The sequence below is a fragment of the Streptomyces sp. CBMA123 genome (assembly GCF_014596465.1).
Taxonomy (GTDB): Bacteria; Actinomycetota; Actinomycetes; order Streptomycetales; family Streptomycetaceae; genus Kitasatospora.
In genome coordinates this window covers 1-43,925 of record NZ_MECK01000534.1, presented here as the reverse complement: position 1 = coordinate 43,925, position 43,925 = coordinate 1, and the positions used below count along the sequence as shown (strand labels likewise).

The 43,925-nt window shown below is 72.1% G+C and carries 42 protein-coding genes; 24 read left to right on the top strand and 18 right to left on the bottom strand.

Annotated features, from left to right (window positions below; translation table 11 throughout):
- Positions 1 to 840: DeoR/GlpR family DNA-binding transcription regulator (locus BG452_RS36140; protein ID WP_188308566.1), on the bottom strand; the 840-nt coding region annotated here is incomplete at its 3' end.
- 200 nt (positions 841 to 1,040) lie between these two features.
- On the bottom strand, positions 1,041 to 2,492 hold the full coding sequence (locus tag BG452_RS36135) for an NAD(P)H-quinone dehydrogenase (protein ID WP_188308565.1): 1,452 nt from the start codon (positions 2,490 to 2,492) through the stop codon (positions 1,041 to 1,043).
- Positions 2,493 to 2,588: 96 nt separating this feature from the next.
- Between BG452_RS36135 and BG452_RS36130 the strand changes: the two genes are divergently transcribed.
- The 3 genes from BG452_RS36130 (at position 2,589) to BG452_RS36120 (ending at position 5,879) form a co-directional block, all read left to right on the top strand.
- Complete coding sequence (locus tag BG452_RS36130) at positions 2,589 to 3,026, top strand: gamma-glutamylcyclotransferase (protein WP_188308564.1); 438 nt, start codon at positions 2,589 to 2,591, stop codon at positions 3,024 to 3,026.
- A gap of 147 nt (positions 3,027 to 3,173) precedes the next feature.
- Positions 3,174 to 3,995 (top strand): purine-nucleoside phosphorylase, encoded by an 822-nt coding sequence (locus BG452_RS36125; RefSeq protein WP_188308563.1) that lies wholly within the window; start codon positions 3,174 to 3,176, stop codon positions 3,993 to 3,995.
- Between the two features lie 165 nt (positions 3,996 to 4,160).
- A complete protein-coding gene (locus tag BG452_RS36120; protein WP_188308562.1) occupies positions 4,161 to 5,879 on the top strand; it encodes a phospho-sugar mutase in 1,719 nt (572 codons plus the stop codon).
- 110 nt (positions 5,880 to 5,989) lie between these two features.
- Here BG452_RS36120 and BG452_RS36115 read toward each other — a convergent pair whose 3' ends face one another.
- Positions 5,990 to 6,670 (bottom strand): PH domain-containing protein, encoded by a 681-nt coding sequence (locus tag BG452_RS36115; protein ID WP_188308561.1) that lies wholly within the window; start codon positions 6,668 to 6,670, stop codon positions 5,990 to 5,992.
- 179 nt (positions 6,671 to 6,849) lie between these two features.
- Here BG452_RS36115 and deoC point away from each other — a divergent pair, with 179 nt between their 5' ends.
- The 5 genes from deoC to BG452_RS36090 all read left to right on the top strand — a co-directional run bounded on the left by deoC (position 6,850) and on the right by BG452_RS36090 (position 11,543).
- Positions 6,850 to 7,836, top strand: a complete 987-nt coding sequence (gene deoC, locus BG452_RS36110) for a deoxyribose-phosphate aldolase (RefSeq protein ID WP_188308560.1) — start codon at positions 6,850 to 6,852, stop codon at positions 7,834 to 7,836.
- 5 nt (positions 7,837 to 7,841) lie between these two features.
- On the top strand, positions 7,842 to 9,338 hold the full coding sequence (locus BG452_RS36105) for an aldehyde dehydrogenase family protein (protein WP_188308559.1): 1,497 nt from the start codon (positions 7,842 to 7,844) through the stop codon (positions 9,336 to 9,338).
- Entirely contained in the window at positions 9,331 to 10,236 is a 906-nt protein-coding gene (locus BG452_RS36100; RefSeq protein ID WP_188308558.1) for an aldehyde dehydrogenase family protein, read from the top strand. Before BG452_RS36105 ends, BG452_RS36100 begins: the two co-directional genes overlap by 8 nt.
- Positions 10,237 to 10,449: 213 nt before the next feature.
- Complete coding sequence (locus tag BG452_RS36095) at positions 10,450 to 10,857, top strand: hypothetical protein (protein ID WP_188308572.1); 408 nt, start codon at positions 10,450 to 10,452, stop codon at positions 10,855 to 10,857.
- Positions 10,858 to 10,904: 47 nt separating this feature from the next.
- Positions 10,905 to 11,543, top strand: a complete 639-nt coding sequence (locus tag BG452_RS36090; protein ID WP_411293075.1) for an ATP-binding protein — start codon at positions 10,905 to 10,907, stop codon at positions 11,541 to 11,543.
- A gap of 185 nt (positions 11,544 to 11,728) precedes the next feature.
- Here the strand turns inward: BG452_RS36090 and BG452_RS36085 are convergent, their stop codons facing one another.
- The gene (locus BG452_RS36085) at positions 11,729 to 12,622 is read right to left on the bottom strand and encodes a SigE family RNA polymerase sigma factor (protein ID WP_411293077.1); all 894 of its coding nucleotides are present in this window, start codon (positions 12,620 to 12,622) and stop codon (positions 11,729 to 11,731) included.
- A gap of 355 nt (positions 12,623 to 12,977) precedes the next feature.
- Between BG452_RS36085 and BG452_RS36080 the strand changes: the two genes are divergently transcribed.
- The 4 genes from BG452_RS36080 (at position 12,978) to BG452_RS36065 (ending at position 16,284) form a co-directional block, all read left to right on the top strand.
- Entirely contained in the window at positions 12,978 to 13,655 is a 678-nt protein-coding gene (locus BG452_RS36080) for a response regulator (protein WP_188308557.1), read from the top strand.
- 52 nt (positions 13,656 to 13,707) lie between these two features.
- A complete protein-coding gene (locus tag BG452_RS36075; protein WP_188308556.1) occupies positions 13,708 to 15,246 on the top strand; it encodes an ATP-binding protein in 1,539 nt (512 codons plus the stop codon).
- Entirely contained in the window at positions 15,243 to 15,563 is a 321-nt protein-coding gene (locus BG452_RS36070) for a hypothetical protein (protein ID WP_188308555.1), read from the top strand. Before BG452_RS36075 ends, BG452_RS36070 begins: the two co-directional genes overlap by 4 nt.
- Positions 15,564 to 15,666: 103 nt before the next feature.
- Complete coding sequence (locus BG452_RS36065) at positions 15,667 to 16,284, top strand: VanZ family protein (protein ID WP_317621391.1); 618 nt, start codon at positions 15,667 to 15,669, stop codon at positions 16,282 to 16,284.
- On the opposite strand, the gene BG452_RS36060 is transcribed toward BG452_RS36065, so the two are convergent.
- Positions 16,254 to 16,928 carry a PhzF family phenazine biosynthesis protein gene (locus tag BG452_RS36060; protein ID WP_188308553.1) on the bottom strand — a complete coding sequence of 225 codons (675 nt, stop codon included), beginning with the start codon at positions 16,926 to 16,928 and terminating at the stop codon, positions 16,254 to 16,256. The two genes, BG452_RS36065 and BG452_RS36060, sit on opposite strands and share 31 nt — an antisense overlap.
- Before the next feature lie 154 nt (positions 16,929 to 17,082).
- Here BG452_RS36060 and BG452_RS36055 point away from each other — a divergent pair, with 154 nt between their 5' ends.
- On the top strand, positions 17,083 to 17,628 hold the full coding sequence (locus tag BG452_RS36055; protein WP_188308571.1) for a hypothetical protein: 546 nt from the start codon (positions 17,083 to 17,085) through the stop codon (positions 17,626 to 17,628).
- A 72-nt stretch (positions 17,629 to 17,700) separates the two neighbouring features.
- Here the strand turns inward: BG452_RS36055 and BG452_RS36050 are convergent, their stop codons facing one another.
- Positions 17,701 to 19,089, bottom strand: coding sequence for a hypothetical protein (locus tag BG452_RS36050; RefSeq protein ID WP_188308552.1), 1,389 nt, complete (start codon positions 19,087 to 19,089; stop codon positions 17,701 to 17,703).
- Between the two features lie 379 nt (positions 19,090 to 19,468).
- Here BG452_RS36050 and BG452_RS36045 point away from each other — a divergent pair, with 379 nt between their 5' ends.
- Positions 19,469 to 19,654, top strand: coding sequence for a PspC domain-containing protein (locus BG452_RS36045; RefSeq protein ID WP_188308551.1), 186 nt, complete (start codon positions 19,469 to 19,471; stop codon positions 19,652 to 19,654).
- Positions 19,655 to 19,742: 88 nt separating this feature from the next.
- Here BG452_RS36045 and BG452_RS36040 read toward each other — a convergent pair whose 3' ends face one another.
- The 3 genes from BG452_RS36040 to BG452_RS36030 form a co-directional block, all read right to left on the bottom strand.
- Positions 19,743 to 20,120 carry an ATP-binding protein gene (locus BG452_RS36040; protein WP_188308550.1) on the bottom strand — a complete coding sequence of 126 codons (378 nt, stop codon included), beginning with the start codon at positions 20,118 to 20,120 and terminating at the stop codon, positions 19,743 to 19,745.
- 212 nt (positions 20,121 to 20,332) lie between these two features.
- Positions 20,333 to 21,490 (bottom strand): adenosine deaminase, encoded by a 1,158-nt coding sequence (locus BG452_RS36035; protein ID WP_188308549.1) that lies wholly within the window; start codon positions 21,488 to 21,490, stop codon positions 20,333 to 20,335.
- A gap of 173 nt (positions 21,491 to 21,663) precedes the next feature.
- Positions 21,664 to 22,632: a LysR family transcriptional regulator gene (locus BG452_RS36030; protein ID WP_188308548.1), complete on the bottom strand. Its 969-nt coding sequence runs from the start codon at positions 22,630 to 22,632 to the stop codon at positions 21,664 to 21,666.
- A 90-nt stretch (positions 22,633 to 22,722) separates the two neighbouring features.
- Between BG452_RS36030 and BG452_RS36025 the strand changes: the two genes are divergently transcribed.
- Both BG452_RS36025 and BG452_RS36020 read left to right on the top strand, forming a co-directional pair.
- Positions 22,723 to 24,000: an MFS transporter gene (locus BG452_RS36025; RefSeq protein ID WP_188308547.1), complete on the top strand. Its 1,278-nt coding sequence runs from the start codon at positions 22,723 to 22,725 to the stop codon at positions 23,998 to 24,000.
- Between the two features lie 26 nt (positions 24,001 to 24,026).
- A complete protein-coding gene (locus BG452_RS36020; RefSeq protein WP_188308546.1) occupies positions 24,027 to 24,581 on the top strand; it encodes a Uma2 family endonuclease in 555 nt (184 codons plus the stop codon).
- Positions 24,582 to 24,644: 63 nt separating this feature from the next.
- Here the strand turns inward: BG452_RS36020 and BG452_RS36015 are convergent, their stop codons facing one another.
- The 8 genes from BG452_RS36015 to BG452_RS35985 all read right to left on the bottom strand — a co-directional run bounded on the left by BG452_RS36015 (position 24,645) and on the right by BG452_RS35985 (position 35,110).
- The gene (locus BG452_RS36015) at positions 24,645 to 25,922 is read right to left on the bottom strand and encodes a thymidine phosphorylase (protein WP_188308545.1); all 1,278 of its coding nucleotides are present in this window, start codon (positions 25,920 to 25,922) and stop codon (positions 24,645 to 24,647) included.
- 106 nt (positions 25,923 to 26,028) lie between these two features.
- Positions 26,029 to 26,442, bottom strand: coding sequence for a cytidine deaminase (locus BG452_RS36010; RefSeq protein ID WP_317621390.1), 414 nt, complete (start codon positions 26,440 to 26,442; stop codon positions 26,029 to 26,031).
- The gene (locus BG452_RS46385) at positions 26,439 to 27,704 is read right to left on the bottom strand and encodes an ABC transporter permease (RefSeq protein WP_223243226.1); all 1,266 of its coding nucleotides are present in this window, start codon (positions 27,702 to 27,704) and stop codon (positions 26,439 to 26,441) included. Before BG452_RS46385 ends, BG452_RS36010 begins: the two co-directional genes overlap by 4 nt.
- Positions 27,701 to 28,855, bottom strand: coding sequence for an ABC transporter permease (locus tag BG452_RS36005; protein WP_188308544.1), 1,155 nt, complete (start codon positions 28,853 to 28,855; stop codon positions 27,701 to 27,703). The genes BG452_RS46385 and BG452_RS36005 overlap by 4 nt, the downstream gene beginning before the upstream one ends.
- A gap of 3 nt (positions 28,856 to 28,858) precedes the next feature.
- Positions 28,859 to 30,439, bottom strand: a complete 1,581-nt coding sequence (locus BG452_RS36000) for an ABC transporter ATP-binding protein (protein ID WP_188308543.1) — start codon at positions 30,437 to 30,439, stop codon at positions 28,859 to 28,861.
- 294 nt (positions 30,440 to 30,733) lie between these two features.
- Entirely contained in the window at positions 30,734 to 31,789 is a 1,056-nt protein-coding gene (locus tag BG452_RS35995) for a BMP family protein (RefSeq protein ID WP_188308542.1), read from the bottom strand.
- Between the two features lie 253 nt (positions 31,790 to 32,042).
- Positions 32,043 to 33,296, bottom strand: coding sequence for an amidohydrolase (locus tag BG452_RS35990; RefSeq protein WP_188308541.1), 1,254 nt, complete (start codon positions 33,294 to 33,296; stop codon positions 32,043 to 32,045).
- 236 nt (positions 33,297 to 33,532) lie between these two features.
- A complete protein-coding gene (locus tag BG452_RS35985; protein ID WP_188308540.1) occupies positions 33,533 to 35,110 on the bottom strand; it encodes a methylmalonyl-CoA mutase in 1,578 nt (525 codons plus the stop codon).
- Positions 35,111 to 35,240: 130 nt separating this feature from the next.
- Here BG452_RS35985 and BG452_RS35980 point away from each other — a divergent pair, with 130 nt between their 5' ends.
- The 7 genes from BG452_RS35980 (at position 35,241) to BG452_RS35950 (ending at position 42,285) form a co-directional block, all read left to right on the top strand.
- Complete coding sequence (locus BG452_RS35980) at positions 35,241 to 35,981, top strand: SDR family oxidoreductase (protein WP_188308539.1); 741 nt, start codon at positions 35,241 to 35,243, stop codon at positions 35,979 to 35,981.
- Positions 35,982 to 36,057: 76 nt separating this feature from the next.
- Positions 36,058 to 37,707, top strand: coding sequence for an alpha/beta hydrolase (locus tag BG452_RS35975; protein WP_188308538.1), 1,650 nt, complete (start codon positions 36,058 to 36,060; stop codon positions 37,705 to 37,707).
- A gap of 264 nt (positions 37,708 to 37,971) precedes the next feature.
- The gene (locus BG452_RS35970) at positions 37,972 to 38,505 is read left to right on the top strand and encodes a 2-oxo-4-hydroxy-4-carboxy-5-ureidoimidazoline decarboxylase (protein ID WP_411293076.1); all 534 of its coding nucleotides are present in this window, start codon (positions 37,972 to 37,974) and stop codon (positions 38,503 to 38,505) included.
- A 335-nt stretch (positions 38,506 to 38,840) separates the two neighbouring features.
- Positions 38,841 to 39,221, top strand: coding sequence for a succinate dehydrogenase, cytochrome b556 subunit (sdhC, locus tag BG452_RS35965; RefSeq protein ID WP_188308537.1), 381 nt, complete (start codon positions 38,841 to 38,843; stop codon positions 39,219 to 39,221).
- 8 nt (positions 39,222 to 39,229) lie between these two features.
- Positions 39,230 to 39,721, top strand: a complete 492-nt coding sequence (sdhD, locus tag BG452_RS35960; RefSeq protein WP_188308536.1) for a succinate dehydrogenase, hydrophobic membrane anchor protein — start codon at positions 39,230 to 39,232, stop codon at positions 39,719 to 39,721.
- Between the two features lie 51 nt (positions 39,722 to 39,772).
- Positions 39,773 to 41,515, top strand: coding sequence for a succinate dehydrogenase flavoprotein subunit (sdhA, locus tag BG452_RS35955; RefSeq protein WP_188308535.1), 1,743 nt, complete (start codon positions 39,773 to 39,775; stop codon positions 41,513 to 41,515).
- Complete coding sequence (locus tag BG452_RS35950) at positions 41,515 to 42,285, top strand: succinate dehydrogenase iron-sulfur subunit (RefSeq protein WP_188308534.1); 771 nt, start codon at positions 41,515 to 41,517, stop codon at positions 42,283 to 42,285. Before sdhA ends, BG452_RS35950 begins: the two co-directional genes overlap by 1 nt.
- 189 nt (positions 42,286 to 42,474) lie before the next feature.
- On the opposite strand, the gene BG452_RS35945 is transcribed toward BG452_RS35950, so the two are convergent.
- The gene (locus tag BG452_RS35945; protein ID WP_188308533.1) at positions 42,475 to 42,732 is read right to left on the bottom strand and encodes an SCO4848 family membrane protein; all 258 of its coding nucleotides are present in this window, start codon (positions 42,730 to 42,732) and stop codon (positions 42,475 to 42,477) included.
- Positions 42,733 to 42,875: 143 nt separating this feature from the next.
- Between BG452_RS35945 and BG452_RS35940 the strand changes: the two genes are divergently transcribed.
- Positions 42,876 to 43,925: D-alanyl-D-alanine carboxypeptidase (locus tag BG452_RS35940; RefSeq protein ID WP_317621389.1), on the top strand; the 1,050-nt coding region annotated here is incomplete at its 3' end.

Genomic DNA, 43,925 nt, shown 5'->3' with positions numbered 1-43,925 from the left:
CTGGTGCACCGGGCCGCTGCCGGTGCCGTGCACCGGGGCGTCCCCGCCGGGTGCGGCGCCGAGCGGCGCCAGGTCGATCTGCACCCCGCAGTCGGCGAGCGCGTCCAGCTCGCGGGCGGTGGCGTCGTCGGCGGTGGCCTGCTCGTCGGTGACCAGCCGGGTGATGGTCTCGGTGGCGACGGTCTGGAACATGCCGGCCGCGCCGAGCTTGGTGTGGTCGGCGAGGACGATGACCTCGGCGGCCGCCAGCACCATGGCCCGGTCCACGCTCGCGGACAGCATGTTCGCGGTCGACAGCCCGCGGTCGGCGGTCAGCCCGCTGCCGGAGATGAAGGCCTTGGTGACCCGCAGCCCCTGCAGCGACTGCTCGGCCCCACTGCCCACCAGGGCGTAGTTGGAGCCGCGCAGGGTGCCGCCGGTCATCACCACCTCGACCCGGTTGGCGTGCGCCAGCGCCTGGGCGACCAGCAACGAGTTGGTGACCACCGTCAGCCCGGGCACCCGGGCCAGCCGGCGGGCCAGTTCCTGGGTGGTGGTGCCGGCGCCGACCACCACCGCGTCGCCCTCCTCCACCAGTCCGGCGGCGAGGTCCGCGATGGCGCTCTTCTCCGCCGCGGACAGGTGGGTCTTCTGCGGGTATCCGGGTTCGCGGCTGAAGCCGCCGGGGAGCACCGCGCCGCCGTGCCGGCGGTCGAGGAGCCCTTCTGCCTCCAGCGCCCGCACGTCCCGGCGCACGGTCACTTCGGAGGTCTGGACGACGCGGGCCAACTCCCGGAGCGAGACGGCTCCGTTGGCGCGCACCATTTCGAGGATCAACTGGCGACGTTCTGCTGCAAACACAGAACCGACGGTAACCTGCGTGACCGTCTGCTTTCAGGCGTTTGCAGCTGGTAGCGGGAATTGCTCACGCAAGAGCGGCGCGTGACCGTACAATACGCGCCGTCAACAACCCGGAACTGCGCCCGCCGTCCGGGTGATGATCATGCCTGCGCGAAGGGCGGCCACCGATCGGCGACCGCCCTCAACTGTGCGCCTCGGGCTCAGGATTCGCCGTCGACCCGCTTGCGGATGTGCAGCTGCCGGGCGGCCTCGGCGGTCGAGCCGGAGACGGACGGGTAGACGGTGAACGCGCTGGCCACCTGTTCGACCGTCAGATTGGCGTCCACCGCGAGCGCGATCGGGTGGATCAGTTCGCTGGCCCGGGGGGCGACGACCACGCCGCCGACCACGATGCCGGTGCCCGGGCGGCAGAACAGCTTCACGAAGCCGTCCCGGATGCCCTGCATCTTCGCCCGCGGGTTGCCGCGCAGCGGCAGCTTGACCACGACGGCGTCCATCTTGCCGCACTCCACGTCGGCGGCGGTGTAGCCGACGGTGGCGATCTCCGGGTCGGTGAAGACGTTGGAGGCCACGGTCTTGAGGTTCAGCGGCTGCACCGCGTCACCGAGCGCGTGGTACATCGCGATCCGGCCCTGCATGGCCGCCACCGAGGCGAGCATGAAGACTCCGGTGCAGTCGCCGGCCGCGTACACGCCCGGGGCGCTGGTGCGGGAGACCCGGTCGACCTGGATCTGGCCCCAGTCGTTGAGCTTGACCCCGGCCTCCTCCAGACCCATCTCCGCGGTGTTGGGGATCGAGCCGACCGCCATCAGGCAGTGGGTGCCCTCGATCACCCTGCCGTCGGAGAGGGTCACCTCGACCCGGTCGCCGATCCGCTTGGCGCTCTCGGCCCGGGTGCGGCTCATCACGTTCATGCCGCGGCGGCGGAAGACGTCCTCCAGCACCTCGGCGGCGTCCGGGTCCTCGCCCGGCAGCACCCGGTCGCGGCTGGAGACCAGGGTGACCTTGGAGCCGAGCGCCTGGTACGCGCCGGCGAACTCGGCGCCGGTGACGCCGGAGCCGACCACGATCAGCTCGCGGGGCAGCTCCTCCAGGTCGTACACCTGGGTCCAGGTGAGGATCCGCTCGCCGTCCGGCAGGGCGTCCGGCACCTCGCGCGGGTGGGCGCCGGTGGCGATCAGCACCGCGTCGGCGCGCAGCGACTGCACGCTGCCGTCGGGGCCGTCCACCAGCACCTCGCGGGAGCCGTCCACGGCCTGCCCGCCGGCGCCGAGCCGGCCGCGGCCGCGCAGCACGGTGACCCCGGCGCGGGTGACGGACTGGGTGATGTCGTGGGACTGCGCGATCGCCAGGCGCTTCACGCGGCGGTTGACCTTGCCCAGGTCCACGCCGATGACCTTGCTCTCCCGCCCGGCGGAGCCGTCCTGGTCGACGGTGATGCCCAGTTCCTCGTACGAGCTGTCGAAGGTGGTCATCACCTCCGCGGTCGCGATCAGGGTCTTCGACGGAACGCAGTCCGTGAGCACCGCCGATCCGCCCAGACCGTCGCGGTCGACGACGGTCACCTCCGCGCCGAGCTGAGAGGCCACCAGGGCCGCCTCGTAGCCGCCGGGTCCGCCACCGATGATCACGATCCGAGTCACGTACCCCATTGTCCCGCACGCCGGGAACGGCGCCACAACGGGGTCCGCGCTCGTAGCTTCGTCCACTGGCCCCGCCCCGTGCGCCGACCGGGCTACGCTGCACCCATGCCCCTTTACGCCGCGTATGCCACCAACCTCGATGCCCGGCAGATGACCCGCCGAGCCCCGCACTCCCCGCACCGCGGCACGGGGTGGCTGGACGGCTGGCGGCTCACCTTCGGTGGCGAACAGCTCGGCTGGGAGGGCTCGCTGGCCACCGTCGTCGAGGACGAGAAGGAGCAGGTCTTCGTCTCCCTCTACGACGTCGCGCCGATGGACGAGGAGGGCCTGGACCGCTGGGAGGGCGTCCAGCTCGGCATCTACCGCAAGATCAAGCTGCGGGCGCAGACCCTGGACGGCGACATCCAGGTCTGGACGTACGTGCTCAACGACTACGAGGGCGGCCTGCCGGCGGCCCGCTACCTCGGTCTGATCGCCGACGCCGCCGAGAGCTCCGGGGCGCCGCACGACTACGTGCTGGACCTGCGCCGCCGGCCGTGCTGATCGCCGGTCTGATTTCCGTACGTATCAACAAAGCCGGTCACCCGAAAAGCGCCACCGAGCTGTGTTTTCGGGTCAACCGGGTAACGATCCGGCAAGCCGCGGCCGATTTTCTACGCGCGTAGCCGAAAGCCGTCTATCCTCGGACCCGTGAACGCTTCTCCTCAGTCGGTCGTCTCCGCCGACCCCTACGCCGCCGCCCAGGCCGCCGCCGAGCGCCTGCGCGAGCTGACCGGTGCCGAGCGGCACGACGTCGCCCTGGTGATGGGCTCCGGCTGGGTGCCGGCCGCCGACGCCCTGGGCGAGACCGTGGCCGAGTTCCCGGTCACCGAGCTCCCGGGCTTCCCCGCCCCCGCCGTGGCCGGCCACGCCGGCACGATCCGCTCGGTGAAGATCGGCGACAAGCGCGCCCTGATCTTCCTGGGCCGCAACCACTACTACGAGGGCCACGGCGTGGCCACCGTCGTCCACGGCGTGCGCACCGCCGCCGCGGCCGGCTGCGGCATCATCGTGCTGACCAACGGCTGCGGCGGTCTGCGCCAGGGCTGGACCCCGGGCCAGCCGGTCCTGATCAGCGACCACATCAACCTGACCGCCGACTCCCCGATCGTCGGCGCGAACTTCGTCGACCTCACCGACCTGTACTCCAAGCGCCTGCGCGAGCTGTGCCGTGAGATCGACCCGAGCCTGGACGAGGCCGTCTACGTCCAGTTCCGCGGCCCGCACTACGAGACCCCGGCCGAGGTCAACATGGCCCGGGTGATCGGCGGCGAGCTGGTCGGCATGTCCACCACCCTGGAGGCCATCGCCGCCCGCGAGGCCGGCTCCGAGGTGCTCGGCATCTCCCTGGTCACCAACCTGGCCGCCGGCATCACCGGCGAGCCGCTCAACCACGAAGAGGTCCTGGAGGCCGGCAAGGCCTCCGCCGAGCGCATGGGCGAGCTGCTGGCGAAGGTCCTGGAGCGGATCTGACGCCCGCCGGGCACACAGAATCATGAACGACGGGGCCCACGGGCGGCGTGATCCGCTGATCACGCCCTCCCGCGGGCCCCGTCCGCATGTGCGCACCCCTTCTTCCTCCCTTCGCGCGAAACCCTCCGGACGACACCCCGACGCACTCCCGATGGAGCACGCACCATGACGCAGGCACCCACGACCGACCTCCTCGCCCGGGCCCGGACCTGGCTGGCCGAGGACCCCGACCCGCAGACCCGTGAGGAGCTGACCGCCCTGCTGGCCCGGGCCGAGGGCCCGGAGGCCGAGGAGGACAGCACCCTCGCCTGGTCCGAGCTCGCCGAGCGGTTCTCCGACCGCCTCCAGTTCGGCACCGCCGGCCTGCGCGGCGAACTCGGCGCGGGCCCGATGCGGATGAACCGCGCCGTGGTGATCCGGGCCGCCGCCGGCCTGGTCGCGTACGTGCGGAAGCAGGGCCTCGGCGACCTCGTGGTGATCGGCTACGACGCCCGGCACAAGTCGTACGACTTCGCCCGGGACACCGCCGCCGTGGTGGTCGGGGCCGGCCTGCGCGCCGCGCTGCTGCCGCGGCCGCTGCCGACCCCGGTGCTCGCCTTCGCGGTCCGCCACCTGGGCGCGGCCGCCGGCGTCACCGTCACCGCCAGCCACAACCCGCCGCAGGACAACGGCTACAAGGTCTACCTGGGCGACGGCTCGCAGATCGTCCCGCCGGCCGACGCCGGGATCGCCGCCGAGATCGACGCGATCGGCTCGCTGGACGACGTCCCGCGCGCCGAGGACGGCTGGGAGGTGCTCGGCGAGGACGTCGTCGAGGCCTACCTGGACCGCGCCGTCACCATCGTCGACGAGCACAGCCCGCGCGAGCTGGACGTGGTGTACACCCCGATGCACGGCGTCGGCCGCGACACCCTGGTCGCCGCCTTCCGCCGGGCCGGCTTCCCCGCGCCGACCGTGGTCGCCGAGCAGGCCGAGCCCGACCCGGACTTCCCGACCGTGGCCTTCCCCAACCCGGAGGAGCCGGGGGCGATGGACCTCGCCTTCCGCACCGCCGCCGCGGTCGGCCCGGACATCGTGATCGCCAACGACCCGGACGCGGACCGCTGCGCGGTGGCCGTCCCGGTCAACGGCAACGCGGCGGGCAGCGGCAACGGCACCTCCGGCTGGCGGATGCTGCGCGGCGACGAGGTGGGCGCCCTGCTGGGCTCCGCCCTGGTCGCCAAGAAGGCCGAGGGCACCTTCGCCACCACCATCGTCTCCGCCACCCTGCTCGGCCGGATCGCCGAGGCCGCGGGCCTGGCCTACGCCGAGACGCTGACCGGCTTCAAGTGGATCTCCCGCGCCGAAGGCCTGCGCTACGGCTACGAGGAGGCGCTCGGCTACTGCGTCGACCCGCAGGGCGTCCGGGACAAGGACGGCATCACCGCCGCCCTGCTGGTCGCCGAGCTCGCCGCCACGCTCAAGCGGTCCGGCCGCACGCTGAGCGACCTGCTGGACGACCTGGCGCTGGAGCACGGCCTGCACGCCACCGACCAGCTGTCCGTCCGGGTGCAGGACCTCTCGCTGATCGCCGACGCCATGCGCCGGCTGCGCGAGCAGCCGCCGACCGTGCTGGCCGGGCTGGCCGTCACCCGCGCCGACGACCTCGCGGCCGGCTCCGCCGAGCTGCCGCCCACCGACGGCCTGCGCTACTACCTGGCCGGCGAGGCCGTGCGCTCGGCCCGGATCGTGGTCCGCCCCTCCGGCACCGAGCCCAAGCTCAAGTGCTACCTGGAGGTCGTCCTCCCGGTCGCCGGCGCCGCCGACCTGGCCGCCACCCGCGAGCGCGCCGCCGAGCTGCTCGCCACCGTCAAGCGGGACCTCGCCGAGGCCGCGGGGATCTGACCCGCCGCCGTACGTGAGAGGGCCCGCCGGTTTCCGAACCGGCGGGCCCTCGTGCGTCGGGGCCCGTGCACCGGGACCCCTGGGGCAGGAGCGGAGCACGCGCTCCGGGATCAGACCGAGATCACCGTGACCAGGGCGGCGAGGCCGGCCAGCGCCGGGGCGATGACCCACCAGCACCAGCGGACGGTCACCGGGCCGGCCGCGTCGGGGCGGGTGCCGTAGCGCTCGGCCATCTCCTGGAGGACGTCGGTCACCTGGTCGGACCAGGCGCGGGTCGGGTCCGGGGAGCCCTGGACGACCGGGTTGGTACGACTGGCGAGGCCCAGCCCCAGGCCCGTCCGGGAGGCGTGCTCGGCGTTGCTGCGGCTCAGGGCCCGGGTGGCGCGCTTGCGCTGGCGCAGCGACACCGGGACGGCCCACACCTGGTACTTCCTCTCGCCGGACAGCAGCTCGACCGAGTAGCCCGCGCGCAGCGCGTCGACCGAGGCCCAGGGGGCGGTGATGGTGCGCCACGGGTTGCGGACGACCAGGGCGGTGCTGTTGGCGAACACCGCCGGGCGCAGCGTGTAGGCGATCACCGGGAAGGCGAACACCGGCACCGCGGCGAGCGCGACGTACGGGGTCTTGCCGGTGCCGGTCAGCGCCGCGTCGCCGATCAGCCAGCCGGCGACGGCCAGCAGGAACACTCCGGAGATCACGCCGGGGACGGAGCGGTACACGCGGTCCGCGTACTCGGGTTCCCCGCCGGGGGCGGCCGGGCCCTGGTGGGGCTTGCCGTCGGATTCGGTCATGGCGTCGATTCTGCCCCATGCACCCCTCACCAGCGGGTCTCGGTCCGGCCACGAATGGCGGGCCCGGTCGGCCCGGCGGGCGGGGGGCGCCCGAGGTCTCGGTCCGGCCACGAAAGACAGTGGGAAAGGTGGGCGCCCTAGCGGTTGGCTACGCGCGTAGATATGCTGGTCTGGTGACTATGTCCACTGTTGCAGCCAATGCCCCCGGCGTTGCGGGCAGCGGCCTCGCGGACGTTGCGGCGTCCGAGGCCTCGCTCCGCCGCTTCCTGCACGGCCTGCCCGGCGTCGACCAGGTCGGCCTTGAGGCGCGAGCCGCCACCCTCGGTACCCGCTCGATCAAGACCACGGCGAAGGCCTACGCCATCGACCTGGCGATCTCCATGATCGACCTGACCACGCTGGAGGGCGCGGACACGGTCGGCAAGGTGCGCGCCCTGTGCGCCAAGGGCAGGACCCCCGACCCGACCGACCCGACCACCCCGCGCGTCGCCGCCATCTGTGTCTACCCGGACATGGTCGCCACCGCGAAGGACGCCCTGCGCGGCACCGACATCCAGGTCGCCTCGGTCGCCACCGCCTTCCCGGCCGGCCGCGCCGCCCTCCCGGTCAAGCTCGCCGACACCGCCGACGCGGTGGCCGCGGGCGCCGACGAGATCGACATGGTGATCGACCGCGGCGCCTTCCTCTCCGGCCGCTACTTCGACGTCTACAACGAGATCGTCGCCGTCAAGGAGGCGTGCAAGCGCGCCGACGGCAGCTACGCCCACCTCAAGGTGATCTTCGAGACCGGCGAGCTGCAGACCTACGACAACGTCCGCCGGGTCTCCTGGCTGGCGATGCTGGCCGGCGCCGACTTCATCAAGACCTCCACCGGCAAGGTCACCGTCAACGCGACCCCGCCGGTCACCCTGCTGATGCTGGAGGCGGTCCGCGACTTCCGCGCCGCCACCGGCGTCCAGGTCGGCGTGAAGCCCGCCGGTGGCATCAAGACCACCAAGGACGCCATGAAGTACCTGGTGATGGTCAACGAGACGCTCGGCGACGACTGGCTGACCCCGCACTGGTTCCGCTTCGGTGCCTCCAGCCTGCTCAACGACCTGCTGATGCAGCGCCAGAAGCTCGCCACCGGCCGCTACTCCGGCCCCGACTACGTGACGGTGGACTGATCACCATGGCCAAGAAGAAGTACATCGAGGAGCCCGCGGCCAAGCCCGCCGGAGGCCTCTTCAGCTACGCCCCGGCCCCGGAGTCCCCCGCCGCCGCGGGCGACATCGCCACCTCGTACGGCCACTTCATCGGCGGCCAGTTCGTCGACTCCTCCGGCAGCGAGGCCCTGAAGACGGTCAACCCGGCCACCGAGCAGGTGCTCGCCGAGTTCGCCCAGGGCACCGACGAGGACGTGGACCGCGCCGTCGCCGCCGCCCGCAAGGCCTTCGCCGACTGGTCGGCGCTGCCGGGCAGCGAGCGCGCCAAGTACCTGTTCCGGATCGCCCGGATCATCCAGGAGCGCGCCCGCGAGCTGGCCGTGCTGGAGTCGATGGACAACGGCAAGCCGATCCGCGAGACCCGCGACTTCGACATCCCGACCGTCGCCGCGTGGTTCTTCTACTACGCGGGCTGGGCGGACAAGCTGGACTACGCCGGCTTCGGCGCCAACCCGCGCCCGCTGGGCGTGGCCGGCCAGGTCATCCCGTGGAACTTCCCGCTGATGATGCTGGCGTGGAAGATCGCGCCCGCGCTGGCGACCGGCAACACGGTCGTCCTGAAGCCGGCCGAGACCACCCCGCTGACCGCGCTGCGCTTCGCCGAGATCTGCCGCCAGGCCGGTCTGCCGAAGGGCGTCGTCAACATCGTCACCGGCGACGGCCGCACCGGCGCCGCGCTCACCGCGCACCCGGACGTCAACAAGGTCGCCTTCACCGGCTCCACCCCGGTCGGCCGGGCGATCGCCAAGCAGCTGGCCGGCAGCCGCAAGAAGCTGTCGCTGGAGCTGGGCGGCAAGGCCGCCAACATCGTCTTCGACGACGCGCCGATCGACCAGGCGGTCGAGGGCATCGTCAACGGCATCTTCTTCAACCAGGGCCACGTCTGCTGCGCCGGTTCGCGCCTGCTGGTCCAGGAGTCCGTCCAGGACGAGGTGCTGGACGCCCTGAAGCGCCGGATGGCCACCCTGCGGGTCGGCGACCCGCTGGACAAGAACACCGACATCGGTGCGATCAACTCGGCCGCCCAGCTGGCCCGGATCACCGAGCTGACCGACGCCGGCGAGGCCGAGGGCGCGGACCGCTGGTCGCCGGAGTGCGAACTCCCGGGCACCGGCTTCTGGTTCAAGCCGACCCTGTTCACCGGCGTCAGCCAGGCCCACCGGATCGCCCAGGAGGAGATCTTCGGCCCGGTGCTGTCGGTGCTGACCTTCCGCACCCCCGAAGAGGCGGTCCAGAAGGCCAACAACACCCCGTACGGCCTCTCCGCCGGCGTCTGGACGGAGAAGGGCTCGCGCATCCTCTGGATGGCCAACCGGCTCAAGGCCGGCGTGGTCTGGGCCAACACCTTCAACAAGTTCGACCCGACCTCGCCGTTCGGCGGCTACAAGGAGTCGGGTTACGGCCGCGAAGGTGGCCGCCACGGTCTGGAGTCCTACCTGAATGTCGAGGCCCGAGATGTCTGACACGACCTTCGCGCGTCTTGACGTCCTCAAGACCTACAAGCTGTACGTCGGCGGGAAGTTCCCGCGCTCCGAGAGCGGGCGGGTGTACGAGGTGACCGACGCAAAGGGCGAGTGGATCGCCAACGCCCCGCTGGGCACCCGCAAGGACGCCCGGGACGCCGTCCTGGCCGCCCGCGCGGCGGTCAAGGGCTGGGCCGGCACCACCGCGTACAACCGCGGCCAGGTGCTGTACCGGGTGGCCGAGATGCTCCAGGGCCGGCGCGAGCAGTTCGCCGCCGAGGTGTCCCTCTCCGAGCGCATCGGCCCGAAGAAGGCCGCCGCGCTGGTGGACGCCGCGATCGACCGCTGGGTCTGGTACGCGGGCTGGACGGACAAGGTCGCCCAGATCGCGGGCGGCGCCAACCCGGTGGCCGGGCCGTACTTCAACCTCTCCACCCCGGAGCCGACCGGCGTGGTCGGGATCGTCGCCCCGCAGGCCGGGTACGGGCACTCGCTGCTCGGCCTGGTCTCGGTGATCGCCCCGGCGATCGCCACCGGCAACACGGTCGTGGTCGCGGCCGCCGCGGACGCCCCGCTGCCCGCGCTGTCCCTGGGCGAGGTGCTGGCCACCTCGGACGTCCCCGGCGGCGTGGTCAACATCATCTCGGGCCGGACCGCGGACATCGCCCCCACCCTGGCCTCGCACCAGGACGTCAACGCGCTGGACCTCACCGGCGCGATCGCCGCCGACGGCCCCGGCGCGGCGGCCGCCCTGGAGGCCGCCGCCGCGGATACCCTCAAGCGGGTGGTCCGTCCGGAGCTGGACCCGTTCGCCCGGGACTGGACCGATGCGCCCGGTACCGACCGGCTACTCTCCTTCCTGGAGACGAAGACGGTCTGGCACCCGATGGGGATCTGACCCTCCGTCGAACCCGCGTCACAACTCCACAGACTGGCCGTCCCCAGTGCCCTCTCCCCCCCAGGGCCCGGACGGTCATTGGACGGACCCGCGCCTCTCCCCCCCTGGCGCGGGTCCGTCGACTTTCGTCACCGTGCCCGCCGACTTTCGGCGCTCGCCGTGCGTGTGCGTCCGGACCAGAATTCCCGGTACCGACACCACCGAGGGGGCGCCGTGGGAGAGTTGATCGCCGAGCTGATGCCGCTGCTCGCGGACGGGTTCGTCCGCAGGTGGCACGTGGCCCGGGTCCGCCGGCGGCTGGCCGCCGGAAAGGCCGTCCGGGTGCCCTGTTCCGCCCGGTCCGACCGGCCCGGCTGGCAACGCGCCTACGTCAACGGGAAGTTGGCCATCACCCCGGGTGCCGCCACGGTCACCTTCCGCACCAGTGGGGCCGGCCCGGTCGAACTGCCCACCGGGGGCACCTTCCACGAGCCCGAGCCCGACACCTGGCACTCCCAGGACTGGGCCGCCACCGGCTACCAGCCGCCCGGCGGCGGCCGCCCGGTGTACCTCCAGGCCGACAGCCGCTACCTGCCGGTGATCCACGTCGCCCTCGCCGACCCCGAATCCCAGCAGGTGTGAGCCGACCGGTTTCGGCAACCGGCCCGGATGCGTCAGACTGGTGTCCCGTGAGTGACTCCCCCATGAATCCCGCGCCGACAGCCCACGCCCGGGTGATCCTGCTCTCCGGGCCCTCCGGATCGGGGAAGTCCTCGCTGGCCGAACGCAGCGGCCTGCCGGTGCTCCAGCTGGACGACTTCTACAAGGACGGGGACGACCCCACCCTCCCCCGGCTGCCCGACGGCGCCGTCGACTGGGACTCCCCGCTCGCCTGGCACCGCGACCAGGCCGTCGCCGCCATCCGCGCGCTCCACGGGCACGGGCGCACCGAGGTGCCGGTGTACTCGATCCCGGACAACGGCCGGATCTCCACCCGCACCCTGGACCTGGCCGGCGCGACCGCGTTCATCGCCGAGGGCATCTTCGCCGCCGAGATCGTCACCGCCTGCGCGGCCGAGGGCCTGCTCGGCGACGCCCTGTGCCTGCGCAACGGCGCGCTCACCACGGCCTGGCGCCGGCTGCGCCGGGACGTCCGCGAGGGCCGCAAGTCGCTGCCGGTGCTGCTGCGCCGGGGCCTGCGGCTGATGCGGGCCGAGCGGGCCATCGTCGGGCGGCAGGTCGAGCTGGGCTCCCACCCGTGCACCGGGGCGGAGGCCGAGCGGCGGGTCCGCGCGGCGGCCGGTCCGCGGGAGCTGTCGGCGGTCTGAGCCGTCGGCGCTCCGAGCCGCCCCGGAACGGACGAACGACGACGGGCCCGGTGCGTCTCCCCCGCACCGGGCCCGTCGCCTTCCGAACGGCGTCGGCTCCCCACGGACACCGCTCCCCCGAGCCGGCGCCCCCGAACCGTAACCGTCCGCTACCCGTCCCCCGACGGGAGTCCTGTCCCCGATCCCTACGCGACCAGCTCGCCGAACGCCCGGGCGGTGTCGCCCGACTTGTTCAGGTGCTCGTCGTCGCGCAGCCGGCGCAGCGCGCGCCAGATGCTGCTCTTGACCGTACCGACGCTGATCCCCAGCACGTCGGCGATCTCCGGGTCGGTCTTGCCCTCGTAGTACCGCAGCACCAGCATGGTCCGCTGGTTCTCCGGCAGCTTCGCCAGCGCCTGCCAGAGCACGGCGCGCAGCTCGGTGCCGCCCATCGCGTCGGTGTCGCCGGCCGTCTCCGGCAGCTCCTCGGTCGGGTACTCGTTGACCTTGCGGCGCCGCCAGGCGGAGATGTGCAGGTTGGTCATGGTGCGGCGGAGGTAGCCCCCGACCGCGGCCTTGTCGGTGATCCGGCCCCAGGCGCGGTAGGTGCTGAAGAGCGCGCTCTGCAGCAGGTCCTCGGCCTCGTAGCGGTCACCGGTGAGGTGGTACGCCGTGGCGTACAGGGAGGCGCGGCGCTCGCGCACGTACGCGGTGAACTCCGTGATGTGGTCCTCCGCGACGGCCGGGTGCTCCCCCTGCGCGTCTCCCTGTCCCGCCTCGGTGGTGCGGGCCGGTGCGGGGTTCAGCCGCAGCAGCGTCGCACCGGCGGCCTCGCGGCCGGTCGGTTCCCCCGAACCGACCGTCCGCAGGCCGTTGTTCCCCCGGTCGCCCCCCCGGGCGTCCGTACCCTCGACGCGGACGGGGAGGATCCCCCGCAGCGTGAGGGTGGTGGCGGAGTCGGCCGCACTCCCCGGTCGGCCGATCCCGTACAGCTCCCCCGTCCTGCCGCCGCCGCTCACCCGGCGGGCGACAGGGTTTCCACCGGTGCTGTGCGCGCACCCCCGTACGGTCACGGCACCGGAGTTCTCGTCGGTCCTGATCTCGTACCGGGTCCGGTGGGTGGTCGCTGCGGAACGCGCGGTGCGGACAGCCGGGTTGGTCCGGGTCTGAAGCATGGCGTTCATCGTGCGCCCCCTTGGTTCGGTACGAGCGGTTCCTGTTGCCGCCCTCCAGCCGGCCCTTGCGGCCCGCTGTCCTGCGGCGACATGGAAAATCCTGCCCGCCGGTTGTGATGGCGCTGTCCGCCGACTGTCACAGGGGTGTCACAGGGGTGGGCCCTTCGTCCCGTTCCATCTCCCTCCGTACCGGACGCCGGTGGCCGTCCTTCCGGTTCCCATACGGTCAGTGACCGGTCCGGGGGGTGATTCAGCGCTTCCGGTGGGCCAAAATGGGGCCGTGCCTTTCCTCCTACTGATCGAGGACGACGACGCCATCCGGACCGGCCTCGAACTCGCCCTCACCCGCCAGGGCCACCGTGTGGCCACCGCCGCCTCCGGCGAAGACGGACTGAGGCTCTTCAAGGAGCAGCGGCCCGACCTGATCGTGCTGGACGTCATGCTGCCCGGGATCGACGGCTTCGAGGTCTGCCGTCGGATCCGCCGCACCGACCAGCTGCCGATCATCCTGCTCACCGCGCGCTCGGACGACATCGACGTGGTGGTGGGGCTGGAGTCCGGCGCCGACGACTACGTGGTGAAGCCGGTCCAGCCACGCGTGCTGGACGCCCGGATCCGCGCCGTGCTGCGGCGCGGCGAGCGGGAGAGCTCGGACTCCTCCGCCTACGGAAGCGTGGTGATCGACCGGGCCGCGATGACCGTCACCAAGGACGGCCAGGACCTCCAGCTCACCCCGACCGAGCTGCGGCTGCTGCTGGAACTCAGCCGCCGCCCCGGCCAGGCGCTCTCCCGCCAGCAGCTGCTGCGGCTGGTCTGGGAGCACGACTACCTCGGCGACTCCCGCCTGGTCGACGCCTGTGTGCAGCGGCTGCGGGCCAAGGTCGAGGACGTGCCGTCCGCGCCGACCCTGATCCGCACCGTCCGGGGCGTGGGTTACCGGCTGGACCCGCCCTCCTGACCCCGGCCCGCTCCCGGCTTCGTCCCCGAACTCCCGCACACGACAGGCTCTTGTGACTGACCATCAGCAGACTGCCCGGCGGTTCCCGTCCGGCCCGTGGCGGCGGCTGCGCTCCCTGCGGGTGCGGCTGATCGCGGTGTTCGCGGCCGTCGCGCTGCTCGCCGCCGTCTCGGCCTCCGGCATCGCGTACTGGCTGAACCGCGACGCGGTGCTCAAGCGCGCCCAGGACACCGCGCTGAACGACTTCCGGGTCTCGCTCAGCCGCAACGTCTCCGACCTGCCGCTGAACGCCAGCTGTCCGGAACTCGCCACGCTGGCCTCCAACGTGGCGAGCTCCGGGCTGAGTTACGACGTGGTCGTGGTCGACCCGGCGCACCCCGAGTGCCCGGCCTCCTCCGACCCGGCGAAGTTCACCCTGGCCGACGTCCCGGCGCCGCTGCAGTCCACCGTCGCCAAGCCGCGCGAGGTCACCGAGAACAACCCGTACCCGTACCACCTGTACTGGCAGCGGCAGAACCTGGCGGGTCGCCCGTTCGTGATCGGCGGCACCAAGGTGGTGCCGAACGGGCCGACGGCGTACATGTTCAAGTCGCTGGAGAACGAGCGGGCCGACCTCAACACGCTCGGCTGGTCGCTGGCCATCGCGACCCTGCTCGCGCTGATCGGCTCGGCCCTGCTCGCCCAGGCCGCCTCGGCGACCGTGCTGCGGCCGGTCAAGCGGCTCGGCGAGGCCGCCAAGCGGCTCGGCGAGGGCCACCTGGACACCCGGCTGGAGGTCGACGGCTCGGACGAACTCGCCGACCTCGCACGGACCTTCAACCGGGCCGCGGAATCGCTGCACGAACAGGTCGAGGAGCTGAGCGCGCGCGAGGCGCAGAGCCGGCGGTTCGTCGCCGACATGTCGCACGAGCTGCGCACCCCGCTGACCGCGATGACCGCGGTGACCGACATCCTGGAGGACGAGGCCGAGTCGCTGGACCCGATGATCGAGCCGGCCGTCCGGCTCGTGGTGAGCGAGACCCGGCGGCTGTCCGACCTGGTGGAGAACCTGATGGAGGTCACCCGCTTCGACGCCGGCACCGCCAGGCTGGTCGCCGACGAGGTGGACGTCGCCGACCTGATCATGTCCTGCATCGACGGCCGGGCCTGGTACGACGCGGTCGAACTGGACGCCCCGCGCGGCATCCTGGCCGTGGTCGACCCGCGCCGGCTCGACGTGGTCTTCGCCAACCTGATCGGCAACGCCCTCAAGCACGGCGGCTCGCCGGTGCGGGTCAAGGTCCGGCAGACCGACGACTCGGTCGTGGTCGAGGTCTCCGACAGCGGCCCCGGCATCCCCGAGGACGTGCTGCCGCACGTCTTCGACCGCTTCTACAAGGCCGACCGCGGGCGGGCCCGCTCGGAGGGCAGCGGTCTGGGGCTGTCCATCGCGATGGCCAACGCCCAGATCCACGGGGGGACGATCACGGCGGCGAACGGGGAGGTCGGCGCGGTGTTCACCCTGACCCTGCCGCTGACCCAGCCGCCGCCGTCCGCGGGCGGGGCCGCGCGCGGCCAGGCCGGCGACGACGAGCACAAGGACGCCATGTGACCTCCCCCACCCGCACCACCCTGCGCCGCACCGCCGGCGCACTGCTGCTGCTCGCGCTGGCCACCGGCTGCGGCATCCGGCCGACCGCCGTGCCGGTCGACGCCGGCGCGCCCGCCAGCCGGACGGCCTGCCCGAGCGCCCCGCACATACCGACCGCGCTGGCCACCCCGCCCGGACCAGCCCCGACCGCCACCCCGGCCCGCGGCGCGGCCAAGACGAGTGCGAGCCCGAGCCCCTCGCCCACCCCGGTGGCACCGGGCTCACCGCCGCCGGACAACGCCTTCAGCGCGGTGCCGACGGCCTCGCCCTGCCGGTAGGCGCGGCCAGCCGGGCCGCTGGGACGGGGGGAACGGGGCGCGGCCCGGAATGTTCACGCCCGGGTGTGGAACCGCCGCGCCACCGGCCCACGTCCTTCCCCCCGTGCAGCGAGATGGCACCAGGACACGCGACGAGCGTTCCGGCGCACGGACCGAGACCAGGCCGGCGGCGGGCGTCCACCGTCCCTTCCGGCTGGCAGGAGTGGCGGGCCTGGCCCTCCACCTGACGCTGGCGCTCTGGCTGGTGCTCAGACCGCTGCCGGTGGCCTGGGTGTACGACGCCAACCTGACGCCGCTGGCCTCGCTCCGCTCCTCCACCGCCTGGCAGGTGGTCGGCGAGTTCCTGCTGCTCGCCCCGCTGGGCCTGCTGCTCCCGCTGGCCGGCGGCCGGCTCCGGGCCCCCTGGCTGCCGTCCTTCCTGCGCACCACCGGTGCCTCCGCCCTGCTGGCGACCGGTCTGGAGTTCCTCTCCTCCTGGACGCCCGGGCACGTGCTCAACGTGGACCACATACTGTTCGCCGTGCTCGGCGTGATGATCACCCACCTCGCCCTCGTCCCCGGCCTGCGCCGACTGCTGCGGGACCACCGCGCCAAGCCCCGGACCCCGCGGATCGCCGTCCTGACCGTCCCGGCGGTGGCCGCGACCGTCACCCCGACGGTGACGGTCGCGCCCGCGGCCCGTCCGCGCGCCTACGCGGAACCGACCCCGCCCGTCCGCTGACCCGGCGCCGCCTCCACCCGGCCGCCGACCTCCACCAGCCCGTCCGGACGCGGGCCGGCCAGCAGCTGCGAACCCCGGCCCTGGGTGATCGTCAGCGCCCGCCCGAGCCGCGCGGCCAGCAGCAGGGCCGCCGCGCCGGTCGCCTCGTCCTCGTCGATCCCGTCGCCCCGGCCGGGGAAGGCCCGCGCCCGGACCGTGCCGGCCGCCTCGTCCTGCCAGGCCCAGGCGTAGATCCACTCCCCCGGCGGCGGCACCTCCAGCGCCTCCACCTCGGCCGCCGAGCCGTACTGCCGCAGGGTGCGCCCCGGGGCCCACTCGGGCCGGGCCCCGATCAGGGTCAGCCCGCCCTCGCGCCGCACCGTCACCACACCGGCCGCGGTGACCAGCCGGTCCGCGCCGAGCAGCCAGGCGGCGCCCACGCACGGGTGGCCGGCGAAGGGCAGGCGCACGCCGGGGGTGTAGATGTCGATCTCCCCGCGCTCCGGGTCGTCGACGAACACCGTCTCGCTGAAGCCGAGTTCGCGGGCGAAGGCCTGCCGGTCCGCCCGCTCCGGCAGGGCGGCGCCGTCGCGCACCACGCCGAGCTCATTGCCGTGCCGCCCGTCCGGTCCGCAGAAGACCCGCAGCACCTCATGGCCAGTCATTTCCCACCTCGTCAATTACCGTTCCGGCGCGGCTCCGACACAGCGCAACGACACCGTGATGAAAAGGCGACGACGGATGTCGGTCGCCTCCAGTACTGTGCGCTCTCGTCCCCGGACGGTTCCCGTCGTTTTTCTCCTCCCACAGGAAACCCCCTTGAACAATCTCGACTTCAGCGCCGAACCCGTTTTCTCCTGGTACGTCGTCCTGCTGGCGCTCAGCGGCGTCATCATGGTGGTCCTCGGCGTGCTGCCGCTCGCCGGGCTGAAGGTCGGCCTGCGCATCCTCAACGTCGTGGTCGGCCTCGCGTTCGCCGGGTACGCCTACTACCTCGCGTTCGTCTTCGAGGGCGGCACCTACCGGATCTTCTTCCAGGCGCTGATCCTGCCGGTCGCGATGATCGTCGCCACGGTGAAGGCCGTCGTCGAGCGCAGCAACGCGAAGAACCAGCCGACCCCGCCGGCCGGGGCGTTCAACCCGAACGCGCCGTACAACCCCAACGCGGCGTACAACCCCAACGCGGCCACGTTCAACCCGAACGCGCCGCAGCCGGGCCAGCCCGGCCAGCTCGGTCAGCCCGGCCAGCCGGTGCCGCCGCAGGGTGCCGTGCCGTACCAGCCGGGCGCGCCGGCCCAGCCGGTGGCGGACAACCCGTACGCCCAGCCCGCCCCGCCGCAGCCGCCGCAGCAGCCGGCCGGCTGAGCCCCGGAACACCGGACGGCCCGTCCGCCCCCGCCTTCGAACGGGGACGGACGGGCCTCCTGCTGTCCGGGGTCAGTTCCCGGCGCCCTGCGCGCCCTTGCGGCGGCGCGCCACGACCAGGATGCCGACGCCGAGGGCGATGGCGGTCGCGCCGGTGATCGCCATCGGGGCGGACGAGGAACCGCCGCCGGTGGAGGCCAGCCCGGTCTCGGCGGCGGCGGGCGGGGCCGCGGCGGCCTGCACGGTGCGGGTGGTCTGCGCGGTGTCGGCGGCCGGGCTCGGCGCAGCGGTGGTCACCTGCGCGGCCGGGACGGCGGCGACGGTGGACCGGTCGGTGGTGACCGGGGTGACCGGGGCGGTGGTGGACGGAGCCGGAGCCGGGGTGCCGGTAGCGCCCGCGGCGGCCTCGATCCTGAAGTCGGCCTTCGGGCTGGAGGTGCCGCGCTCGGTCCCGCCCGGGCCGGCCAGGCTGTACCCGTCGGCGAACACCGACTCGGCCGCCGCGGGGGCGTCCTTGGTCCAGGCGAGCCGCAGGTTGACCGTACGGGTCTCGCCGTTCGGCAGCGCGATGACGTCGGCGTCCTTGTTGCCGCTGCGCAGTTCGACGTCCAGCTGGGTGCCGGGGAGGTCGTGCCATTCCGGGGTCCCGGCGATCCACTCGCCCGTCCGGGTCTGGAACTCGAGCCTGACCATGTCCGCGCGGATCATGCCCTCGCCCTGGAACACGATCGCCGGGACGACCCGGAGGTCGGTGCCGGTGTGGTTGCCGTAGACGGCCTTGAACGGCTTCGCCTCACCACCGGCGGTGAAGGAGGCGGGCAGGCCCTCGATCTTCACGTCCGGGAGCCCGACCGGGGCCGGGGTGGTCGGGGTGCTGCTCTCGATGGTGAAGTTCGGGGTGCCGCCGGAGGCCCGGGTGGTGCGCTGCTCCGGGGGCAGGGTCGGGTCCGAGGCCACCGCGCTGAGGGCCGCGCCGGCCGAGCCGGGGGCGGCGTCGGCGGTGAAGGTCAGCCGCAGCCGGTAGGTGGCTTCGGCGCCGGCCGCCAGGTGCAGCTGGGTGGCGAACTCGTCCAGCGCCCAGACTCCGCCGGTTCCGGTGTTGTCCGTCCTGGCGTCCTGCCACTGCGCGCCGCCGGGGCGCTGGTACTCCAGCTTGAGCTGGCTCTGCTTGAGGCCGCTGCCGGCCGCCGCGACGCCGAAGTCGGTCGTCACGTCCATCTGGTGGTCGGCGGTGTTCTTGAGGGTCGAGGTGAACTCGACCGAGGTGCCCGCCCTGACCGTGGTCGGGAAGCCGCTCGTGGTGATCACGACCGGCGAGGCCCAGCCGTGCGGGCCGGGGGTGGGAGCCGTCGGGCCGGCCGTCGGGGCCGCGAGGGCGGCCGGGGCCGAGGCCAGGGCGACGCCGGAGGCCAGGGCGGCAGCGGCGGCCGCGGCGAGGAGTCTGCGGGGCTGATTGCGCAACGGAACCTCACGGGAGAATTCGGGCGTAGCCCGATAAAGGTGCGAAATCGCAGGCGTGAGGGGCCTATTGAGGCCGTGAAGGCGCCGCCGGAATGCCCCCCACCATCAGCGACCGCGGAATCATATCGCCGGCGCCGCACCACTGCGCGACCGGGTTTTCCCTCCTCGGGAAACTCCGGATGGACATTCGCCGCGGGCTCGCGGGATCTTCGCTCTCAGGGTGACCCTGAGGGCGACCCCGATTCGGGCCTCCGTCTTCCCGGTGAGTGGGCAGGGTCGAGGATCGCCTGGGGGGCGGAGGCTTTCGGGCCCGCGACGGCGGAGCATGGAAGTACGCCCGCCGGACCGCCCGGCCGGGCCGCCGGCCCAAGGAGTCCCCATGAGCGCGCGCCTCGCCCGCCCCCGTCACAACCGTGTCATCGCCGGTGTCTGCGCCGGGATCGCCGAGCGCTTCGGCCTCACCCCGTGGACCGTCCGCCTGATCTTCCTGCTGTCCTGCCTGCTGCCCGGCCCACAGTTCCTGGTCTACCTCGCGCTGTGGGTGCTGCTCCCCCAGGAGCCGTGAGGCCGTACGGGCGGGCATGGCGACGGGCCGCCCGCTCCCGGGGTTTCCTCCGGGGGCGGGCGGCCCGTCGTCGTGCGGTGCGGGCGGATCAGCCCAGCGGCAGGCCCGGCAGGGCGCCGGCCAGCCCACCGACCGGGGTCTTGTCCAGGCCGGGGACACCCGGGAGCGCACCGGCGCGCTGCTGGGTGACACCGGCGATCGGGGCGGCGTCGGCGGCGGGCGCGGGGGCGGCCTGACCGGCGGTCGGGGCCAGGGTGCCGAGGGTGCCGGCGACCTTGTCGCCGCCGGGCAGCTTGGCGGCGGTGTCGGTGACCGCACCGGTCACCGCGGGGTTCGTCACCGCGCCGGTGGGCAGCCCGAGGCCGCCGGCCGCCTGGCCGGTCGCCGCGGAGGCGGTGCCTGCGCCGACCGCCGCGATGGCGATGCCGAGCGCCGCGGTGCCGGCGGCCTTGAGAGCCTGCTTCATGGTTCGTCCCCTTGAGTCTTCGTCGGTGGCCGACATCGCGCGGGGCGGCGGACGGGCGACCGTCGCCACGACCTGTCAGCAATGACTGGCACACCGTAGTGACAGGGTCGCGCGAGAACCAAAGGGCGTTCACTCACCCGAGTGAGTAGTCGGATGAACGCCAATTTCCTTGCCCGGAAGTCGCGTTCATCCGACCGCGGGGCGGCCCGGGCTCAGCGGCCGCCGGCACCCGCGCTGAACAGCCACTCCGCCTTGAGCTCGGCGTAGCCCGGCTTGATCACGTCGCTGATCATCGCCAGCCGCTCGTCGAAGGGCAGGAACGCGGACTTCATCGCGTTCACCGTGAACCACTCCATGTCGCCCAGCGTGTAACCGAAGGCGTCCACCAGGTGCCCGAACTCCTGGCTCATGCTGGTGCCGCTCATCAGCCGGTTGTCGGTGTTCACGGTGACCCGGAACTTCAGCCGGCTGAGCAGCCCGATCGGGTGCTCGGCGTACGAAGTGGCCGCCGCCGTCTGGAGGTTGGAGGTCGGGCACATCTCCAGCGGGATGCGCTTGTCGCGCACGTACGCGGCCAGCCGGCCCAGCTCGACGCTGCCGTCCTCGTTCACCGTGATGTCGTCCACGATCCGCACGCCGTGGCCGAGCCGGTCGGCGCCGCAGCACTGCAGGGCCTCCCAGATCGACGGCAGGCCGAAGGCCTCGCCCGCGTGGATGGTGAAGTGGTTGTTCTCGCCCTTGAGGTAGTCGAAGGCGGCCTGGTGGCGGGTGGGGGGGTAGCCGGCCTCGGCGCCCGCGATGTCGAAGCCGACGACGCCCTGGTCGCGGTGACGGTTCGCCAGCTCGGCGATCTCCTGCGAGCGGGCGGCGTGCCGCATCGCGGTGATCAGGGTGCCGACGCGGATCCGGTGGCCGGCCGCGCGGGCGTTGGACTCACCGAGGCGGAAGCCCTCCTGGACGGCCTCGACGACCTCGTCCAGGGACAGGCCGCCCTCCAGGTGCTGCTCGGGGGCGTAGCGGACCTCGGCGTACACGACGCCGTCGGCGGCCAGGTCCTCGGCGCAGTCGGCGGCGACCTTGATCAGGGACTCGCGGGTCTGCATGACGGCGCAGGTGTGCGCGAAGGTCTCCAGGTAGCGGACCAGCGAGCCGGAGTCGGCGGCCTCGCGGAACCACTCGCCGAGTTCCTTGGCGTCGGTGGTCGGGAGCCCCTCGTAGCCGGTCGCGGCGGCGAGCTCGACGATGGTCTCGGGGCGCAGCCCGCCGTCGAGGTGGTCGTGCAGCAGGACCTTCGGCGCGCGCCGGATCTGGTCGGGGGTGGGAATGCGCGGGCCGGTGCCCGCGGTGGTGACGGGGATCTGCTTCTCCATTGCGGAAATATAGCCCCTACGCGCGTAGACCCACCACCGGGAGCACCACCGAATGGTCCAAAGTGCACCGGGAATTCCTCCGCCCGGTCCATAGGATCCACCAAAGCCCCGGATTCGCCGGCCCCCCGGCCGCGACGGCCCGGCCGCGGTGGTCCGAGTACGGTCCGGGCCGTTCAGTCGTGGTGCAGCAGCCGCCCCCGCCGGGACAGCACGAAGTCTCGGAACGCCGCCACCGGCGGCGTCAGCGGACGCCCCGCCGCCCAGGCCAGACCGATCGCCCGGCGGGTCCGCGGCGCCGTCACCTCCAGCTCCACCACCCCGGGCCGCGGCACCAGCGCCGGCGGCAGCAGCGCCACCCCCAGCCCGGCCGCCACCAGCCCGCGCAGGGTCTCGGCCTCCTCCCCCTCGAAGGCCAGCCGGGGCACGAACCCGGCCTGCGCGCAGAAGCCGTCCGTGATCACGCGCAGCCCGTACCCGTCCTCCAGCCCGACGAACGGCTCCTCGGCCACCTCCGCCAGCCGGATCCGCCGCCGGCCGGCCAGCCGGTGGTCCGCCGGGACGGCCAGGTGCAGCCGCTGCTCGTCCAGCGGACGGACGGTGAAGGCCGGGTCGTCCGGCAGCGGCGCGACCAGGCACAGGTCCAACTCGCCCGCCCGCAACCGCTCCAGCATCGCCATGCCGTAGTCCTGCACCAGCTGGAACCGCACCTGCGGGTGCGCCGCCCGGAAGCCGCGCAGCAGCGCCGGGACGGCGTCCGGACCCATCGTGTGCAGGAAGCCGAAGGCCACCCGCCCCACCGCCGGGTCCGCCTCCGCCCGGGCCGCCTCCGCACCGCGCTCCAGCTCCGCCAACGCCCGCTCCACCGAGGCCAGCAGCAGCCGGCCCGCCCTGGTCAGCCGCACCGTCCGGCCCTGACGGGCCAGCAGGTCCACCCCCAGCTCCTCCTCCAGCCGGGCCACCGCGCGCGACAGCGTCGGCTGCGGCACCCCGAGCAGCGCCGCCGCCTGGGTCACGTGCTCCAGCCGGGCCACCGCGGCGAACTGCGCCAGCCTGGGCGCCAGCCGGACGGCCGGCTCCTCCGGCCCCAACTCGGCCGCCCGGTACCGCTGCTCCGTTCCGTCCGGCAGTTCCGCCACGGTCATCCCGCCTCACCTCGACTCATACACCAGTGCATCGATCATCCACTCTTCATGCATTGGACGCATCAAGCGCACCGGCCTACCGTCGAAGCCATGCAGCCCGCCGATACCAGGGCATCCGCGCCCGCCCCGGATGCCTCCCCCGCCCGTACCCCCGACCAGGACGACCGCCACCGCCCCGGCCGGCCCGACTTCCGCCGCGCCATCCTCGCCCTGTTCGCCGCCGGGGTCGCCACCTTCGTCCTGCTCTACTCCACCCAGGGCCTGCTGCCGGTCCTCTCGGCCGACCTCGACCTCACCCCCGGCCAGGCCAGCTGGACGGCCTCCGCCGCCACCCTCGGCCTCGCCGTCGGACTGCTCCCCGCCAGCGCGCTCTCCGACCGGTACGGCCGCACCGCGGTGATGACGGCCTCCGTCCTCGCCGCCTCCGCCCTCGCCGTCGCGCTGCCCTTCGCCCCCGGCCTCACCACCCTCGTCGTGCTGCGCGTCCTCCAGGGCGCCGCCCTCGCCGGACTCCCCGCCACCGCGATGGCCTACCTCGCCGAGGAGGTCCACCCCAGCGCGCTGGCCTCCGCGATGGGCCTGTACGTGGCCGGCAACAGCATCGGCGGCATGGGCGGCCGGCTCGTCTCCGGCTGGACCGCCGCCGCCCTCGGCTGGCGCTGGGGCCTGGCCGCCTCCGCCGCCCTCGCGCTGCTCGCCGCGCTCGCCTTCCGGCTGCTGATCCCCGCCGCCCGGCACTTCACCCCGGCCCCGGTGGACGCCCGCGCCCTCGCCCGCACCGTCGGCCGGCACCTGCGCAACCCACTGCTGGTGCGGCTGTACGCGCTCGCGATGCTGTTCATGGCGGTGTTCGGCGCGGTCTACAACACCGTCGGCTACCGGCTGATCGGCGCGCCCTTCCACCTGCCGGAGTCGGTCGCCGCCTCGATCTTCGTGGTCTACCTGGTCGGCACCGGCACCTCCGCCGCGGCCGGCCGTCTCTCCGGCCGCCTCGGCCGCCGCGGCGCCCTCTACGTCGCCATCGGCGTCACCGCCGCCGGCCTGCTGCTCTCGCTCGCCGACTCACTCCTCTGCGCACTGCTCGGCCTGGTGCTGATCACCGCCGGCTTCTTCGCCGGCCACGCCACCGCCTCGTCCGCCGTCAGCCGCACCGCCACCGAGGGCCGCGCCCAGGCCTCCGCCCTCTACCTGATCGCCTACTACCTCGGCAACAGCCTCGGCGGCGCCCTCGGCGCCGACGCCTACCACGCCACCGGCTGGCCCGGCGCCGCCACCGTCGGCCTCACCGCCATGACCCTCGCCGCCGCCGTCACCCTGTACGCCACCCACCAGGCGCATAGCACGAGGCGAGCGGTCGCGGACGCTTGACAGACTCCGCCGATACACTCGGGGGTATGAGCGTCGATCCTGCTACGTACACCAGGCTGCTTGAGATCGCGGATCAGCTGCCGAAGGTGCCGGGGGTAGGGAAGGTCGAGATCGCCGACGGTCAGATCATCATGATGATGTCGCCGGTGAAGCGCCACGAGCTCGCCGTGCTGCGCATCGCCCGACAGCTCAACGCCCAGCTGCCGTCCACTCACCCGGGTCACATCGCCTACCACGGTGCGGACCTGCAGGATGCCGGACTCGGTCAGCTGCGCAACCCGGATCTGATGGTCTTCCCCGAGGCGACCTTGGAGGGGGAGCAGCGAGCGGTTCTCCCGCACGAGGTCCTGCTCGTGGTGGAGATCGTCTCCGCCTCCAACCCCGAGAACGACTACCACAACAAGGTCCGCGACTACTCGGCCATGGGCATCCCGTTCTACCTGATCGTCGATCCCCGCACCGGCACCGGCATCGTGCACTCCGAATCGGGCTACGAGTCCCGTGAGAAGTTCGACTTCGGCGACACGATCACGGTCGGCCCCTGGACCCTCGACACCGGCGGGCTGCTCACCTACGCCTGAAGTCCGGCGAAAACGCGGAGCCGCCCGCCGGTGCACCGGCGGGCGGCTCGGTCATGACCGATGTCAGGCGATGCGGTCGAGGACGATCGGGTTCGGGGTGAACGCCGTGCCCTCCGGGGCGACCGTGACGCCGCCCTTCAGGGCCTCGATGGCGTAGTCGTAGCGCTCCGGGGTGTCGGTGTGGAGGGTCAGCAGGGGCTGGCCGGCCACGACGGTGTCGCCGGGCTTGGCGTGCATCTCGACGCCGGCGCCGGCCTGGACCGGGTCCTCCTTGCGGGCCCGGCCGGCGCCCAGGCGCCAGGCGCAGACGCCGATCGCGTAGGCGTCCAGCTCGGTGAGCACGCCGGAGGCGGGAGCGGGGATGACGTGCTGCTCGCGGGCGACCGGGAGCGGGGCGTCGACGTCGCCGCCCTGGGCGGCGATCATGCGGCGCCAGTGGTCCATCGCGGAGCCGTCGCGCAGGGCGTCGGCCGGGTCCTTGCCGTGCACGCCGGCCGCGGCGAGCATCTCGCGGGCCAGGGCGAGGGTGAGTTCGACGACGTCGGCGGGGCCGCCGCCGGCCAGCACCTCGACGGACTCGCGGACCTCCAGCGCGTTGCCCGCGGTGAGGCCGAGCGGGGTGGACATGTCGGTGAGCAGGGCGACGGTGTTGACCCCGGCGGTGGTGCCCAGGCCGACCATGGTGCGGGCGAGTTCGCGGGCGTCGTCCAGGTTCTTCATGAAGGCGCCGGAACCGACCTTGACGTCGAGCACCAGCGCGCCGGTGCCCTCGGCGATCTTCTTCGACATGATCGAGGAGGCGATCAGCGGGATGGCCTCGACGGTGCCGGTGACGTCGCGCAGCGCGTAGAGCTTCTTGTCGGCGGGGGCGAGGCCGTCGCCGGCCGCGCAGATGACGGCGCCGGCGTCGCGCAGGACGTCCATCATCTCGTCGTTGGAGAGCAGGGCGCGCCAGCCGGGGATGGACTCCAGCTTGTCCAGGGTGCCGCCGGTGTGGCCCAGGCCCCGGCCGGACAGCTGCGGGACGGCGGCGCCGCAGGCGGCGACCAGCGGGGCGAGCGGGAGGGTGATCTTGTCGCCGACGCCGCCGGTGGAGTGCTTGTCGCTGGTGGGCAGCGGGAGCGAGGAGAAGTCCATCCGGACGCCGGAGCGGATCATCGCGTCGGTCCAGCGGCTGATCTCGTGCGGCTTCATGCCGTTCAGCAGGATCGCCATGGCCAGCGCGGACATCTGCTCGTCGGCGACCTCGCCACGGGTGTAGGCGTCGATGACCCAGTCGATCTGAGCGTCGCTCAGCTCTCCGCGGTCGCGCTTGGTCCTGATGACGGAGATGGCGTCCATGCGTGCTCCAAGAGGGGTTTCAGATGCGTCAAAAAGCGTAGAGTGCCGCGAGATGACCGGATTCCGGCCCACTCGCGACACTCTACGCGCGTAACAATTGCCGAGGCTAGAGCCGCTCCGGCCCGAACGCGTCGGGCAGGACCTCGCTCATCGGCTTCACGCCGGAGGCCAGCTCGACCAGCAGCCCGGGCCCGCCGTGCTCGTACAGCAGCTGGCGGCAGCGCCCGCATGGCATCAGCAGTTCGCCCGCGCCGTCGACGCAGGTGAAGGCGACCAGCCGGCCGCCGCCGGAGGCGTGCAGCGCGGACACCAGCCCGCACTCGGCGCACAGCCCGAGCCCGTACGAGGCGTTCTCCACGTTGCAGCCGCTGATCAGCCGGCCGTCGTCCACCAGCGCCGCCGCGCCGACCGGGAACTTGCTGTACGGGGCGTACGCGCGGCCCATCGCCTCGCGAGCCGCCTCGCGCAGCCGCTCCCAGTCGATCTCGGACGCCGCCGGGGGCGGCACGGAGGCCGTCACTTGCCCTGGCCCTTGCGGTAGATCTGGCCGTCGGCCTTGGGCATCCGCAGTCGCTGGGAGGCCAGCGCGAGCACCACCAGGGTGATCACGTACGGCGTGGCGACGATCAGCGGACGCTGCACCTCGTCGGTCAGCGCGTACCAGGCACCCAGGCCGCCGGCCACCACGAGGGAGACCACCGCTGCGGTGAACTTGCGGCGGTACAGCTGCCACAGGGCGAGCAGCGCCATCGCGATCGCGACGGTCAGGATCAGCACGTGCACCGACTCCGGGTCACGCAGCTGGAGGCTGTCGGTGAAGCCGAACAGGCCCGCGCCCATGGCGAGACCACCGGGCATCCAGTTGCCGAAGATCATCGCCGCGAGGCCGATGAAGCCGCGGCCCAGGGTCTGGCCGTCCTTGTAGAAGTGCGAGGCGACCAGCGAGAGGTACGCACCGCCGAGGCCCGCGAAGGCGCCCGAGGCGATGACCGCCAGGTACTTGTACTTGTAGACGTTGACGCCCAGCGACTCGGCGGCGGTCGGGTTCTCACCGCAGGAGCGCAGCCGCAGGCCGAACACCGTGCGCCAGAGCAGGAAGTAGCTGGCCACGATCAGCGCGGCGGCCAGCACCACGACCACCGAGAGGTTGGTGACCAGGCCGCCGAGCACGCCCGCGACGTCGGAGACCAGGAACCAGTGGTGGTTCTCGATGCTCTTCAGGCCCGAGGAGAGTCCCGGAACGGTGATGTACGGCAGCGGGTCGGCCGGCGGGGACTGGTTCTGCCCGGCGCCCACCGAGAGGTAGTCCCGGTAGTAGATCCGGTTGACGTACGCGCAGATGCCGGGGATCAGCAGGTTGATGCCGACGCCGGAGACGATGTGGTCGACGCCGAAGGTGACGGTGACGATCGCGTGCAGCAGACCGCCGAGCGCCCCGCCGAGCATGCCGGCCAGCAGGCCGACCCACGGGTTGACCAGGTAACCCGCCCAGGCGCCGCAGAAGGTGCCGGCGACCATCATGCCTTCGAGGCCGATGTTGACCACGCCGGCCCGCTCGGACCAGAGACCACCCAGACCGGCCATGCCGATCGGGACGGCGGCGCTGAGCGCGGCGGTGACCTGCCCGGAGGAGGTCAGCGAGTGGTTGCCGGTGGCCATGCCCACGGCCGAGAACAGGACCAGGGCGCCCGCGATCAGGAGCAGGACCACCGGCCAGGACAGCTTGCGCTTCTTCGCGGGCGCGCCCGGCGCCTTGGGGCGAGCAGCAGTCGCCGTGCTCATGCGGACACCTCCTTCTTCTCAGTGGCCGCGGCCTGGGCGGCGAGCTGAGCGCCGACCTTCTGCTGCTGGCGCTTCAGGCCGTAGCGGCGCACCAGTTCGTACGCGACGACGACGCAGATGACGATGGTGCCCTGCATGACCGCGACGATCTCGGACGGGAAGCCGCCCTGGAGCGGCAGCTGGGCACCGGTGGTGTCCAGGAAGGCGAACAGCAGGGCCGCGAACGCCATGCCGATCGGGCTGTTGCGGCCCAACAGGGCGATCGAGATGCCCAGGAAGCCCAGGCCGGGCTGGAAGCTCTGGCCGAAGTAGTACGAGTTCTGCAGCAGCTCGGGCAGCCCGATCAGACCGGCGATCGCGCCGGAGGAGGCCATCGAGATGACCACCATGCGCTTGACGTTCACGCCGGAGGCGGTCGCGGCGGACTCCGAGCGGCCGGTGGCGCGCAGGTCGAAGCCGAACCGGGTGCGGGTCAGCACGAACTGGAAGACCACGCCGACCAGGACCGCGATGAACAGGAAGCCCCAGAGGGTGCCGCCGGCCGTCTCGATGCCGAAGAAGTGGCTGGACTGCGAGACCGGGTTGGTCTGGATCGAGTTGCTGGTGCTGCTGACCTGCGGCGCGAAGATGCCGGGGACGAGCAGCAGACCGATGATCGCGACCGCGATCGAGTTCAGCATGATGGTCGAGATGACCTCGCTGACGCCGCGGTAGACCTTCAGCAGACCGGCGATGCTCGCGTACAGGCCACCGACCACCATCGCGGTGACCAGCAGCAGCGGGATCTGGATGAAGGACGGCAGGTCGACCTGGGCGCCGATGTAGGCCGCGAACAGCGCCGCGACCTTGTACTGGCCCTCGACGCCGATGTTGAACAGGTTCATCCGGAACCCGAACGCCGCGGCCGCCGCGGCCAGGTAGTAGGTGGTGCTCCGGTTGAGGATCAGCACCTGGCCGTCCGACTTGGTGGCGAACGTGATCATCACGTTCCACGCGTCGAACGGGTTCTTGCCCGAGGTCGCCAGCAGGACGGAGCAGATCGCGACCGAGAGCAGGACCGCGAGCACGGGCGCCGCCAGTGCGAGCACGATCCGCTCACCGCTGATCCGCTGCGCCAGACTGCGCTTGGCGGCGGGGTTGGGACTGGTCATGGGTTACTCCCCCGCCTGCGGGTCGTCGGCGGTGTCGGTGTGCGGGTGCTCGGCCGCGGCCTCGGTGCCCTCGGCGGCGACGGCCTGCGCCTCGGCGACGGCCTCCGGGTCGGACTCCAGGTGGCCGGCGGCGGCACCGGTCATCGCGGTCCCGAGGTCCTCGGCGGTGACGGTGGCCGGGTCGGCGTCGGCGACCAGGCGGCCGCGGTAGATGACCCGGATGGTGTCGGAGAGGCCGATCAGCTCGTCCAGGTCGGCCGAGATCAGCAGGACGGCCAGGCCCTGGCGCTGGGCGGACCGGATGTGGTCCCAGATCTGCGCCTGCGCACCGACGTCCACACCGCGGGTCGGGTGGGAGGCGATCAGCAGCTTGGGCTGGTGGCTCATCTCGCGGCCGATGATCAGCTTCTGCTGGTTGCCGCCGGAGAGCGACGCCGCGGTGACCTCGATGCCGGGAGTACGGACGTCGTACTCCTCGACGATCCGCCAGGTGTCCTCGCGGGCGGCGGCCGGCTTGAGCAGCACGCCGCTGGAGTTGGGCGCCTCGGTGACGTGGCCGAGGATCCGGTTCTCCCAGAGCGGGGCCTCCAGCAGCAGGCCGTGCTTGTGGCGGTCCTCGGGGATGTAGCCGATGCCGGCCTCGCGGCGGGCCCGGGTCAGGGTGCCGGAGAGGTCCTTGCCGTCCAGGAGGACGCTGCCGCCGTCCAGCGGCAGCATGCCCATGATGGCCTCGACCAGTTCGGCCTGGCCGTTGCCCTCGACGCCGGCGATGCCGAGGATCTCACCCTTGTGGATGCGCAGCGAGATGTCGTCCAGGACGACGCGCTCGATGCCCTCGGCGTCGGTCTTGGCGATCCGCAGATCCTTGACGTCGAGCATCTCGGTGGTGGTGACGGTCGACTCGCGGCTCTCCGGGGAGGGCAGCTCGGCGCCGACCATCAGCTCGGCCAGCTGGCGGGCGGTGACGGCCTTCGGGTCGGCGTCGCCGACCGTGGTGCCGCGCCGGATGACGCTGATCGCGTCGGCCACCGCGAGCACCTCGTGCAGCTTGTGCGAGATGAAGATGACGGTGACGCCCTCGGCCTTGAGCTCGCGCAGGTTGTCGAACAGCGCGTCGACCTCCTGCGGGACGAGCACGGCCGTCGGCTCGTCGAGGATCAGGATCTTGGCGCCGCGGTACAGCACCTTGAGGATCTCGACGCGCTGGCGGTCGGCGACGCCGAGGTCCTCGACCAGGGCGTCCGGGCGCACGCCCAGGCCGTACTGGTCGGAGATCTCCTTGATCTTCGCCTTCGCGTCGGCGCCGATGCCGTGGAGCTTCTCGCCGCCGAGGACGACGTTCTCCAGCACGGTGAGGTAGTCGGCGAGCATGAAGTGCTGGTGCACCATGCCGATGCCGCGGGCGATGGCGTCGCCCGGGGTGCCGAACTCGCACAGCTCGCCGTTGATCGCGATGGTGCCCTCGTCCGGCTTCTGCATGCCGTAGAGGATCTTCATCAGCGTCGACTTGCCGGCGCCGTTCTCGCCCATCAGGGCGTGCACGGTGCCGGTGCGGACGGTGAGGTTGATGTCGTGGTTGGCCACGACTCCGGGGAAGCGCTTGGTGATGCCGCGCAGCTCGACGGCCGGTGTCGCCGTCCCCGCGCTGGGGGTGCCGTCCTTGCGCAGGGGGACGGGGTCTGATGCGGTGATGGCGGTCTCCTGGTGGTCTGGAGGCGCGTCGTTGCGCTCGGAGGGCCAAGGGGGGAAACGGGGGGACGGAACGGGGCCCGGGGGTACGCGTTGAGCGCACCCTTCCGGGCCCCTCCCGTGAACTGTGTCGATCATCGCGCTGCCGGGCAGGCGGCAGGCGCGGGTCGCGTCCGAGACGCGCGGGCTTTAGTTGGCCGGCGTGGTCGGGATGCTGGTGGCGCCGCTGGTGATGGAGTCGGCGGCGGCCTTCAGCTTGTCCTGGATGTCGTCGATCTTGCCGCCGGTGGTGGCGAGCGAGACACCGTTGGCCTTCAGGTCGAAGAGCTTGATGCCGGTGAACGGCGTGCCCTTCTTGATCGAGTCGATGTACGAGTACACCGCGGTGTCGACGTTCTTGACCATCGAGGTCATGATGCTGGTCTTGAACTTCGCCAGGGCCGGCTGGCTGGCCTGGTCGGAGTCGACGCCGATGGCGAGCTTGCCCGCGTTGGAGACGGCCTCGATGGCACCCGCGCCGGAGGCGCCGGCGGCGGAGTAGATGACGTCCGCGCCCTTGTCCAGCTGGCCCTGCGCGGCTTCCTTGCCCTTGTCGGGCGCGCCGAAGCCGGTGAAGTCCGGGGGCGTGGTGAGGTAGGTCGTCTCGATCTGGATGTTCGGGTCGGCGAACTTGGCGCCCGCCTTGTAACCGGCCTCGAACTTCTTGATCAGCTCGGTCTGGACACCACCGATGAAGCCGATGTGGTGGCTCTTCGACTTGTTCGCGGCGGCGACGCCGGCGAGGTACGAACCCTCCTGCTCGGCGAAGAGCAGCGAGGTGACGTTGGACGGCTGGTCCTTGTCGTTCGAGTCGATGATCGCGAACTTGACGTTCGGGTTGTCCTTGGCAACCTTGTTGACCGCCGGCTGGTAGACGAAGCCGACCGCGATGACGGTCTTGTAGCCGGCGTCGACCAGGTTCTTCAGGCGGGTCTCCTTGTCGGCCTCGGCCTCGCCCGGCTTGGCCTCGGCCTCGGTGACGGAGACGCCCAGGTCGGCCTTGGCCTTGTCGAGACCACGCGCGGCGGAGTCGTTGAAGGACTGGTCGCCACGGCCGCCGATGTCATAGGCCATACCGACTTTGAGAGCGTCGGACGAACCCGAAGAAGCGTTACTGTCAGTGCTCTTTGCGCCGCAAGCGGCGAGCGAGGCCATGCCCAGGGAACCCGAGAGCACAACCGCGGCGAGCTTCATTGAACGGCGCAAGGGAGTATCTCCTTCTCACACGCACCCGATTAGCGTGGTCGGACGCCACCGTAACGCGCGTAGAACACGGTTGTGTTACGGGGTGCCAGAGCATTCGGGTTGTTATCAAACCGTGGTCTGAGGGCCTTCCGAAGGCTCTTTTTCCCGCTCGCGGACGGTGATCCAAGATTGGTACGGCCCAGTTTACGGACCGTTCGGAACCCTGGATCTCGACAACCCGGTCACAGGTGGGCCACATACCCCCAGGAAACGGTCAGATCCGGTCGTCCTCCAGAGCCAGCGCCGCGAACAGTTCCACACCCACGCCGATCGCCCGCTCGTCCACGTCGAACCGGCCCTGGTGCAGGTCACGGACGGTGACGTCGCCGGGGGTGCGGACGCCCAGACGTGCCAGCGCGCCCGGGGCGTGCTCCAGGTACCAGGAGAAGTCCTCGCCGCCCAGGCTCTGCTCGGTCCCCTCCACCACCTCGGCGCCGCCCTGTCCGAACCGGGCGGTCATCGCCTCCTCCAGCCGCGCGACCGAGACCGCCTCGTTGACCACCGGCGGCACCCCCCGGTGGTAGTCCAGCGTCCACTTGGCCCGGTAGGTCTCGGCGAGCTTGGCGATCAGCTCGTGCAGCAGGTCCGGCGCCTCCCGCCAGCCGTCCAGCTCCAGGCAGCGGACGGTGCCCTCCAGTTCGGCGTGCTGCGGGATGACGTTGGGCGCGGAGCCCGACGCGATCCGGCCCCAGACCAGGCTGACGCCCCAGCGCGGGTCCATCCGACGGGCCAGCGCGGCCGGGAGGTCCGCGGCCATCCGGGCGATCGCGGTCACCAGGTCGGTGGTCAGGTGCGGGCGGGCGGTGTGCCCACCGGGGCCGTCCAGGTGCAGCACCAGCCGGTCGCAGGCCGAGGTGATCGCCCCGACCCGCAGGGCGATCCGGCCGACCTCCACCTTCGGGTCGCAGTGCACCGCGAAGATCCGGCCGACGCCGTCCATCCCGCCCGCGTTGATGACGTCCAGCGCCCCGCCCGGCATGACCTCCTCGGCCGGCTGGAACACCAGCCGGACCGGGCGGCGCAGCTCGCCGGAGCGGACGGCCTCGGCCAGCACCAGGCCGGTGCCGAGCACCACCGAGGTGTGCACGTCGTGGCCGCAGGCGTGGGCCCGGCCGGGAACGGTCGAGCGGTACGGCACATCGGTCTTGGCGTCGTCGATGGGCAGCGCGTCGATGTCGGCGCGGAAGGCCAGGAACTCGGTGCCCGGGGCGGTGCCGGCCGGGACGATGTCGACCAGCAGACCGGTGCCGCCGGGCAGCACCCGCGGCTCCAGGCCCGCCGCCACCAGCCGGTCGCGCAGCAGGCCGGTGGTGCGGAACTCCTGGCGCCCCAGCTCCGGGTGCCGGTGCAGATCACGACGGAAGGCGATCAGCTCGGGCTCCAGCGTCCGGACCCGGTCGCGGAGTTCGGCGGCGGGGCGTGCGACGGCGAGAGTGACGCCCGGCTGAGCGGGCTCAGGACGGTTCATCTCCCCAAGAATAGGCCCGTTGGGGGGATTAGGCCCGACTTCCGGAAAACTAGTCCCCGGATGGGCGCATACCGGCCGGACAGGTGGGTATGACATCTCGTTTCTGCCGCCTTCCCCGGATTGCTTGCCCTGTGCAACGATCACCCGGGCCGGTGGTCACGGCCCCCACCGCCTTGACAGTCGGGTCACCCTGACGACAGCTCAGTTCATCAAATTCGCACACCGGTTCGACGAATTCAGAAACGCTCCACCGGAACGTACGTGCCCCAGACCCCGCGCAGCGCGTCACAGACCTCGCCGACGGTGGCCCGGGCGGCCAGCGCCTCCTTCATCGGGTACAGCACGTTCGACGGGCCCTCCGCCGTACGGCGCAGCGCGTCCAGCGTCCGGGTGACGGCCCGGCCGGAGCGCTCGGCCCGCAGCCGGGCCAGCCGCCCGGCCTGCCGGCGCTCGATCGCCGGGTCAACCCGCAGCGGCTGGTACGGCTCCTCCTCGTCCAGCCGGAACCGGTTGACGCCGACCACCGTGCGCTCGCCGGAGTCGGTCCGCTGCTGGATCCGGTAGGCGCTGCGCTCGATCTCGCCCTTCTGGAAGCCCCGTTCGATCGCGGCCACCGCGCCGCCCTGCTCCTCGACCCGGGCCAGCAGCGCCAGCACGGACTCCTCGACGGCGTCGGTCAGCGACTCGACCGCGTAGGAGCCGGCGAAGGGGTCGACGGTGGCGGTCACGTCGGTCTCGTGGGCGAGCACCTGCTGGGTGCGCAGGGCCAGCCGGGCGGCCTTCTCGGTGGGCAGCGCGATCGCCTCGTCGAAACCGTTGGTGTGCAGCGACTGGGTGCCGCCGAACACCGCCGCCAGCGCCTGCACCGAGACCCGGACCAGGTTCACCTCGGGCTGCTGGGCGGTGAGCTGCACCCCGGCGGTCTGGGTGTGGAAGCGCAGCATCTGCGAGCGGGGGTCCTTCGCGCCGAACTCCTCGCGCATGATCCTGGCCCAGATCCGGCGCGCGGCACGGAACTTGGCGACCTCCTCCAGCAGCGTGGTGCGGGCCACGAAGAAGAAGGAGAGCCGGGGCGCGAAGTCGTCCACGGCCATCCCGGCGGCGAGCGCGGTCCGGACGTAGGCGATCCCGTTGGCCAGGGTGAAGGCGACCTCCTGCGCCGGATCGGCGCCGGCCTCGGCCATGTGGTAGCCGGAGACGGAGATGGTGTTCCAGCGCGGGATCTCGGCCCGGCAGTACCGGAACACGTCGGCGGCCAGCCGCAGCGAGGGCTCCGGCGGGAAGATGTAGGTGCCCCGGGCGATGTACTCCTTCAGCACGTCGTTCTGCACCGTGCCGGTGAGCGCCGAGGACGCCACCCCCTGGGCCTCGCCGACCAGTTGGTACAGCAGCAGGAGGACGGCGGCGGGCGCATTGATGGTCATCGAGGTGGACACCGCGCCGAGCGGGATGCCGTCGAAGAGCACCGCCATGTCCTCGACGCTGTCCACCGCCACGCCCACCTTGCCGACCTCCCCGGCGGCGCGCGGCGCGTCCGAGTCGTAGCCCATCTGGGTGGGCAGGTCGAAGGCCACCGAGAGGCCGGTGCCGCCGCCCTCGATCAGCCGGCGGTAGCGGGCGTTGGACTCGGCGGCGGTGCCGAAGCCCGCGTACTGGCGCATCGTCCACGGCCGGCCGGTGTACATCGTCGGGTGGACGCCCCGGGTGTACGGGTACTCCCCCGGCCGGCCCAGCCGGGCTGCCGGGTCCCAGCCGGCCAGCGCCTCGGGGCCGTACAGCGGCTCGATCGGGAAGCCGGATTCTGCGGCAGCCATGGGTCACTCCACGGGTCGGCGGGGTGCAGGGGGTCGGTCCCCTCGCAATCTAGGGCCCGACCGGGCGGCGGGCGCGCGGACGCGGTTGAGATGATCGGGTGAACGACCGGATGAGCCCCAGGGAGTGGCAATGACCGAGCAGAAGGTGGCCGTGGTCACCGGTGCCAGCAGCGGAATCGGCGCGGCGACCGCCCGCCGGCTGGCCGCCGAGGGCTTCGAGGTGGTGCTGACCGCCCGCCGGACCGAGCGGATCGAGGCGCTGGCCAAGGAGATCGGCGGGAGCGCGTACACGCTGGACGTCACCGACCGGGCCGCCGTGGACGCCTTCGCGGCCGAGGTCGGCCGGGTGGACGTCCTGGTGAACAACGCCGGCGGCGCGATCGGCGCCGAGAGCGTCGAGAACGGCGACCCGGCCGACTGGCGGGCCATGTACGAGGTGAACGTGCTCGGCGTGCTGCACATGACCCAGGCGCTGCTGCCCGCCCTGCGCGCGACCGGCGACGGCACCGTGCTGGTGCTCTCCTCGACCGCCGCGCTGGCCGCGTACGAGGGCGGCGGCGGCTACGTCGCGGCCAAGCACGCCGCGCACACCATCGCGGCGACGCTGCGGCTGGAGCTGTGCGGGGAGCCGATCCGGGTGATCGAGATCGCGCCCGGCATGGTGAAGTCCGAGGGCTTCGCGGTCACCCGCTTCCGCGGTGACGAGGAGAAGGCCGCCGCCGTCTACGCGGGCGTGGCCGAGCCGCTGACCTCGGAGGACATCGCGGACACCGTGGCGTGGGCGGTCACCCGGCCCTCGCACGTGAACATCGACCTGCTGGTGGTCCGCCCCCGGGCCCAGGCCGCCAACCACAAGGTCCACCGCGGCTGAATCCGGAGCCCGTGCCAGCGGAGCGGCCCGCACCCCCGATCGAACACGCGTCGTACACAAGTGGTACATACGTGCGATGACGATCTTCCGGGCCGCCCGCCCACGGGTTCTGCTCACCGCCGTGGCGGCAGGCGCCCTCCTGCTCACCTCCGCCTGCGGCGCCACCGCCCCCACGGCCCAGGACCAGGCCTCCGGCACCACCGCGCCCGCCCCCGCGAGCCCCACGGCCACCCCGACCCCGACTCCGAAACCCAAGGGCGAGGCCGACCCGGCGCTCAAGGCCTTCTACGGCCAGCAGATCACCTGGGCGGACTGCCCGGCCGACCCCAAGGCCGAGCAGGCGAAGATCGACACCTCCGGCATGCAGTGCGGCAAGCTGCACGTCCCGCTCGACTACGCCGACCCGGCCGCCGACGCGATCGACCTCGCGCTGATCAGGTACCGGGCCGGCGACCAGGACAAGCGGATCGGCTCGCTGATGGTCAACCCCGGCGGCCCCGGCGCCTCCGGCGTCGAGATGGTCGAGTACGGCGCCAAGGACTTCGCCGGCACCCTGCACAGCCGCTTCGACGTGATCGGCTTCGACCCGCGCGGCACCGGCAGCAGCGCCCCCGTGGTCTGCTACGACGACAAGCAGCTCGACGCCGTCAACCAGCTGGACGCGCCGGACGACCCCGCCGAGCGCAAGGCCGCCCAGGTCAAGCAGTCCACCGACCACGCCGCCGCCTGCCAGGCCAAGTCCGGCAGGCTGCTGCCCTTCGTCGGCACCCGCAACACCGCCCGCGACCTGGACGTGCTGCGCGCCGTCGTCGGCGACCGGAAGCTCAACTACCTGGGCATCTCCTACGGCACCTACCTGGGCGCCCTGTACGCCGAGGAGTTCCCGCAGAACACCGGCCGGCTGATCCTGGACGGCGCCGTCGACCCGGCCCAGGACACCCTCGACCACGGCGTCGACCAGCAGGTCGGCTTCGAGAAGTCCTTCGAGCGCTTCGCCGTCGACTGCGTCGAGAACCACGCCGACGAGTGCCCGCTCGGCAAGGACAGGAACAAGGCCGCCAAGAAGGCCGCCGACTTCCTGGACGGCCTCCACGACCACCCGCTGACCACCAAGGACGGCCGCGAGCTCGGCCGCGACATGGCCTGGACCGGCGTCATCTCGCTGCTCTACGGCGACGAGAAGACCTCCTGGCAGTACCTGCGGAACAGCCTCGGCTGGGCCATGGTGCGCGGCAAGGGCGACTACCTGATGGCCTTCGCCGACGACTACAACGGCCGCGACCAGAAGGGCCACTACAGCCCGATGGACGAGGCCAACAGGGCGATCAGCTGCGCCGACGCCGCCCGCCCGGCGCCCACCCCCGAGCACGCCCAGCAGGCGGTCGACCGGCTGCTCGCCGAGGCGCCGCTGCTCTCCAAGGGCGTCACGGTGGCCGACTACACCGAGCCGGGCTGCGCCCACTGGCCGTTCCAGACCCAGGAGAAGCCGCACCCGATCCGCGCCGAGGGCGCCGCGCCGATCCTGGTGGTCGGCACCACCGGGGACCCGGCGACCCCGTACTCCTCCGCCGAGAAGCTGGCCAAGGGCTTCGCCAGGGCCACCCTGCTCACCCGGGTGGGCGAGGGCCACGGCGCCTTCGGCAAGGGCAACACCTGCATCGACCAGGCCATGGACGCCTACCTGACGGACGGCACCCTGCCGGCCGAGGGGACCCGCTGCGGCTGAGCCGCCCCGGCGAGGGGCCCGCGTGCGGGCCCCTCGCCGGCAGAGCCGGGCGGGGAGGGCGATGACACGAAGGTGTCAACGTCACAACTTGATAGCTCGTCCGGATGAATTCCGCGCGCGCCCTCCCCAACTGATGACAGCTCAACTACCTTTGAGGAGCTGCCAGAACGGCGCCGCACGCCCCTCCGCAGCCCCGCGGTCCCAGTGCTCCACCCCACCCCACCGGCCTTCCGCCCTCCCGAGGAGGACCCGCTGGCCAGCGACATCCCGTCACAGCGGCCCGACGCCAGCACCGAGCCGACCCTCCTCGGGCTGCACCGCTTCAACGAAGCGGACGCCGGCGCCGCCGAGGAGGCCCTGCTGGCCTGCTGCGGCAGCCACCGCTGGGCCCTGCGACTCACCGCCCACCGCCCCTACCCCGACATAGAGTCCCTGTTGGCCGCCGCCAGCGAGGCCTCCTACGACCTGCGCCCGGCGGACCTCGCCGAGGCCCTCGCCGACGAGAGCTGGATGCCCCAGCCCCTGCTCGGCATGCGCGCCCCCGGCAGCCAGGCCGCGCACACCGCGCTGCGGGCGGCCCACGCCGCCTACGAGGCCCGGTTCGGCCACGTCTTCGTGGTCTGCCTGGACGGCGTCGCCCCGGAGGAGATGCTCGACACCGTGCTCTCCTCCATCCGCACCCGGCTGGCCAACGACCCGGACGAGGAGCGGCTGATCGCGGCGGACGAACTCCGGCGGATCGCCCTCACCCGGCTGGAGCACCTGGTCGCCACCCACTCGGAGGCCGGGGCCCGCTGAGGCCACGACACGCCCCGGCACGCCGGCCGGTCCGGCGCGCCGGGGCGATCGGACCCGGTTCATCCGTCAGGATGAACCCGATCACCGGTTCGGCCCCGTCGGAGACGGACGCGCGCGGCAGCACAGTGGAGTCAAGTCATCACTCAGGGTGATGAGTAGCAGCCCGGTTCCCGCTCCGCTAGGCCAGAAGTGCCTGATTGATCACACCTGGGGACCCCGGAGGCGGTTCCCGACAAGGCGTCGATAGGATGCTGGCGGCCGGTGGACCGTACCCGGCCGGGCTGACCGACACCGAAGCCGGCCGAGCCCCCAATCCGCTTCCGGAGGGTTTTTCCGTGCCGGCTGGAACGCTGTACCGCGGCCGGGAAGGCATGTGGAGCTGGGTGGCTCATCGAGTCACCGGCGTCCTCATCTTCTTCTTCCTGTTCGCCCACGTCCTGGACACCGCCCTGGTGCGAGTGTCGCCGGAGTCCTACGACACCGTCATTCAGACGTACAAGACTCCACTCGTGAACCTGATGGAGTACGGCCTGGTGGCCGCCATCCTGTTCCACGCGCTCAACGGCCTGCGGGTCGTCGCGGTGGACTTCTGGTCCAAGGGCCCGAAGTACCAGAAGCAGATGCTCTGGTCCGTCGTCGGAGTCTGGGTCGTCCTGATGGCCGGCTCCTTCTACGGCATCCTGCAGCACACGCTGATCGCCTGGTTCGGGAAGTGAGCTGACTGATGTCCACGGAATACTCCGACGCGCTCGTCGTCCCGTCCAAGCAGGCGCACACCGGCAAGGGCCTCGGCACCGGCAACCCCGCCGACGCCTTCGTCATCGAGCCGCCGCGCCAGCGGACCAAGAAGACCCCGCGCCGCACCCGCACCAACTTCGAGATGCTGGCCTGGCTCTTCATGCGCCTGTCCGGTGTCGTCCTGGTCGTGCTGATCCTCGGTCACCTGCTGATCATGCTGGTGCTCGACGGCGGTGTCTCCAAGATCGGGTTCGCCTTCGTGGCCGGCCGCTGGGCCTCGCCGTTCTGGCAGGGCTGGGACCTCCTGATGCTCTGGCTCGCCATGCTGCACGGCGCCAACGGCATGCGTCAGGTCATCAACGACTACGCCGAGAAGGACTCGACCCGGCTCTGGCTCAAGGGGCTGATGGGGACCGCCACGGTGTTCACCGTGCTGCTGGGCACCCTGGTGATCTTCACCTTCGACCCCAACATCTGAGCCGCGAGCACCATCGACCATCGGCAGAGGCCAGAGGCGAGTTAACCCCCCATGCAGATTCACCAGTACGACACCGTCATCGTCGGCGCCGGCGGCGCCGGCATGCGCGCGGCCATCGAGTCGACGCAGCGCAGCCGCACCGCCGTCCTGACCAAGCTCTACCCGACCCGGTCCCACACCGGCGCGGCCCAGGGCGGCATGTGCGCCGCCCTGGCCAACGTCGAGGAGGACAACTGGGAGTGGCACACCTTCGACACGGTCAAGGGTGGTGACTACCTGGTCGACCAGGACGCCGCCGAGATCATGTGCAAGGAGGCCATCGACGCCGTCCTCGACCTGGAGAAGATGGGCCTGCCCTTCTCCCGCACCGAGCAGGGCCGGATCGACCAGCGCCGCTTCGGCGGCCACTCCCGCAACCACGGCGAGGCCCCGGTCCGCCGCTCGTGCTACGCGGCCGACCGCACCGGCCACATGATCCTCCAGACGCTGTTCCAGAACTGCGTCAAGCACGGCGTCGAGTTCTTCAACGAGTTCTACGTCCTCGACCTGCTGATCAACGAGGGCAAGACGGCCGGCGTCGTCGCCTACGAGCTGGCCACCGGCGAGATCCACGTCTTCCAGGCCAAGTCGGTCGTGTTCGCCTCCGGCGGCACCGGCAAGTTCTTCAAGGTCTCGTCGAACGCCCACACCCTCACCGGTGACGGCCAGGCGGTGGCCTACCGCCGCGGCCTGCCGCTGGAGGACATGGAGTTCTTCCAGTTCCACCCGACCGGCATCTGGCGCATGGGCATCCTGCTCACCGAGGGCGCCCGCGGCGAGGGCGGCATCCTGCGCAACAAGGACGGCGAGCGCTTCATGGAGCGCTACGCCCCCGTCATGAAGGACCTCGCGTCCCGTGACGTCTGCTCCCGCGCGATCTACACCGAGATCCGCGAGGGCCGCGGCTGCGGTCCGGAGGGCGACCACGTCTACCTGGACCTCACCCACCTGCCGCCGGAGCAGCTGGACGCCAAGCTCCCGGACATCACCGAGTTCGCGCGCACCTACCTCGGCATCGAGCCCTACACGGACCCGATCCCGATCCAGCCCACCGCGCACTACGCCATGGGCGGCATCCCGACCAACGTCGAGGGTGAGGTCCTGCGCAACAACACCGAGGTCGTCCCGGGCCTGTACGCGGCCGGCGAGGTCGCCTGCGTCTCCGTGCACGGCGCCAACCGCCTGGGCACCAACTCGCTGCTGGACATCAACGTGTTCGGCCGTCGCGCGGGCATCGCCGCCGCCGACTACGCCAACGCCAACGAGTTCGTCCCGCTGCCGGAGAACCCGGAAGAGCTGGTCCAGGGCATGGTCGAGAAGCTGCGCGAGTCGACCGGCACCGAGTCCGTGGGGCAGATCCGCAAGGAGCTGCAGGAGACCATGGACGCCAACGCGATGGTGTACCGCACCGGCGCCACCCTGAAGCAGGCGGTCGAGGACATCGCCGCGCTGCGGGAGCGCTACAAGAACGTCTCCATCCAGGACAAGGGCTTCCGGTACAACACGGACCTGCTGGAGGCCATCGAGCTGGGCAACCTGCTCGACCTGGCCGAGGTGCTGGCCGTCTCCGCGCTGGCCCGCGAGGAGTCCCGCGGCGGCCACTACCGCGAGGACTTCCCGACCCGTGACGACGTGAAGTTCATGCAGCACACCATGGCGTACCAGGAGGTCGCCGCCGACGGCACGACCTCCATCCGCCTCGACTACAAGCCGGTCGTCACGACCCGCTACCAGCCGATGGAGCGTAAGTACTGATGAGCACTCCGACCGTGGAGCACTCGGCCGCTCTGGACGCGGCCGAGAGCGGTGCCGCCCAGCTGATCACCGTCACCTTCCGGATCCGCCGGTTCAACCCGGAGGAGCACCCGGACCCGGTGTGGGTCGACTACCAGCTGACGATGGACCCGAAGGAGCGCGTCCTGGACGCGCTCAACAAGATCAAGTGGGAGCAGGACGGCACCCTCACCTACCGCCGTTCCTGCGCGCACGGCATCTGCGGCTCCGACGCCATGCGGATCAACGGCCGCAACCGGCTGGCCTGCAAGACCCTGATCAAGGACGTCGACCCGGAGAAGCCGATCACGATCGAGGCCATCAAGGGCCTGACGGTCCTCAAGGACCTGGTCGTGGACATGGACCCGTTCTTCCAGGCGTACAAGGACGTCATGCCGTTCCTCATCACCAAGGGGAACGACCCGACCCGCGAGCGCCTGCAGTCCGCCGAGGACCGCGAGCGCTTCGACGACACCACCAAGTGCATCCTGTGCGCCGCGTGCACGTCGTCCTGCCCGGTGTTCTGGAACGACGGCCAGTACTTCGGCCCGGCCGCCATCGTCAACGCGCACCGCTTCATCTTCGACTCGCGCGACGAGGGTGCCGAGCAGCGCCTGGAGATCCTCAACGACCGCGAGGGCGTGTGGCGCTGCCGCACCACCTTCAACTGCTCCGAGGCCTGCCCGCGTGGCATCGAGGTCACCAAGGCGATCCAGGAAGTGAAGCGGGCGCTGGTCACCCGCCGCTTCTGATCCCCGCCTGACAGGCCGAAGGCCCCGCCCGATCACTCGGGCGGGGCCTTCGCCGTCCCCGGACCCAGCTCAGCGGGCGCGCGAAAGTTTCATGGAGATTCCCCACCCCTTGTGATCGGCGCGTCCAGAACGCGCGTGCGAGCGGTGAGGATCGTGCCGGTGGGGACTGGCCGCGGCAACGGAGATTCGTCAGTCCACGACCGGGGCTCGGCGGGTGGCGCGGAGGCCGCGGACGCCGATGGCGCCGACGGCGATGCCGAGGAGGAAGGAGGTGACGGCGAGGAGCAGGTGGATCCAGAAGAAGGCGGTGGGCTGGGAGTGGTCGCCGTTGACGAAGGCCTGGCCGCCGGAGTCCTTCCACAGGTTCTTGACGAAGGTGGTCCAGATGATCATCGACCAGACGCCGAAGGCGGTCAGGAACCAGGAGGTGCGGCGGCTGAGCTTCATGGGGCGGTCCTCGGCGGGGAGTGTGGAGGCGGGGTGCCTCCCCAGTATGCGCGGGCCGCCGATCGGCGTAGGGCGGACCCCTCATGCGGGGGACCCGTCCGGTGTGGCGTACGCCGGAGCCGCGCGATGGGTACGGTCAGTCGGTGCCCACACCCCGTCATACCTTCGCGCTGTCGTGCGCCGCGGTCACCGCGGCCCTCCCGGTTCTGCTCGCCGCCCCGGCGGCGGTCGCGGCCCCGCAGGCGCCGCCACCGCCGAGCGCGGTCGGCGGTGAGCGGCTCGGCCTCCCCGGGGTCCAGGTCAATCCGCTGCAGGGGGCCCCGGCGCTGCCGACGGACCTCACCGGCCTGTCCTGGATAGTCTCCGACGCCACGTCGGGGGACGTACTGGCGGCCTACAACCCGCATCTCCGGCTGCCCCCGGCGAGCACTCTGAAGATCCTCTTCGCGGACACCGTGCTGCCCAAGTTCGACCGCAACGCGGTGCACCGGGTCGCCGACGAGGAGATCCAGAACATCGGCGCCGGCAGCAGCCTGGTCGGCATCAAGGAGAACCTGGACTACCGGGTCGAGGACCTGTGGCGCGGGGTGTTCCTGAGCTCGGGCAACGACGCCGTGCACGTCCTGTCGCACATGAACGGCGGCATCCAGCCGACCGTCAACGAGATGCAGGCCCGCGCCGACGCCCTGCAGGCCCGGGACACCAAGGTGATCTCCCCGGACGGCTACGACATGGACGGCCAGGTGTCCTCGGCCTACGACCTTTCGCTGTTCGCCCGTTCCGGCCTGCGCAACGCGGACTTCCGGATGTACTGCGCGACCCGGGACGCGATGTTCCCGGGGGCCGTCGACAAGAACACCGGCCAGCGCGGCAGTTTCGGGATCGCCAACACCGACCGGCTGCTGGGCAAGTACCCCGGCCTGATCGGGGTGAAGAACGGCACCACCACCAACGCCGGCTCGACCTTCGTCGGCGCCGCCGAGCGGGGCGGGCGGACCCTGCTGGTGACGGTGATGCACCCGGCCAGCTACCAGAGGGTGTACGACGAGACGGCCGAGCTGCTGGACTGGGGCTTCGCCGCGGCGGGCAAGGTGCAGCCGGTCGGCCGGCTGGTCGACGAGAAGCAGGCCGGCGGCGAGGAGCCGACCGGCCAGGCGGGCAGCGCCGCGGGTGCCCCCGCTCCGCCGCCGCAC

Excerpts from the sequence above, each read along its gene's own strand:
- BG452_RS35975 (WP_188308538.1), top strand. The coding sequence starts at position 36,058 with ATGACGATCTTCCGGGCCGCCCGCCCACGGGTTCTGCTCACCGCCGTG.
- BG452_RS36015 (WP_188308545.1), bottom strand. The coding sequence starts at position 25,922 with ATGGACGCCATCTCCGTCATCAGGACCAAGCGCGACCGCGGAGAGCTG.
- BG452_RS35985 (WP_188308540.1), bottom strand. The coding sequence starts at position 35,110 with ATGGCTGCCGCAGAATCCGGCTTCCCGATCGAGCCGCTGTACGGCCCC.
- BG452_RS36130 (WP_188308564.1), top strand. The coding sequence starts at position 2,589 with ATGCCCCTTTACGCCGCGTATGCCACCAACCTCGATGCCCGGCAGATG.
- BG452_RS35945 (WP_188308533.1), bottom strand. The coding sequence starts at position 42,732 with ATGAAGCTCAGCCGCCGCACCTCCTGGTTCCTGACCGCCTTCGGCGTC.
- BG452_RS36060 (WP_188308553.1), bottom strand. The coding sequence starts at position 16,928 with ATGACTGGCCATGAGGTGCTGCGGGTCTTCTGCGGACCGGACGGGCGG.
- BG452_RS36035 (WP_188308549.1), bottom strand. The coding sequence starts at position 21,490 with ATGGAGAAGCAGATCCCCGTCACCACCGCGGGCACCGGCCCGCGCATT.
- sdhD (WP_188308536.1), top strand. The coding sequence starts at position 39,230 with ATGTCCACGGAATACTCCGACGCGCTCGTCGTCCCGTCCAAGCAGGCG.
- BG452_RS36030 (WP_188308548.1), bottom strand. The coding sequence starts at position 22,632 with ATGACCGTGGCGGAACTGCCGGACGGAACGGAGCAGCGGTACCGGGCG.
- BG452_RS36020 (WP_188308546.1), top strand. The coding sequence starts at position 24,027 with ATGAGCGTCGATCCTGCTACGTACACCAGGCTGCTTGAGATCGCGGAT.
- BG452_RS36135 (WP_188308565.1), bottom strand. The coding sequence starts at position 2,492 with ATGGGGTACGTGACTCGGATCGTGATCATCGGTGGCGGACCCGGCGGC.
- BG452_RS36040 (WP_188308550.1), bottom strand. The coding sequence starts at position 20,120 with ATGAAGCAGGCTCTCAAGGCCGCCGGCACCGCGGCGCTCGGCATCGCC.
- BG452_RS35980 (WP_188308539.1), top strand. The coding sequence starts at position 35,241 with ATGACCGAGCAGAAGGTGGCCGTGGTCACCGGTGCCAGCAGCGGAATC.
- BG452_RS36025 (WP_188308547.1), top strand. The coding sequence starts at position 22,723 with ATGCAGCCCGCCGATACCAGGGCATCCGCGCCCGCCCCGGATGCCTCC.
- sdhA (WP_188308535.1), top strand. The coding sequence starts at position 39,773 with ATGCAGATTCACCAGTACGACACCGTCATCGTCGGCGCCGGCGGCGCC.
- BG452_RS36005 (WP_188308544.1), bottom strand. The coding sequence starts at position 28,855 with ATGACCAGTCCCAACCCCGCCGCCAAGCGCAGTCTGGCGCAGCGGATC.
- BG452_RS35990 (WP_188308541.1), bottom strand. The coding sequence starts at position 33,296 with ATGAACCGTCCTGAGCCCGCTCAGCCGGGCGTCACTCTCGCCGTCGCA.
- BG452_RS46385 (WP_223243226.1), bottom strand. The coding sequence starts at position 27,704 with ATGAGCACGGCGACTGCTGCTCGCCCCAAGGCGCCGGGCGCGCCCGCG.
- BG452_RS36100 (WP_188308558.1), top strand. The coding sequence starts at position 9,331 with ATGTCTGACACGACCTTCGCGCGTCTTGACGTCCTCAAGACCTACAAG.
- BG452_RS36105 (WP_188308559.1), top strand. The coding sequence starts at position 7,842 with ATGGCCAAGAAGAAGTACATCGAGGAGCCCGCGGCCAAGCCCGCCGGA.
- BG452_RS36120 (WP_188308562.1), top strand. The coding sequence starts at position 4,161 with ATGACGCAGGCACCCACGACCGACCTCCTCGCCCGGGCCCGGACCTGG.
- BG452_RS36115 (WP_188308561.1), bottom strand. The coding sequence starts at position 6,670 with ATGACCGAATCCGACGGCAAGCCCCACCAGGGCCCGGCCGCCCCCGGC.
- BG452_RS36045 (WP_188308551.1), top strand. The coding sequence starts at position 19,469 with ATGAGCGCGCGCCTCGCCCGCCCCCGTCACAACCGTGTCATCGCCGGT.
- BG452_RS35950 (WP_188308534.1), top strand. The coding sequence starts at position 41,515 with ATGAGCACTCCGACCGTGGAGCACTCGGCCGCTCTGGACGCGGCCGAG.
- deoC (WP_188308560.1), top strand. The coding sequence starts at position 6,850 with ATGTCCACTGTTGCAGCCAATGCCCCCGGCGTTGCGGGCAGCGGCCTC.